The 41,261-nt window shown below is 67.6% G+C and carries 32 protein-coding genes and 4 pseudogenes; 17 read left to right on the top strand and 19 right to left on the bottom strand.

The features are described from left to right. Window positions 1–159 precede the first annotated feature (159 nt). Window positions 160–580, top strand: a pseudogene (locus ACWD35_RS38410) (transposase); the annotation flags it as partial. A gap of 1,182 nt (window positions 581–1,762) precedes the next feature. On the opposite strand, the gene ACWD35_RS38415 reads toward ACWD35_RS38410, so the two are convergent. The 3 genes and pseudogenes from ACWD35_RS38415 to ACWD35_RS38425 all read right to left on the bottom strand — a co-directional run. Then, entirely contained in the window at window positions 1,763–2,557 is a 795-nt protein-coding gene (locus ACWD35_RS38415) for a hypothetical protein (protein WP_451356004.1), read from the bottom strand. A 225-nt stretch (window positions 2,558–2,782) separates the two neighbouring features. Then, entirely contained in the window at window positions 2,783–3,106 is a 324-nt protein-coding gene (locus tag ACWD35_RS38420) for a hypothetical protein (protein WP_451356035.1), read from the bottom strand. A gap of 162 nt (window positions 3,107–3,268) precedes the next feature. After that, a pseudogene (locus tag ACWD35_RS38425) lies at window positions 3,269–3,559 on the bottom strand (transposase); the annotation flags it as partial. 128 nt (window positions 3,560–3,687) lie between these two features. On the opposite strand from ACWD35_RS38425, the pseudogene ACWD35_RS38430 reads away from it, so the two are divergent. Beyond that, a pseudogene (locus tag ACWD35_RS38430) lies at window positions 3,688–3,900 on the top strand (hypothetical protein); the annotation flags it as partial. Between the two features lie 168 nt (window positions 3,901–4,068). Then, on the top strand, window positions 4,069–4,968 hold the full coding sequence (locus ACWD35_RS38435; RefSeq protein WP_451356032.1) for a hypothetical protein: 900 nt from the start codon (window positions 4,069–4,071) through the stop codon (window positions 4,966–4,968). A gap of 283 nt (window positions 4,969–5,251) precedes the next feature. Here the strand turns inward: ACWD35_RS38435 and ACWD35_RS38440 are convergent, their stop codons facing one another. Continuing rightward, window positions 5,252–5,500 (bottom strand): hypothetical protein, encoded by a 249-nt coding sequence (locus ACWD35_RS38440; protein ID WP_451356005.1) that lies wholly within the window; start codon window positions 5,498–5,500, stop codon window positions 5,252–5,254. On the opposite strand from ACWD35_RS38440, the gene ACWD35_RS38445 reads away from it, so the two are divergent. Further along, window positions 5,499–7,151: a trypsin-like serine peptidase gene (locus tag ACWD35_RS38445; protein WP_451356006.1), complete on the top strand. Its 1,653-nt coding sequence runs from the start codon at window positions 5,499–5,501 to the stop codon at window positions 7,149–7,151. The two genes, ACWD35_RS38440 and ACWD35_RS38445, sit on opposite strands and share 2 nt — an antisense overlap. A gap of 105 nt (window positions 7,152–7,256) precedes the next feature. On the opposite strand, the gene ACWD35_RS38450 is transcribed toward ACWD35_RS38445, so the two are convergent. Together ACWD35_RS38450 and ACWD35_RS38455 are read right to left on the bottom strand one after the other, a co-directional pair. Continuing rightward, entirely contained in the window at window positions 7,257–7,598 is a 342-nt protein-coding gene (locus tag ACWD35_RS38450; protein WP_451356007.1) for a helicase associated domain-containing protein, read from the bottom strand. Window positions 7,599–7,656: 58 nt separating this feature from the next. Next, complete coding sequence (locus ACWD35_RS38455; protein ID WP_451356008.1) at window positions 7,657–7,884, bottom strand: hypothetical protein; 228 nt, start codon at window positions 7,882–7,884, stop codon at window positions 7,657–7,659. 612 nt (window positions 7,885–8,496) lie between these two features. Between ACWD35_RS38455 and ACWD35_RS38460 the strand changes: the two genes are divergently transcribed. The 3 genes from ACWD35_RS38460 to gltX all read left to right on the top strand — a co-directional run bounded on the left by ACWD35_RS38460 (window position 8,497) and on the right by gltX (window position 11,503). Further along, window positions 8,497–9,057 carry an ATP-binding protein gene (locus tag ACWD35_RS38460; RefSeq protein WP_451356009.1) on the top strand — a complete coding sequence of 187 codons (561 nt, stop codon included), beginning with the start codon at window positions 8,497–8,499 and terminating at the stop codon, window positions 9,055–9,057. Between the two features lie 158 nt (window positions 9,058–9,215). Next, a complete protein-coding gene (locus ACWD35_RS38465) occupies window positions 9,216–9,995 on the top strand; it encodes a hypothetical protein (RefSeq protein ID WP_451356010.1) in 780 nt (259 codons plus the stop codon). Between the two features lie 140 nt (window positions 9,996–10,135). After that, window positions 10,136–11,503 (top strand): glutamate--tRNA ligase, encoded by a 1,368-nt coding sequence (gltX, locus tag ACWD35_RS38470; RefSeq protein WP_451356033.1) that lies wholly within the window; start codon window positions 10,136–10,138, stop codon window positions 11,501–11,503. 11 nt (window positions 11,504–11,514) lie between these two features. Here the strand turns inward: gltX and ACWD35_RS38475 are convergent, their stop codons facing one another. The 9 genes from ACWD35_RS38475 to ACWD35_RS38515 all read right to left on the bottom strand — a co-directional run bounded on the left by ACWD35_RS38475 (window position 11,515) and on the right by ACWD35_RS38515 (window position 21,471). Then, window positions 11,515–12,507: a glycosyltransferase gene (locus ACWD35_RS38475; protein ID WP_451356011.1), complete on the bottom strand. Its 993-nt coding sequence runs from the start codon at window positions 12,505–12,507 to the stop codon at window positions 11,515–11,517. Then, entirely contained in the window at window positions 12,504–13,109 is a 606-nt protein-coding gene (locus ACWD35_RS38480) for an HD domain-containing protein (RefSeq protein ID WP_451356012.1), read from the bottom strand. Before ACWD35_RS38480 ends, ACWD35_RS38475 begins: the two co-directional genes overlap by 4 nt. Further along, window positions 13,106–14,833: a carbamoyltransferase C-terminal domain-containing protein gene (locus tag ACWD35_RS38485; RefSeq protein WP_451356013.1), complete on the bottom strand. Its 1,728-nt coding sequence runs from the start codon at window positions 14,831–14,833 to the stop codon at window positions 13,106–13,108. Before ACWD35_RS38485 ends, ACWD35_RS38480 begins: the two co-directional genes overlap by 4 nt. 23 nt (window positions 14,834–14,856) lie before the next feature. Further along, window positions 14,857–15,672, bottom strand: a complete 816-nt coding sequence (locus ACWD35_RS38490; protein ID WP_451356014.1) for a radical SAM protein — start codon at window positions 15,670–15,672, stop codon at window positions 14,857–14,859. A gap of 16 nt (window positions 15,673–15,688) precedes the next feature. Beyond that, a complete protein-coding gene (locus tag ACWD35_RS38495) occupies window positions 15,689–16,783 on the bottom strand; it encodes a hypothetical protein (protein WP_451356015.1) in 1,095 nt (364 codons plus the stop codon). Beyond that, on the bottom strand, window positions 16,780–17,901 hold the full coding sequence (locus tag ACWD35_RS38500) for a radical SAM protein (protein ID WP_451356016.1): 1,122 nt from the start codon (window positions 17,899–17,901) through the stop codon (window positions 16,780–16,782). The genes ACWD35_RS38495 and ACWD35_RS38500 overlap by 4 nt, the downstream gene beginning before the upstream one ends. Further along, window positions 17,888–18,880 (bottom strand): D-2-hydroxyacid dehydrogenase, encoded by a 993-nt coding sequence (locus ACWD35_RS38505; RefSeq protein ID WP_451356017.1) that lies wholly within the window; start codon window positions 18,878–18,880, stop codon window positions 17,888–17,890. Before ACWD35_RS38505 ends, ACWD35_RS38500 begins: the two co-directional genes overlap by 14 nt. 2 nt (window positions 18,881–18,882) lie before the next feature. Next, on the bottom strand, window positions 18,883–19,596 hold the full coding sequence (locus tag ACWD35_RS38510; protein ID WP_451356018.1) for a glycosyltransferase family 4 protein: 714 nt from the start codon (window positions 19,594–19,596) through the stop codon (window positions 18,883–18,885). A gap of 1,152 nt (window positions 19,597–20,748) precedes the next feature. After that, a complete protein-coding gene (locus tag ACWD35_RS38515; RefSeq protein WP_451356019.1) occupies window positions 20,749–21,471 on the bottom strand; it encodes an HAD family hydrolase in 723 nt (240 codons plus the stop codon). Between the two features lie 425 nt (window positions 21,472–21,896). Between ACWD35_RS38515 and ACWD35_RS38520 the strand changes: the two genes are divergently transcribed. From ACWD35_RS38520 to ACWD35_RS38560, 9 genes are all read left to right on the top strand, one after another. After that, the gene (locus tag ACWD35_RS38520) at window positions 21,897–23,135 is read left to right on the top strand and encodes a helix-turn-helix domain-containing protein (RefSeq protein WP_451356020.1); all 1,239 of its coding nucleotides are present in this window, start codon (window positions 21,897–21,899) and stop codon (window positions 23,133–23,135) included. Window positions 23,136–23,244: 109 nt separating this feature from the next. Continuing rightward, window positions 23,245–23,685: a hypothetical protein gene (locus ACWD35_RS38525; protein ID WP_451356021.1), complete on the top strand. Its 441-nt coding sequence runs from the start codon at window positions 23,245–23,247 to the stop codon at window positions 23,683–23,685. After that, window positions 23,685–23,879: a hypothetical protein gene (locus tag ACWD35_RS38530; protein ID WP_451356022.1), complete on the top strand. Its 195-nt coding sequence runs from the start codon at window positions 23,685–23,687 to the stop codon at window positions 23,877–23,879. The genes ACWD35_RS38525 and ACWD35_RS38530 overlap by 1 nt, the downstream gene beginning before the upstream one ends. A gap of 213 nt (window positions 23,880–24,092) precedes the next feature. Beyond that, window positions 24,093–25,094 carry a hypothetical protein gene (locus ACWD35_RS38535; protein ID WP_451356023.1) on the top strand — a complete coding sequence of 334 codons (1,002 nt, stop codon included), beginning with the start codon at window positions 24,093–24,095 and terminating at the stop codon, window positions 25,092–25,094. Between the two features lie 176 nt (window positions 25,095–25,270). Continuing rightward, window positions 25,271–26,710: an amino acid permease gene (locus ACWD35_RS38540; protein ID WP_451356034.1), complete on the top strand. Its 1,440-nt coding sequence runs from the start codon at window positions 25,271–25,273 to the stop codon at window positions 26,708–26,710. A gap of 92 nt (window positions 26,711–26,802) precedes the next feature. Next, window positions 26,803–28,137, top strand: coding sequence for a glutamine synthetase family protein (locus tag ACWD35_RS38545; protein WP_451356024.1), 1,335 nt, complete (start codon window positions 26,803–26,805; stop codon window positions 28,135–28,137). Between the two features lie 612 nt (window positions 28,138–28,749). Then, complete coding sequence (locus ACWD35_RS38550; protein ID WP_451356025.1) at window positions 28,750–29,514, top strand: ATP-binding cassette domain-containing protein; 765 nt, start codon at window positions 28,750–28,752, stop codon at window positions 29,512–29,514. A gap of 556 nt (window positions 29,515–30,070) precedes the next feature. Beyond that, complete coding sequence (ltrA, locus tag ACWD35_RS38555) at window positions 30,071–31,321, top strand: group II intron reverse transcriptase/maturase (protein WP_451356026.1); 1,251 nt, start codon at window positions 30,071–30,073, stop codon at window positions 31,319–31,321. Window positions 31,322–31,714: 393 nt separating this feature from the next. Next, complete coding sequence (locus ACWD35_RS38560) at window positions 31,715–35,293, top strand: hypothetical protein (RefSeq protein ID WP_451356027.1); 3,579 nt, start codon at window positions 31,715–31,717, stop codon at window positions 35,291–35,293. Between the two features lie 878 nt (window positions 35,294–36,171). Here the strand turns inward: ACWD35_RS38560 and ACWD35_RS38565 are convergent. Both ACWD35_RS38565 and ACWD35_RS38570 read right to left on the bottom strand, forming a co-directional pair. Beyond that, window positions 36,172–36,822, bottom strand: a complete 651-nt coding sequence (locus tag ACWD35_RS38565) for a hypothetical protein (protein ID WP_451356028.1) — start codon at window positions 36,820–36,822, stop codon at window positions 36,172–36,174. 104 nt (window positions 36,823–36,926) lie between these two features. Further along, the gene (locus ACWD35_RS38570; RefSeq protein WP_451356029.1) at window positions 36,927–38,441 is read right to left on the bottom strand and encodes an Hsp70 family protein; all 1,515 of its coding nucleotides are present in this window, start codon (window positions 38,439–38,441) and stop codon (window positions 36,927–36,929) included. Between the two features lie 544 nt (window positions 38,442–38,985). On the opposite strand from ACWD35_RS38570, the gene ACWD35_RS38575 reads away from it, so the two are divergent. Further along, complete coding sequence (locus ACWD35_RS38575) at window positions 38,986–39,249, top strand: hypothetical protein (protein ID WP_451356030.1); 264 nt, start codon at window positions 38,986–38,988, stop codon at window positions 39,247–39,249. 271 nt (window positions 39,250–39,520) lie between these two features. On the opposite strand, the pseudogene ACWD35_RS38580 reads toward ACWD35_RS38575, so the two are convergent. Beyond that, window positions 39,521–40,315, bottom strand: a pseudogene (locus tag ACWD35_RS38580) (IS3 family transposase); the annotation flags it as partial. A gap of 113 nt (window positions 40,316–40,428) precedes the next feature. Next, window positions 40,429–41,169 (bottom strand): group II intron maturase-specific domain-containing protein, encoded by a 741-nt coding sequence (locus ACWD35_RS38585; protein WP_451356031.1) that lies wholly within the window; start codon window positions 41,167–41,169, stop codon window positions 40,429–40,431. Window positions 41,170–41,261 lie beyond the last annotated feature (92 nt).

The following is a 41,261-nucleotide window of genomic DNA, read 5'->3' on the forward strand; positions in this document are numbered from 1 at the left end:
ATGGCCAGCCTGCGAAACCTCGCGATCAGCGTGTTCCGCCAGGACGACCACACCAACATCGCCGCCGCCTGCCGCTACACCGCCCGCGACCCACAGCGACCCCTGACAGCCTTCGGAATCAGGTGATCAACCGGACAGAATGACTACACGCAAAGACCCTGCTACTCGCGCCGCCTGGTGGGCTGGTCGATCGCCGACCACATGCGCACCTCACTGGTCGCCGACGCCCTCAGGGCAGCCGATGCCACTCGCGGCAGCCTGGCCGGAGCCGTATTCCACAGCGATCACGGAGCAGTACACCTCCCGCCAATTCGCCAGGATTTGTGCCGAGTTGGGGGTTCGGCAGTCCATGGGCGCGGTCGGCACGAGCGCGGACAACGCGCTCGCCGAGAGCTTCAACGCGGCCCTCAAACGCGAGACGCTCCGCGGCGTCCGCTGCTTCGACGGGGCCCGCGCCTGCCGCCTGTCCGTCTTCCGCTGGACCACCCGCTACAACACCCGCCGACGACACTCGGCGAACGGACACCAGGCACCGATCGCCTACGAGCAACAGTCAGCTACCCTGACACTCGCCGCATAACGACACGAACAGGTGTCCACCCCTCGGGGGCGAGGCCCGGGGTTCCTTCGGGTCCGACTGCCCGCCACCGATGTGGCAGGACGTGTATCCGCCACCACCGACGATGACGGCGACAACGGCTGAGACAACGCGCTTGAGACGGCGGGGGTTGCCCCGAGGGGCGGAAGAGCTGGACACGGTGGGCCTCCTCGTCGTTGAGGTGAGGTCCGTCGGCCGGCGGATGCCGGACTGCGGGAGTCCGGGGCGGCTCCCGGGCACGTCCGTTCGTGCTGCTCCTGGATGCTGATCATCAGTCCACTGGGACGGAAGACATGCTCTCCGAGTTTGGGTTCTGGTACCCAACCTGGTGAGACGGCTGCTGGAAGGGGCTGGCCGGCTCCAATGCGAGGCGCACGGGCTGCACGGCATGATGGGGCTGTCGGAACGCGAGATCGAGGTACTGCGACTGGTGGCCGACGGGCACGACACCGGCGAGATCGCCGTAAGTTTCCTTCTCCGAGCGCACCATCAAAAACATCCTGCACGCCGTCATGTCCCTGCTCGGTCTGCGCAACCGCTCGCACGCGGTGGCGTACGCGATTCGGGAGGACTGATCTGACACCCCCGTGCCAAAGCGCGCCCTCCTGAGTGGATTGTCAGCGGTCACCCGTACGGTGCAGCTATGCCCACCCCTCCCGGCCTCACGGCCAGGTGACGCCTGCCCTCGACGACGTCAACGACCGTATCCGATACCTCATGGGGCAACCCGACAGCCCCAGCCGCGCCGAGGAGTACCGCCGGCTGCTAGACCGCTGGGCCGAGTTCACGCGAGACGACGTCGAGCCTGTCGCCTGACGCGGAACGCCCCCACTCGGATTCACCGAGCGGGGGCGCAGCAACTTACCGAACCGACGCAGCGAGCGACCATCACCGCGATCGCCCTTCAACGCGCGCCCGGATCGCTTCGGACGCGGGGGCGCTGCGAGCACAGGATCAGGGAGCCCCACTCTGGATGACAGGGGTATCTGAGTCGTCACGACTGCCACTGGTCGCAGGGTAGGCGACGGTGAGGAACAGGGCCAGCGTGCCCAGCGCTGCGCCAGCCGTGACCCACTTGCGGCCCTTGGAGAGTCTCCAAACGATGAAGGCCACGAGAGCAGTGACCGACAAGGCGATCATGACGTCCCTCTTTCCGTTGCTGGTTTACGAGATGCCGGCGGTGTTCGCGTTGGTTCCGTCCGCGTGTCCGCTGAGGTGTACCCAGGGGTAGCGGTTCATGGCACCGATCGGGATTTTGTACGGGGAGTACTTGAAACCCCCCTTACGCCACGCCGTCAGTCCGCCGCGGCTGTCGCCCTGCCAAGTGTAGTAGGACGGTCCCTTCGTCCCACTGAGGTCCGCCCCGGTCCACTCCCATCCGAGAGCCTCCGCCCAGGCGTACACCTTGTGGTTGATGGTCGGCTCCTTGTCATAGCTGGTGATTGTGCCGCCCTCGTAGCAGTAGTGCTCTTTGACCTGGTAGTACCACAGCGTCTTGTGGAAGGCGTTCTGCATGTAGACCGTGCGGCCCAGATTCGAGCAGAAGGTGGGCGGCGTCCAGTTGGAAACACCAGGGGTGACATCACCAGTGGTGTCTCCACCGGTGGTGACGGTCGACACATCAGTGGCGATAGCGGCGTCGGTGAGGTCAGTCGGCTTTTCGACTGTCTCACTGACCGGGTAACCGACCCAGGTGCCGGAGGTCAGCAAGGCGTCGATGTCCTTGTCGGACTCGTTGTTGCGATGGGCAGCGGCAAGGAAAGTCTTCGTTTCGCTGTAGGTGAGCGCCTCCTCGGGCGTTACCGGAGCGGCCTCGCCGGCAGCGAGGTGGCTCTCGTACGCCTCCATGCTCAGCTGCTGCGAGGTGGGTGCATCGGTCGCGTTGGCGTTGCCGGACAGGGCGGCCACTGCGGCTGTGGCCAGCGTTGCCCCCACGAGTATGCGGACGCGTGCATGCATGCTGAAGGTCCCCCCAAGATCATGTCTGTAACGAACGGCGTGGTCTGGTCCGTTCGTGGTCGATGTGACCCTAGGAGCGTCGACGTGCACATGACCAGCGAGTTGAGCAAGATCAGAGATTGGTGCAGAGCTGCTCGAAGGACAGCCCCGCTCTCCAGGGCCTAAACATGGCAGGGCCCCGGACCCCTTGGAGCGGAGAGGGGCGGGGGGCAGTCTTAGGGGCCGTCAGCGAGCGTGAAGCGCGGCAACGCCGGTCACTACGCGAGCGACACCGGTGAGCGCGCCGATGTCGGGCAGCGGCCACCGTCCAGACTCCAGCGAGGCAAGCCGGGCTGCGTCCCGCTGCTGCCGCGGCGTCTCGCCGACTTTCAGCGCACGGATCCGCCCCTCGTGGTCGGACACATCGCCCTTGATCTCCCGGTTGTCAGTGAGGATGCCGTCGAGCTTGCCGTCCATGCGGGAGACCAGCCGACTCACATGCTGGACTTCCTGGTACATCTGCGCGGGCGAGACGTTGACGCCGGGCTCGGGCGGTGGCTGCGTGGTCATGACCGGCTCTGGCGAAGCAGCTCGGCGACGTCGTCCGCGGGTATCAGATCGCGGGCGCCAACGCCCGGTTGAGGCTGTTCGCGCTCCTGGCCGCCCAGGGCGTGCCCGCGGCTGAGGCTGACGATCTGGTCGCGGCGCTGGAGGCCGGAGCGGTCGCCGGGGCTTGAAATCGATGCGGCAGCGAACCGTCTCGGCCGCCTGCCGGTCCGACAGACCGAGCAGGAACTGCAGCACACACACGGTGGCCAGCTGGGCGGGCGAGAGGCCTGGGCGGCCGTCGCGCGGGTACCAGTCGGCGAAGTCCTCGTCCCGCCACAGCCCGCCCAGCTGGTCTCTCACCCACATCGCCGTCGTACCACCCGGGTTGCTCGCCCGCGCCATCTGCACGGTCAGAGAAGGGACTTGCTCACCAGAACGGGCGTGGAGCGACAACGGGCACCTCGACAACTGCATCGGTCCTTGAACAGAGCCGAGCATGCCCGTTGATCATGCTGCCCCGCCGGGGATCCCCAAGATCCCCGACAGAGTCAAGCTGAGACAGACAGGCCCGCGCTGTCAGTGGTGGCTGCAAGGCTGAACGGATGGACCGTGATGACGAGCAGCTGCTGCGCCGCCGGGTCTACGGCGCCGACCACGATCACCCGGGCCCGCGGCCAGACCGGCACTACGCCGAGCTGGTCGGCGGGCCACTGGACGGCCTGCTGCTCGACATTACCGGCTGGACGCAGACGGAAGTCGACACCGGCGTCTCCCTCCAGACCGAGCTGGGACAGTTCGGCCCCGACGGGCGGGCGTACCTGCCGGACTGTGTGCGGCGCATAGGGGGCTGTTCGTCCTCGGTGGGGGCCGTGCATCGTGAACGGGGTCTTTCGCAACCTGATGCGCGTCTTTGCCCTCTTCCTGGAGGGCGGATCGATGCGGCCTTCCCGGCTCAACCGTCCTGTATCGAAGGGGAATCATTGTTGCGCAACGCAGTTCGGGCCGTGGGCGTCGCCGGTCTTGCCGTGATGCCCTTGCTGGGAGGGGCGGCGGGGGCGTCGGCCGCCGAGGGCGCGAGCCCGGCTCCGGGCGGCAGCCCGTCTCCGGCGGTCCGCCTGGAGTACCACGTGGCTCAGAATCTCGCTCTGGAGGCGGGTGACGACATCTCGTTCAGCCTCGACGGAATGCCACCGGGATGGGACAAGGTCGAGGTCACCTCCCCGGCCCTGCAGGAGCCGATCACCCTGACTCCTCTGAAGAAGGGGTCGACGCAGTCGGTCCAGGTGGACGCGCCAGGAACAGACCACCGCGTCCGCTCGGGCCTGCGCGCGGGCACCTATCCGGTCACCGCGACCAGCCACGGCCGTACCGTCGCCACCGCACAACTCAAGGTCCTAGCCGAGAACACTGCGCAGATCTACCGGTTCGTCATCGGTCCCAGGAACGCGTCCCCCGGCAGCGACACACCCGCCTCCCTCCGCCCAGGCAGTGACGTCCGGGTGGTCCTCACCGACCTGCGGGCCGCACCAGGGGAGGACTCCCTCACCGTCACGTCGCCCATCTTCAAGGGCCCGTTGACCATCAAGACGGACAGCCCGGACAACCCCGGCTGCAAATGCGACGACCCCGGCACGGTCTACGCGGGCCACGGAGAATTGCGAGGCGACGTACCCAACGGCCGCTACACCGTGACGGTGGTCAGCCACCACGGGCAGCAGACCACGAAGCAGCACGTCACAATCGCCGGCCAGCCCGCCGCGGACGGAGGCGACCCGTCCTGGGCGGTCACCGGTGGCGTCGCGGCCACGGGGCTGGCCCTCGCCTCCGGCGGCGCGTTCGCGGTGCGGCGCCGCCGCTCACGGAAGGCTGCGCCCTCCGCGTAGCGGCGGACCCGGCGGCCGCGGACCGTCCCCCGGGCGGGTCGAGCGGGCACCGGTGGGCGCGCGCCGAACTGTGCTCCTCCGCCTTCCCTGCCTTCCTCGGTTCTTCCTTCATCTTTCCATCGCTCCCTCCGGCCGCTTTCGGTCCGGAGGGAGTTCGTCCATGACTCAGAAAGCATTCCTTGCATACCTCACACAGACGAATATCGCGCCTCGTGGTCCTCGCGGCCGGAACTGCCCTGCTTCTGACCGGAGGGGGAAGCCTCGCCCAGGCGCAGGCCAAGGTTCAGGACGCCACACCGGCGCCCCACCTGTCCCCGGCGACGGTGCCGTCCGCCGGACCGTCCGCTGGAACCTCAGCCGCACCGTCCGGTGAACCCGCGCCCTCGCCCTCTGCCAGCCCCTCGACCGGGACCGGCGCCGGGGAGCCCTCGGCCTCCCCCTCGGCGAGCGCGAGCGGGTCTGCCGCGACCGAGACCGGCGACGACGACTTTTCGGACGAGGACGCCATCCGCTTCTGGACGCCTGAACGCATGGCCTCGGCCACCGACCCGGCGTGGCCCGCGCAGCAGGCGGACCCGAGCGCCAAGGCCCGGTTGCGGCGGGCGGCTCCGGCCGATCCCGGCGTGGCGGCCGACATGCCGACCGCGGAGCACATCCTCGGCCTGAAGTCCGTCGGGACGATCTTCACCTACGACACGGACCCGACCACCCAGCGGATGCACGCGCACCATTGCACCGCCAGTGTGGTGGAGAGCCCCGGGCACAATCTGATCCTGACCGCGGGGCACTGCGACGGGGGCAAGGCCGTCTTCGTCCCCATGTACGCCGCCGAACAGACGCTGGACAAGCAGACGTCCGGGTTCTACCGGGTCGCCAAGTTCTTCACCGACAACCGGTACGTGCACAACACTAAGAAGCCCATCTCCGACCTGGACTTCTCCTTCGGCCGGCTCGAGCCTTCGAAGAGCGGCAAGCAGGCGCAGGACGTGGTGGGCGCGAACACGCTGGTGCGGACCCCCGGTTACCTGAACAAGGTCACGATGATCGGCTACCCCTCCAGCCACGACCCCGAGGACCATCCGGTGCGGTGCCCCACGCAGACGGAGGCGCTGCCGGGCTTCTACCAGATTCAGGCCAAGTGCCGTGGCATGTGGGGCGGTGTCTCCGGCGGTCCCTGGTTCTCCCAGGTGGACTGGGCGAAGGGCACGGGGGAGATCATCGGCAACGTCGGCGGGTACAACGGCGGCGGCGACGACGCCGACGACGACTGGCTTACCTACAGCCCCATGCACGGCGACTGGTTCTTCCGCCTGTACGACGAGGCGAAGAACAACCAGGTCCCCGCGCACGGCAGCACCTACGACCAGCCGCCGCTGCCGTACTTCATGGGTGGCGGTGCTACCTGGTCCCATGCCAAGCTGCTGGCCTCGGGCAAGTACACCGGCGACGGCAAGGGCGACCTGATCGTGGTCTGGACCGACGGCGAGGTCACCCTGTACACCGGCGACGGCAACGGCGGCTTCACCGGCGAGCGCCAGCTCGCCGCACCCCACGGCATCTTCCAGAATGCCAAGTCCATCACCGGTGGCGACTTCTCCGGCGGCAACGGCTCGGACCTGCTGGTGGTGTTCGACTCCGGCGAGGTCAGGCTCCTCCCCGACGTCGGCACCAAGGGCGTGGACGGCGGGATCAAACTGGCCGACGCCGGTTCCATCTGGAGCCACGCCGACCAGATCATCGGCGGTAGCTTCGGAACCGCGAAGTACGTCAGCGACTTGCTGGTGCGCTGGAGCGACGGCGAGGTCACCGACTACACCGCTGTCGGCGACAAGGGTTTCGGCACCGAACACCAGTTGGAGAAGCCGAAGAGCGCCTGGATGGACGCCACTCTGGTGACCGCAGGCGACTTCACCGGCGGCAACAACTGGGACACTCTGGTGCGCTGGTCCGACGGACACGTCTCCCAGTTCCAGGAGACCGGCCCCGGCGGCGTCGGCAAGGAGATCCAGATGGCTCCGGCCGGCAGCATCTGGTCGCACGACTCGGTGATGACAGCGGGCAGCTACGACTCCAACGGCTGGCCGGACGACCTCGTCGTCCGCTGGTCCGACGGCGAGACGACCATGTACACGCACACCGGTGCCACCTTCGGCACCGAACACATGCTCGTCGCCCCGAAGTAACCACCCCACAACCTGCCCCACAGCCCAGGCGGATCCGGGTGACCGAACCCACCGCGCCACCCGGATCCCCCTGCAGGGCTATCCTCGCGGCTCGTTCGTACGGGCCTACGACCAGCGCATCCCGATGGCGGACAGCTGCTCGATCCGCTCAGGGGATAGCATTGCGGCCCTGCTCCGCTGGTTCCCGATCCATGCACCAAGCCGGAGCTGCCGCTCCTCCTGGTCCTGGCCGACGATCCGTTCGACGTGCTTCCTCGGCACTCGCAGGTGCCCCTCGCGCTCGTAGAACTGCCGGGCGGCCTCGTAGTTCATCGCCCACTTGTCGGCCTGTGTACGGCGTGGGGGCGGCTTCTCGTCCTCGGCCGCGGGCTCGATTCCGAGGACCTGCTCACACATCCACTGCTGGACGGTGGTGACGTTGTCCCAGCCGAGCCGGACCGAGCGCACCCACCGTGTGAATGGGTGGGTGGGTGGCGGTGGTTGGGGGTCAGCTGGTGTGGGGTGGTTATCGCTGGTGGCGTGGTCTTTCGGAGTTGATCTTGGCTGTCATGAGATGACCAGGTTGCTGCCATGGGCTGCACCAGTCCGGGTGGACGGTGCACAGCTGCCCGTTGCCGGCCCCTTGGCCGGCGTAGTTCGAGGGCATCGAGGAGGCGCCGGCCAGTTGGGAGGCCGGGACGGTGAAGTCCCTGGTGCTGCCGCTGTCCGTGGTCGTCGATACGGCGATGCTCACGTTCTGGCTCCTTGTCGCGGGAAGGTTGGGTTCGGATGCCTTGGCCAGGAGTGCGGGCGTGACCGCCAGCTCCACGCCCTCTGTTGCTCGGCTCCTCGTGGTTGCTCAGCCTCGCGCAGTCCGGGCACTCGTTCTCCGTTCGCGCAGCACTTGTCCCTGTGGTGGCTGTTCGGCGGTACACTCCGGACCTTCTACGGCCCGCTGGGACAACGCTCTCGTCTCGCGAAGTCAGGTTGATCACCGGAGCGAGACACAGCCCGCCCAACATCTGTGTCCGCACACGAGTCGCCAGGGACGAGGCACCGCCGACGAGCCCGTAGACACGTCGGTTTCGTCGCCTGGACGGCTGCCCGCCTCGTAGTAGCTGGACGCTGGCGTTCTGACCCGCGCGAGCGGTCCCCGGAACAGCAACAACCTTGATCGGAACGGTCTGTTGGTCTCCGACTGGTCCGCGAGCAGACGGAGACGGTTGGCCGCTCTTCAGGTACCACGACTCGCCGCGAGGTCAAGGCGTCTTGCGTGGACTGCCCAGGGACAGACTGTCCTCACACGGCTCTTGTCGGATGGAAGGCTTCCGTTCACTGAGGCCGCTACCGAGGTGAGGTTTTCGTCATGGCACGCTGCAATCCCGAACGTCCGACGAACGGATTCACGGTTGCGGCTGCTGTCGACGATGTCCCGTCAGCACGCCGCAAAGTCGTTGCGTTGGCCCGGAATTCGGGTTCCCCCTTGCAGGACGAAACGTTGGAGGTCGTTGAGCTGCTGGCGAGCGAGGTCATAACCAACGCCGTCCTGCACTCAGCCGGTCCGTGCGACGTCGTTGTGACTCGCACGGCCGAACAGCTTCGTGTCGAAGTCACGGACGCCGACCCAACGTTGCCGAGCGCCGTTGCGGCCGGCACGAACGACGAGAACGGCAGAGGGCTCCTTCTCGTCGACGCCTTGGCAGACGCCTGGGGCATGCAGCCGGAATCCGAGGGCAAGACGACGTGGTTCGAGATCAGGCTGGAGCCCCCGCAGGAGGGCCTGGGCGACAACTCGGTGGAGGGTCCGTCCTCCCGTCATGCCGTCGCCGTGCGACGAGCTGAACAGCAGGACTGCCTGGCGCGGCCGGTAAAGTCGCGGACACCGTCGTTCCCGGCAACTGCTGGGGAGCGGCATCAAGCTGCCTGACCAGAACGAGGGGGCGTCCGGCCGTGGCGCGACACGGGTACGGTCATTGGACGCCTGTGGACGGGTGGTCCTTGGATGTGGCTTGCGGCATGGCCGGCCACCCTGAGGGGCGAGTTTGTTCCGCATGGCTTCGAGCATTGTGAGTGGGGAGTGTTCGCGTGTCGTCACATGCCTCCGAAGGGAGTCCCGAAGACCCGGAACGGGGACACCTCGGCGGCCGGATGGTGCTCACCGCCGAGCTGGTGCGGGACGCGCGGCGGCAGGTCCAGAACGGGGCTTCGGTAGATCATCTCGCGCGTGCGTTCGGCGTGACCAGTAGGGCGCTCTCCAAGGCGGTCTACGGCGCCACCTGGCGCCGGGTGGACGACCCTCCGCCGCTCAGCCGGCCCGGGCCCGCTGATCCTGACCAGCCGAGCCCCACCGTTCTGGACGAAGAACATGTGCGCAGGCTGAGGCGCGAACACGCTGGTGGTGCGACGGTGCGCTACCTCGCGACGAGGTGTGGTCTTCCTTACAACACTGTCCATGACGCCATCCGCGGGGTCACCTGGGCGGACGTCGATGAAAAGGCGCCCGAGGATGCCTCTGGAGAACCGCGTCGCCCAGGCGTCCTGCTGACCGCGGCGACTGTGGGGGAGATGCGGCGCGCGCATGCCGACGGTGCTTCCCTGCGATCGCTTGCTGACAGGTTTGGTCTGGAGTACGCGACGGTGCGGGCGGCCGTGCGGGGGGCGACCTGGCGCCACCTCACTGATCCGCCTCCTGTGGCGACCTCCGGGCGAGGCGGACGGTATGCGCTCACCAGCGAGCAGGAGACCGCCCTCGTGAGGATGCGTGACCAGAGCGGTGTCACGTACGCCCAGCTCGGCGTCGCGTTCGGCATCAGCGAGGCGACGGCTTGGCATGTCTGCCAACGTCGATGCTCAGCGCCGGACTGAACACGCGTGTGCTCGCCAGGTACGACGAGGAGGGTGACGTCCGCTCCTGTGGCGCGGGCGAGCACCGGCTGGGAATCGGTAGGCTTGCGTGCATGTCTACAGCCTCCACGCGCGTGCGTTTCGCCCCGTCTCCGACTGGAATGTTCCATGTTGGCGGGGCTCGGTCGGCTCTCTACAACTGGGCCGTCGCACGACAGTCCGGGGGCAAGTTCGTCCTGCGTATCGAGGACACCGACGCGGCCCGCAACAAGCCCGAGTGGATCGACGGCATCATCAGCGCGCTCGCGTCCATCGGGATCTCCAAGGACGATCCCGCCTTCGAGGGTCCGTACTTTCAGTCGCAGAACGCCGACCGTCACAGCGAGGCCGCCCAGCAGCTCTATAAGCAGGGCCGCGCGTACTACTGCGACTGCACGCGAGAGCAGCTGCAGGAACGGACCGGTTCGCAGCACCTCGGCTACGACGGTTTCTGCCGGGACCGGGGCCTGGAGTACGTGGAGGGCCGGGCACTGCGGTTCCGTACGCCCACCGAGGGCGAGACGGTGGTCGTGGACCTGATCCGAGGCGAGCCGTCCTTCCCGAACTCGGCGATTGAGGACTTCGTCATCGCCCGCGGCGACGGCTCCCCCGTCTTCCTGATCGCCAACGTGGTCGACGACCTCGACGAAGGCATCACCCTGGTCATCCGCGGCGACGAACACCTGTCGAACACGCCCAAGCAGCAGCTGCTGTGGGAGGCGCTCGACGCGAAGCCCCCGGTGTGGGCGCACCTGCCGGTGATCGTGAACGAGAAGCGGCAGAAGCTGTCCAAGCGCCGCGACAAGGTCGCCCTTGAGGACTACCTTGCCGAGGGCTACCTGCCCGAGGCGATGACCAACTACCTGATGCTGCTCGGCTGGGGCCCCGACGACGACGTCGAGCTCCGCCCGTACGAGGAGCTGGAGCAGAAGTTCCGCGTCGAGGACGTGAACACCTCCCCGGCCTTCTTCGACATCAAGAAGCTCTCCGCGTTCAACGGCGACTACATCCGCGCCCTGCCGCTGGAGAAGTTCATCAAGGCCTGCGAGCCGTGGCTGCGCGAGCCGTACGCCACCTGGGCGCCCGAGGACTTCGACCAGACCGCCTGGGAGGCGATGGCCCCGCATGCCCAGACCCGTGTGGCCGTCCTGTCGGACATCACGGCCAACGTCGACTTCCTGTTCCTGAAGGAGCCGGTGGAGGACGAGGCGTCCTGGGCCAAGGCGATGAAGGGCGACCCGTCGGCCCTCCTGACCACGGCCCGCGCCAAGCTGGAGACGGCTGACTGGACCAGCCCCGAGTCCCTCAAGGAGGCGGTCCTGGCCGCCGGCGAGGAGCACGGCCTGAAGCTGGGCAAGGCCCAGGCCCCGGTGCGCGTCGCCATCACGGGCCGCACGGTCGGTCTGCCCCTCTTCGAGTCGTTGGAGGTCCTCGGCAAGGACCGCACGCTGGCCCGGATCGACGCGGCTCTGGCGAAGCTCGCCGGCTGACCACTACGTGATCAAGGTCCCGCCGCCTGAGCGAGGAGGCGGGACCATGCGTCGCGGAAGTACGTCGTGTCGAAGCGGGCCAGTGTCTCGTACACGGCCTTGGCCTCGTCGAGCACCGTGTCTGCCCGCTCCCGTATCTGTTGGGCCAGCCGGTGAGGATCCGGAGGCGGTTGCCCGGTGAGGTGCGCGAGGTCACCGAGCCCTGCGACCGGCTTGATGAGGCAGGGCACACCAAGGAGCAGCGCCTCTGCGGCGCAACGGCTCCACCCTTCCTTCATGCGTGGTGTGAAGACTCCGACGTCGCAGGCTCGCAGCAGCTGGAGGTACTGAGGGCGGGGCAGGTCGAAGTGGCGTCCCGGGGAGCCGATGGTGTTGCTGCCGGTGGTCACGAGATGGAGCCCTGGTACGTCCCGGATGGCGGCGGCAACCGTGTCGATACCTTTCCAGTGCACGGCTTTGCCCGCGTACACGGAGATCTCGTCCAGCGGAAGGCCGAGCCGGGCCTTGCAGTCGGCCCGGTCCATGGCGCGTACCTTGTCGATCTCGGCGAGGTCGAAGGCGTTGTAGATGACCTGGACGTTGTCCACCCCGCGGTCGCGGAGGAAGGCCGCCCAGGACGGGGCGACGCACACGACCGCGCGGCATTGGGCGAGGACCGTGAAGAGTCTGCGCCACAGGAGCGGTTCGAGGGGCCAGGAGTCGTACTGCAGCGGTTCGTAGTGGTGGAAGACGAAGACGGTCCGGGCCCGCATTTCCGGGGTGAACAGCAGGATGCTGAGGTCGTCCCACAGGAACGTGCCCGGCTGAGCCTTGAGGTCGCGGATGTGAGGTGCGAGGCGGGCGAGGTGACGCAGCTTCCGTCCCCGGCGGACGGCGTAGGTGCGTTTGTAGTCCGGCACCGTACGCCAGTCGATCCGGTCGGTGGTGACCTCGTGGATCATGCGCAGATAGACGCGGCCTCCGGTGCGGCCCTGTGGCGACATGGAGTGGACGACCGGCTTCACGTGGCCGCCTCCGCCTGCTGCTGGTACTCGGCAGAGAGCAGCTTCCACGCCGCCCTCAACGGTGCACCGATGTCGCGGGACTCCTCGGCGAGCGGCAGGTAGGTACGGGTCAGGCTGCTGAGGAAGCGGGCCCGGCGGTCTGGGTCCGGCGAGTGCCGCAGGTCGCGCAGGTTGTCTATGCGGTCGGCGAGACGGACCAGCAGCTCGTCCGGACCGAGGGCCTGGATCTTGTCGTGCCAGGCGTCGGCGTCCCATGGCTGCTTGGGGCGCCGCTCCAGACGGTGGTCGGGCGTTATGGAGCGCAGCCGCTGCGCGAAGGCCCTGCCCAGGCCGGATGCGATGAGGGGCCCGGCCGAAGGGCAGACCTCCAGCGCGTCGTGCAGCAGGCCGAGGATGAGCAGGTCGGGTTCGGTTACGCCGAGTTCGTTCTTCAGGACGGTCACGACGCGCACCGGGTGGCTGATGTAGGGCGTGCCCTGGTCTCGGACATGACCGGCGTAGATCGCTGTGGCGAGGGCTGCGGCTCGCTGGCCTCGCTCGCGTTCGGGCTGCGGCCAGCCGCTGAGGCCGAGTTCGTCCGTCATGGCGGGGGTGTTGGTCATGCGCGGTCCGTTCCGGAGGCGGCCGACAGGACTGTGTCGACCTGCACGTGCGGGGCGAGGACCAGCGTGTCCTCGATGGCGAGGGCGTCGAGACCGAGCTCGATGGCGGCGTCAACGGCCTGTTCGGCGGTACGGAGGATGGGAGTTCCCTTGAAGTTCAGGGACGTGTTGAGGAGCACGGGCACGCCGGTGAGCCGGTGGAACTCCTCCAGGAGCAGGCGGACTCCCGAGTGGCCGCGGTTCACTGTCTGCAGGCGGGCGGTTCCGTCGTGGTGGACCACTGCGGGCATACGGCCCGCCTTGCAGTGGCGGGCGCGTACGACGCGGTTCATGAACGGGTCACCGCTTCCCAGGAACCACGCGTCGGCTTCCTCGGCGAGCGCCAAGGGCGCCAGTGGGCGGAAGTCGGCTCGCTGCTTGAGGGTGTTCAGGCGGGTCTTGGTGGCTTCCCTGCCGGGGTGGGCGAGGATCGAGCGGTGGCCGAGTGCCCTTGGCCCGAACTCCATGCCGCCCTGCACCCAGCCGATGACGTGGTGGTCCGCGAGGAGCACGGCCACCGTGGGGATCAGTCGGTCACCGAGGCCGTAGACACTGCGGTAACCGCCCGCGAGGGAACCACCAGGCAGGGCGCCGGGGAGTGGGCCCCAGCCGGCGTCTTCAGGCGTTGGCAGAAGCGGCTGCCCGAGGACGTAGTTCCAGGCGTAGAGGGCCGCGCCGACCGCGGTGCCGGCGTCGTGCGGCGCTGGGGCGACGAACAGGTTCTCGAAGCCGGACTCCTCGGCGAGAGTCCCGTTGAGGTGGGAGTTCAGGGCGCAGCCGCCAGAGAAGACCAGGGTGCGGGCGGCCGTGAGATGGCGCAGGTGGCGGGCGACGTGGATGACCGCTTCGGCGAAGACCCGCTGTGCTGCTGCGGCCAGGTCGGCGCGCGCGTCCAGCGGCTTCGAGTTCGCGGACCGTGCGGTCCATACGACACCTTCGACCCGGAGCGGAGTGTCGGGGGCGTACGAACCCCACGGTGCCGCGATGTGTACGTGCCCGTCGTCGCCCAGACGGACGAGGTCGCGGAGTTCTTTGTAGTAGCGGTCCGGGTCGCCGAACGCGGCCAGAGCCATCATGCTGCCCTCGGCTTCGTTGCCCGGCGGGATCACCCGCAGTGCGAGGTTGCGGTAGAAGTGGCCGAGCGAGGGGTGGGCGCGCGTGGGTCCGGACGGGCCGGGGGTGATGGCTGGCGTTACCTGGTGGATGCGGTCGATGCAGTTCGGGCTCAGGTCGTAGCCGGTGATCCGTTCGCGGCCGGTGGCGATGTCCGCGCCAAGGGTGGAGCCGCCGGCGTCGATGACGAGTCCGGCCGCATGCTCCTCACCGGAGAGCAGATAGCCAGCGAGGACGTGCGCTGTGTGGTGGGAGATGAGCTGCAGCCGCTTCCCGAGTACTCCGGGAAGCATGGCGGCGAGTTCTGCCTGTTCTGTGGACGCCCACGATCCGTGTCGGGGGGCGGGCCGCATGGACGGGGTCCACACGTGGTCGATGTCGTCGACGGTGATGCCGGCGGACTGCAGGCACCAGTCGAGGGCATGGGTGGGAGTGGTGAGGACGCCCTTGCGTGTGGTGCGGTTGTGCTTGATACCGCTCCATCGCTCCTCCTCGGCGGCGTGGATACGTCCGTCGACGATGAGGCAGGCGGAGGTGTCGTGGTGGAAGTTCAGGCCGAGCACTGCGGGCATGGGGACCTCCGGGCAGAGGGTGGTCAGACAGAAGCCGTGCGGCGGATGAGGGCGGGGACGACTTGGAGACCCGAGTCCTTGTACTCGTGGCACTTCAGGCAGAAGTCGTAGTGCCTGCGGCGCGGTGCGAATACCTTGGTGGCGAAGTCGTCGTCCCAGACCGTGAACTCGCTGTCGTTCTTGGCCATGGCGTTGAAGCACCGGTAGCAGTCGCCGTCGACCTCGATCATGAGGTGCTGGTCGACGTTGCGGTCGCAGAGCCCGCCGAGGTCGTTGGCCGGCTGGCCGACGTCGATGTGGTGGACGTGGTTGGTGACGTGGATGGCTCCGTGCTCGTCGCACAGAGCGGCCAGTTGCCTGAGGCGGTCCGGAGCGATGGCCTCCAGCACGCTGTTGATGACGACGGTCCTTCCGGCCTCCCGGAGTACAGGGATGACAGCGCGGACCTCGTCGTAGTTGTCGTGTTCTTCGTCGCAGCCGATGAGGACCTGGTCGTAGTGCGCGAGGGTCGCCTTGAGGAGGCGTTCATTGCGGGCCAGGGTGATCGCGTTGGAGCCGAGCACCATGACCTGGTCCGGGAAACGGTCACGAGCAAGGCCGCTGAGCTTGCTGAAGTCGCGGTGGACGGTGGGCTCTCCGCCGTTGATGTGCAGCTGCCGGAACGGGATCTGTCCAAGGCGGTCGAGGACCTGCTTGAACGTGTCCAGCGGCATGTTCTCGCCCTGGCCGCCTTCGGCGAAGATGCAGAAGTCGCAGTGGCGGTTGCACTTGGTCGTGATCTTGATCTTCGCGGTCTTGAGGGTCCTTTGTGCACCGGACAGCACGGAGGACGACGTCATGGAATGCCCCCTTTGGTCACACGGAGTGGGCGGAGAGGAAGTCTTCGACGACGGAACGGTGACGGCCCCACCGGGCGAGGAGGTCGCGAAGGGTGCTTGACGTGGTCGGTCCAAGCGGCAGAAGCGCCGTCATGGCCTTCACGAGCAGCGCGTCATCACCGGAGGTTCGGTCGGCGAGGCGGGTCAGGGTGTTCCGGGCGGACCGGAGTTCCTTCTCCTCGCGAGCGATCAGGTAGCCGGTCACGGTCCCCGGCGGGGGGTTCAGGTAGTAGATCCAGCGTGCGACGCGTACGCGGAGCATGCCAGCGGCCGTGATCCAGGCCGCCGTCTCCGTCTCCTCTGGCAGTCGCCTGGGGGGCGGTGTGCGGCGCAGCACGGCGTCCACGGTGATGTGGGCCGTACGCAGTACCTGCGTTGGGGAAGGGGCCGGATCCGAGGTGGTAGCGGACAGGCGGAGGAACTCTTCGGCACGGGATTCGAGTTCGCCGGGGTGCCACTGGTTGAGGGCCGCGGTCTTCCCGGGGCAGCGGGTGCGCGTAGCGAGGGCCGCCGACGCGAACCAGCACGGCGCCACGTAGTGCCAGGCGATGCAGTGCCTTCGGTAGCTGTCGAGGTCGTGGTGGACGTTGTCGGTGCTGTCCTGGTCGAGGCGGTAGCGGCCTCCGATCCGTGCGTCGAGGATGCCGCGGTAGAACCTCTCGTCCGCGCGGCTCCACGGCATCATCTGCGCATGGGACTTCCACCGCCGGAGAGTGGCCGCGTTGCCCGTGGCCAGGCTCCAGGTGGAGATTTCGGCTGGTGACACCAGGTTCCGGTCGAGCTCGCCGGCGGTGAACGCGAACCCAGGCGGATGTTCGAGTACTCGGCTGTGGGCCGGGTCCAGGAGTACCGCCCGGTGGTGGGCGGCGGCCAGCCGCTCGTTCCACTCCCACCACGAGGCGGGGGCCTTGTCGAGGATGACGCGGATGTCGACGTCCGAGTGCGGCGCGATGAGGTCGCCGGCCTGCCACTTGTGCGTGAGCATGCCTGCTGCGACACCCTGGGCGGCCAGCTGCTCGGCGTAGACGACGCCGAGCTGTGCGTACGACGAGGTGGGGCGGGCCGTGGTCACTCGACCTCCCCTTCGGGTCGGCGAAGCGAGCAGCCCCCGCCCGTACCGCTGGCCACGGGCAGCAGGGGAAGCACGGGTACGCCCTGTGGCCGCTCCAGGCGGTCCCAGCGCAGGTCGTAGTCGACGTAGTGGAAGCCCTGCCAGGCTTCGTTGCGGTCGCGTTCGAGCATCGCGCGGAAGAGGTGGGCGTAGGCGTCGGCCATGGTGCCGTCCGCGAGGTGCGGCTTCAGGGGGATGTCGCGGTTGTGCAGGATGCAGGGCCGGGCGATACCGGTGGGTGTGATCTTGATCCGGTTGGCGTCGGAGCAGGTGGCGCAGGAGGAGTTGGAGATGAACCCGATGGAGCCCGCCCAGCCGGGCGGCTGCAGGTACCGTCCCGGGCTTCGCACGCCCAGCTCGGTACGGGAGATCTCGCCAGCCTTCTCGAACCAGGTGTGGAGGCGCTCGCGGACCTCCGCCTCGGGCACGAACTCGGTGGGGAACAGAGCCTCCGCCGGCCCGATGCGCTGCAGCTCGATCAGCCGTACGGCGATGGGAAGTCGCTTGGCGAGTTCGGCGACACCGAGGGCGTCGTCCAGGTAGGACCGCTGAAGCACGCAGTTGATCTTGACCTTGAGGCCGAGTTCGAGCGCACCGTCGATCGTGGCACGGGAGACACGCGGATCACCGCCGCCCATGATCTCGGAGGACCGCGAGGGATCGAGGCTGTGCAGGCTGATGTTCAGGTACGTGAGTCCGGCATCGTGCAGCGCGTCCACGGTCAGGCCGCGGCGCAGGTTGCCATGGCTGGTCATGCCGACGGCCGCGTTGTCGCCGAGTCCGGTGGAGAGCGCCCCGACGATGTCGAGGATGTCGGCACGCAGCGTCGGCTCCCCGCCCGAGCAGTGCGCCTTGCGGATGCCCCAGAGCCCTGCCTCGTTCGCGATGCCCCCGTAGTCGGAGACCGTGAGCGTCTTGTCCTTGTGTCCGTAGTCGGGCATGCATCGCGGCTTGCAGAAGACGCAGTCGAGGTTGCAGATCGAGTTCAGCGTGAACGCCAGGTAGGGATGGTTCCGGCCTGTCTCGGCGAACTGCCGTAACAGGTCGGTCCTGGACAACTGCTGTTCAGTGGGAGTCATGCGGCCCTCCGGGGGTCGGGCTGACAGCACCGTTGAGGGGCTGGCCGGCTAGGAAAAGGCGAAGGTTGTCGCGGAAGAAGGCGACGGCTTGGTCCATGTAGGCGTGGCTGAAGACCGCGCTCTTCGGCGTGAGCACGATCCGCGGATGGTGGCGGAGTGGATCGTCGAGCGCAGGCGGCTTGTGCGGCTGGACGTCGAGGGCGACGCCGGCCAGCGGGCCGTGGTCCAGGGCCTCGAGAAGCGCATCGTGGTCGACGGTGCTGGCCCGCCCCAGGTTGATGAACACCGCCCCGGGACTGCACGCCTCGAAGGCGGTCTTGTCGAAGAAGCCACGCGTCTCGTCGGTCGCGGGCAGCAGGTTGACGACAGCGCGCGAGCGCGCGAGAGCCTCGTGGACACGATGCGCCGGCACCCATTCGATCCAGCCAGGCTCGGAGGGAGAGGGTTCGCGCCGTACGCCGATGACGTGCATGCCGAAGGCCTGTACGACCTCGGCGAGGCGGATGCCGACGGAGCCGCAGCCGACGATCGTGAGGGTCTGTCCGTACAGGTCGAAGAAGCCGCTGGCGAGGTCGTCCTTCCACCAGACGGACCGTGTCTGAAGTCTGTTGCTCTTGAACAGGCCACGTGAGAAGCCGAGGAGTAGGCCGATCGCGTGCTCTGTCATCGGCTGGCCGTGGTATCCGTACCCGCGCGTGAGCGTGACGCCTGCAGCGCCGAGCGCGGCGACCGGCCAGTGATCGACGCCTGCGGACGGGGTGGCCGTCCAGCGCAGCCGCGTCGGGGCTTTCAGCCATTCCGTGGCGAAGGACCAGCCGAAATAGACGTCAGCGGCACGGATCTCCACAGGGACGTCGTGCTCTTCGGCGATGCGGAAGCGGATGCCGGGGAACGCGGACCGCAGTTGTTCCTCATGCTCGTCGGAGAACTGCCAGAAAGAATAAGGTGAGTTGAGGCAGATCAACGCGGAGGTTGTCACGCTCAACTCCTCTCGGCGGCGCTGAGCGCCATCGCCCAAGGGGTGTACTGGCGCAGGTAGGAGCGGATCGTGGCCTCGTAGTCGTGGCGCGCCATGAGCAGGGCCCGGCTGCGAGCACGCATCTGCTCACGCTCTCGGTCGCTGATGTGAAGCGCCCGCCTGATCGCCCGGGCGAGGGCCATGGGGTCACGGGCCTCTGCCGTGAATCCGGTCACCCCGTCGACGACCGTCTCCGTGAGTCCGCCCGCCCGCGTCGCGACCACCGGTGCGGCCCCTGCGGCGAACGCTTCGAGAGGGATCCTCCCGAACGGCTCGGCACGGGAGGGCACCACCACGCCACGGAGCGCTGGGCTGCGCAGCCACGAGCGGTGCCGGGGTGAGAACCGCGACAGAAACGTCGCGTCGATCGCGTAGTCACGGACCATCGCCTGTAGCCGCCGCTGGTAGTCGGTGAGACCTTCCGTGTGAGTTGTGGGCGCGAGCACAAGGTGCGGCACGCGTGTCCCCAGCACATTGAGGAGGCGGAGGGCTTCCAGCAGGTCTTCGAAGCCCTTGCTCTCCACTCCCCGGCCCATGGCCAGGAGGAAGCCCGCTCCAGCTCGTGGCGGCAGCGGAGCAGAGGGGAGGTCCTCGTGGTCACTCAGGAGCAGGCCGTTGGGGAGGTCGACGACCGCGTGCCGTGGGATGCCGTAGACCTGCTCAAGATGGCCGCGCATGTGGTGCGATATGGCAGCGACGCGTGCACCACCACTCACGGCGGCTGCCAGCCCCCTGTGCTCCCAGCGGATACGCCGCCGGTCCTCGGGCGAAGCGAGTTCGCTCGTTGACCGGGGCACGAGTAAGAGGCTGAACGGGTCATCGGTGTCTCGATGCAGACCGAGACCGAGGAAGGGAACGTCCAAGCCGATCAGGTGAGCCATCGGTGCACGGGCGAGGTGCTCTCGGGTGACTTCCATTACCCGCTCGCACAGGGCTTCGCAGCCCGTGAGGCCAGCGGTAGCAGCGCGACCACCCGGAACCGTGACGACCTCGGCCCCGGCTCGCCCCATGATCCTCTCCGTCTCCGCCACCCAGGCCGGGTCGTAGCTGGGGTCGGAGCATGGGATGTGAACGGGCATGACCAGGAGGCGTCCCGGGGGCAGGGTCCGCGCGAGCACCTCAAGGAACGCTCGGTTGCTGAAGCCCGTGCCCGATGTGCACCCGTAGTAGCCGTCATGCAGCGCTACCGCGATCTTCGGCTGAGTCGTGCCGGAACTCGGCCCGACGACTCCCCCTCCACCCTTTTGCCGCTGCGGGGGGATCGCGTCACTGGTCGGAACGTGAACAATACCCTGTGAACTGGGCTTACGGGCTGCCATGGACAGACGCCTCCAGTGCGGGATCGGCGGGAGGGAGTGTTGGCTGGGGCAGGGAGTCGCCTGGGTCGCGCGTAGGTGCTGCGATCCATAGGAGACTCTGTGCGACGGAGCGTGAAGAGACGATTCCACCACGCGAGCGCGGCGAGCGGACAAAGTGTCCGCAGGTATTCGACGACAATCCCTTGACAACAACTACCCTTGCTTGCTGGGGAGTTGTTGGTTGCGGCGATCTGGGCGGCCGAGCACGCGGTACTCGGCCTCGCCTGCGCCTCTGTTCCTGGGCCTGAGCCTTCACGGCACGCTTCTTCAGTCCAGGGCCCCGAACGTCGACCTGCCCGACTTCCAGAACGCCGGAGGCACTGGTGACCGGCCGCGGGGCGAGGTGTGAGTCGATGCGGACAGCCGCAGTGACGGAGTCCCGATGCTCCACAACTACGGCCACGGCGGTTCCGGCGTCAGGCTGTCGTGGGGCCGCACTCAGGAGAGCGTCCGGCTGGTGACCGCCACCTGTTAGGAAAGGAGCTCCGCGATCGCGCTCTCCAGTCCTCCCACGTTTTCCAGAGTCCGGAGAACGACGTCCGCGCCGGCTCGTTCGAGTTCCGCTGCCGATGTCGTACCGGATGCGATACCGATGACTGGGACGCCGCCCCCGTCCTTGCCGGTACGAACGTCCTCCAACGAGTCCCCGATGATCACTGAGTTGGAGTGGTCGAAGACGACGCCGTACTTGGCCTGTGCCCGCTTCTGTGCGATGGCGACGAGTGCGGGGCGGTGGTGGTCATCGGACGCGTACCCGCCGATCTCGGTGTCCAGGAACGATTCGAGACCGAAGGCCCCGAGCTTCGAGATGGCGTTCGCTTTGAGGATGCCGGTCACGACGGTCGGTATGAGATCCGCACGGCCTCGTACCGCTCTCACAGCGGCGACAGCTCCTGGCATGAGCCTTCCCTGCCGCCGGAGGTCCGCCGTGTGCGCGGCAAGTCGCTTCGGTAGAAGCTCGATCATGGCTGGCATCAGTTCCGGCACCCGGTCTTCGGGAACACCGTTGTCCATGAGCATCGCGCGGGTGGCCACGGGCATCGTGATGCCCGTGTCTCGGGCCGGCAGCCGTTCGACCGGGTACCCGACGACCTCCTCGAAGGTCTCGCGATAGACCCGCCGATCGACCTCACCGACGTACAGCAGGGTGCGGTCGATGTCCCACAACACCAGGGACCGTTCGGCTTCAGCCACTCCCGACTCCCTGTTTTCGACCAGGACGGGACCGCCCTGTGGATGCGAGCGTACGCGGGTCCACGCCCGGCCATCATGTCGACGTGAGCGCTTGGCTACTGTCTGCGGCCGGATGGCGAAGGCGGGTTTCCGGCACGTGCAGGATTCGCGCGGACAATCTGTCCGTAGGTACTTCGACGGGTACCTCTTGACTGGAGGACGACAGCCCTACTCACCCAGCGCCCACTTCGTCACGACATGCCCTGCTTCGACCATGCGGTCGGAGGCTTAGGAGGGAACAGCAAGTTGTGTCGGGCTCGGCCCGCAGATCCACGTCGTGGGCGCGAGGCCATCGACTCTGTTAACAGTTGGCGACCAAGGGCGCAGGCTTGGACATTATCCGTACTCTGATGAAAGTGCTTCATCGCGAAGGGACAGGTCCACCGATGAGTGAAAACCTGACGCTGGGAGACCGTCTCCGTATCGCTCGTAGGACACGGAAACTGTCTGCCGCCCAACTGGCACAGAAGGTCGCCGTCTCTCCGAGCTACGTGCAGAAGTTGGAGTCGGGCGCGCGCAAGGCTTCACCCTCTTTGGTGCTGGCGCTCGCCAAGGCGCTGCGCTTCGGTCCCGAGGTCCTGACCGGCCAGCCGTACTACGGTGAGCCCGAGGCCGAGGACGGCGTCCACGCTGTCATCCCCGAGCTGCGTCGCCTCCTGCTCTGCTACGACAGCCCTGACGACCTGGAGATCGCGCCGCGGGCCCTTCCCGTGCTCGCCTCCGAAGTCGACCAGGTGGCTGCCCTGCGCCGCGACGCCCGGTACGCCCCCATGGGCCCGCTGCTACCGCCGATCATCACCGAGCTGACGCATGTGGCCCTCGGCGGCGACAACGGCGACCGGGGAAAGGCGTTCTGGCACCTGGCGCGCGCCTACCGCGCCGTGAACTCCCTGGCCCACAAGATGGGCCACCACGACCTGTCGAACACGGCCCTGGAGCGCGTCCGTTGGGCGGCCGACCGCTCCGGCGACCCGCTCATGCAGTTCACGGCCGGCTATCTCGTCGCAGGAGCGATGTTGCGGCAGGGCGCGTACTCGCCGGCGCGCCGCAAGCTCCTCGGGTTGCGGACCGAGCTGGAGCGGTTCCAGCCGGAACGCTCCTTCACGGAGGACGCGCTCGCCGTCGACGGCGCGCTGCTGCTGAAGCTGGCCGTTCTCGAAGCCCGCGAGAACAACTCCGATCGTGCTGATGCGTACCTGCGGGAGGCGGAGCAGGTCGCGGGCATGGCAGGCAACCGTGACTCCCTGGCGTACGAGATGTCGTTCGGGCCGACGAACATCCGCATCCATGAGGTGCACGCGATGATCGACATGGGCGACACCGAGCAGGCTCTCGCCCGCCTTGGCGAATGGTCTCCGGTCTCCGGCGGCGAGTGGGCGCCGCCCAGTACGACCGTCGGCGAGCGGTCGAGCCACCACTTCATCGACGTGGCCTCTGCGAAGCTCGCCAGGGGTGACCGGGACGGTTCCTTCGCGGATCTCAAGCGCGCACGGAAGGTCGCGCCCAACCACACGCGGTTCCACCCGTCCGTTCGCGAGACAACCGCGGCGCTGCTCAGGATGGACGCGCACCCTTCCAACGAGCTGTCAGCGTTTGGCAGTTGGTCGGGCATTAGCACAACCTGACCCTGCGTCAAGGGCTTTGGCGAACGGAGCCCACGGACAGACTGTCCGCGCAGGGCAGCTTGCTGAATGGAATGGTCTCCTCACACGCAGTGGTGAGGAGGCCTTTTTCATGTCCGACGACAATCCCGCAGCTCGCGCGATCCCGCCGCGCTGGATGCCCATCGGCGAGGAGCCCGAACTGTGCTCGGCGGGGGAGTGGTGGGATGCCGTACGTGCCGTGGAGACCGTGGGCCGACGCGCGATCGAGATCCTCGACAAGGGAGACGAACCGGTCGGTCCGGTGATCCTGGACCACGGGGGTCCGGAGCCCCGGCTGTACTTCCTGGTTCCCGTGGGTAGCGCAGCCCGCTGGGAGGAGCCGGGGACTGTTGCACTGGGGCAGAAGTGCCACGTCGTCGTGCCGCCCGCGGAGAGCACGACGCCCCCGGGGATGCACTGGCACGTCTTTCCCCGGGGCCCGCGATCGCTGACGCGGCCCGATGCTCTGCGCCGTGCGCTGAGCCAGGCTCGCCGCGAGCGGCGAGGGCCTGCAGAGGAAGCGGTCTCCTGATGGCTCTGAGCGTCTCCTTCGTGTTGGTGCTCGGCGTCGTCGTGGTCCTTCTGATCCGGAGTAAAACCGTGAAACCCGGTCCCGCGATCGTCTGCGTGCTCTTCGGGTTCTTCCTGGCGAGCACTTCCGTCGCCCCGAGCATCAACCGGTTCATGACCGGTGTCGCCGACATGATCGGACAGATTCGCTTCTAGGTAGCCCGACGCGGCTTCCGAGTCCGTTTTCCCTGCAAGGCCGGCGGTCCGCCCCGACCACTTCGCGGCCCCTTCCCCCCCAACATGCCTGAGGCCCCCGATGACATTCCCGTCCATCTCGGAGAGCACGTCCCCCGGCACAGTCGGCGCGCATTGGACGAACGCCCCCGATTCCGATCGCCGACTGCTTCCTGTGCGCGCCGAGGGACTCTGATGCGTCTCGTCTACCATCCGGCTGGCCATGACGACGACTTACGCGTCGCCTTGGTCGATCTGCAGGCGGGGCGCTGGAAGCGGGCGCGGGAGCTGCTGTGGAAGACGGGCACGCACTGGGCATTGCGAACGTCACGCACTCAGTTGCTGGCCGTGGCAGCCGCCCGGTCGGACGTGGTCGACGTCTGGCTCTCCGAGGAGCCCGACAGTTACGACGCGCAGCTGATGGCTGTTCGTGTCGCAGTCGAGAGGGCGCTGCGCGCTCACCGTCAACAGCACCCGCGGACCCTGGAGTTCGAGGCGCGGGCGCGGCATGCGGCACTGCTGGCTGCTCGTCGTGCGCCGCGCGATCCCGTGCCGTGGGTGTGCCTGGTGGCCCTCGCCCAGGTCGACACACGGCAGCTGCGGCAGGAGCACCGGATGAGGTCCGCCGAGCCGATGCTGCCGAGCGGTCCCTGGGGGCTCCTCTACGAGGTCAACCAGTGTGATCCGTACAACCGTGAGGCCTACCATCGCGTACTGCAGTTCCTGCTTTCCCTCGACGGTCCGCGGGGTTCCTCCCTGGCGGCGGTCGTCGACTTCGGCTGGTCGGTGGCGGGGCAGAGGCCTGTCGGCTCGCCACTGCTGCTTCTGCCGGCGTACGCGCAGGTCGAGCAGCGCCGGGCCCGGGTGGATCCGCTGTGGCGGCGGCAGTGGGCGGAGGAGCCCGCGCTCGGCTACACACTGAACGCCTTCCACGACTGGTTTCGGAAGGCGCCTCCTGAACTGTGCTCGGTGGCCGATCTGAACCATCTCGTCTACGCGTTGTGGGCGGGTCATCAATACCTTGAAGCGGCCGAGGTCTTCGAGGCGATGGGCCCGTACGCGGCACGTGAGCCCTGGGCCTCGGTGCACGACGGCGCGGCAGCGGCAGACCCCGGTGAGGCACTGCTGCTTCGTGCGCGCGCCGAGTCCCTCTCCTTCGCCCGGAAACACAGGCCTCGCGCCGGGCCGCACCCGTGATCACCCGTCGGTGCTCACCCATGCCGGTTGGCATGCACCTGCGTATCCGCTCGCCTTTCGATGCCTTTGGAGGTTTTCCAGTGTCCCGATCAGCTCCGAACCGCCGTGCCCAGCGGCAGAAGTCCGATGACGCGTACCTGAGAGAACTCGGTTACGAGCCCGTGCTGACCCGACGCATGGGGCCCTTCGGGAACTTCGCGCTCAGCTTCTCCATCATCAGCGTCCTGTCCGGGTGCATGACCCTCTTCGGCTTCGGGCTCGTCACGGGTGGTCCGGCCGTCATGCTGTGGGGCTGGGCCCTGGTGGGTCTGATGGTGCTGGTCGTCGGTGCCGCGCTCGCCGAGGTCACCTCCGCCTACCCGGTCTCCGGCGCCCTGTACTTCATGGCCAGCAAGCTCGGCGGTCCCCGCTGGGGCTACGGCACCGGCTGGCTCAACCTTCTCGGTCTGATGGGAGGGATGGCCGGCGGCTGCTACGGGACCGCCCTGTTCACCGGCGCCTGGCTCAACCTCCAATGGGGCTTTATCCCCACCCCGGAACGGACCCTGGTGATCTTCGCGGTCATCCTGCTGCTGCTTGCCACGCTCAACCTGTTCGGTGTACGCCTGGTCAGCATCCTGAACTCGATCAGCGTGTGGTGGCACCTCGGCGGTGTTGCGGTCATCGTCGGAGCGCTCACGTTCGTACCCTCCCGTCACCAGTCGGCGAGCTTCGTGTTCGGCGAGTTCACCAACCACACGGGCTGGAGTAACCCCCTCTACGTGGGGCTGTTGGGGCTCCTGCTGGCCCAGTACACTTTCAGCGGCTACGACGCCTCCGCCCACCTCTCCGAGGAGACCGAGCACGCGCAGGTCAGTGCCGCCCGGGGCATCGTCCGCTCGATCTTCTGGTCGTGGGTCGTCGGCTTCGTGCTGCTCGCCGGGTTGTTGTTCGCGATCCAGGACTACGCCGGGACCATGGGCAGCGCGACCGGGGTTCCGCCTGCCCAGATCTTCCTCGACGCGCTCGGGACGACGGCCGCCAAGGCCCTGCTGCTGGTGATCATCGTGGCGCAGTTGTTCTGCGCGAACGCTGGCCTGGCCTCCGCCAGCCGTATGGTGTTCGCGTTCTCCCGGGACGGCGCGCTGCCCTTCTCCAACACATGGCGTCGCCTGAGCCGCCGTACTCAGACTCCCGTCCCCGCTGTGTGGCTCGCGGTCGCCGTGCCCTTCGTGCTGGCTCTCCCGAGCCTGTACAGCGCGACCGCGTACACGGCGATCACGAGCATCAACGTCATCGGCATCACGCCGGCCTACGCGATACCGATCTACCTCCGAATCAAGAACCGGCACCTGTTCCGGCCCGGCCCGTGGAATCTCGGCCGGTGGGGTGTGACGGTCGGCACGGCCGCTGTCGTCTGGGTGGGGTTCGTGACCGTACTCTTTTGTTTGCCGCAGACCCGCCCCGAGGGCGACGCCTTGGTGAGCGTCGACTCCTTCAACTACGCGCCGATCGCGCTGGTGTCCGTTCTGGCCCTGGCCTGGATCTCGTGGCGGTTCAAGGGGAAGCGGTCGTACGAGGTGCCTGCCCAGAGCTTCGACCGGTCGGCGAGCGCGTACGAGGACGAGGTCGTCTGATGACCGAGCCCTCCTCCGACAACGGGTCCGTCGCCCGCCTCGCCACCAGGCGCGCCTCCTCGCCGCACGGCCGTTCGGAAGGTCAGCTCTCTATGACTGATCTGCGGAACCTGGTCAAGGCAAGCCGGATACGGACGGTGCTGCTGACTCTCCCCGACCTGCAGGGGAGGCTGAAGGGGAAGTGGTACGACGCTCGGCACTTCATCAGGAACGTCGCCCATGACGAAGCCGAGTTCTGCGCGTACTTGCTTGCCACGGACGTCGACATGAACCCGGTGCCCGGCTTTGCGCTGGCCTCGTGGGAGACCGGCCACCAGGACCTGGTCGTCAGCCCGGCGCTGTCGACGCTGCGGACGTTGCCCTGGATGGAGGGCACCGCCATCGTGCTGGGCGACGCGGTGCACCACGACGGCACACCGATCGCGGTCGCACCCCGGCAGATCCTCCGGGGACAGCTGACACGGCTGGCCAGGCACGGCCTGCACGTCAAGGCGGGGCTGGAGACCGAGTTCGTGCTCTACCAGGGCACGTACGCGGAGGTTGCCGGGTCCGGGTACCAGGGGCTGACTCCACTGACGACGGAGAACCTGGACTACGCGCTTGATCACCCGCCGGCGGCCCACCGGTTCTTCCGCCGCCTACAGCGTGCGCTCGCCGGGGCAGGCCTTCCCATGGAGGCGATCAAGACCGAGGGTGCCCCGGGGCAGGTGGAGGTCACCTTCCCGTACGGCGGGGCGCTTGCCGCCTGCGACGGGCATCTGCTCTTTAAGCATGCGGTCCGAGCCCTGGGCGCACGGGCGGGGCTGGCACCCACGTTCATGGCGGCTCCGGAGACCGGCGTACAGAGCGGCCTCCACCTGCACGTGTCGCTGTGGCGGGGCGGCATCAGCCAGCTCAAAGAGCCTGGTGACGGCTGGCTGTCGTCCATCGCGCGCCAGGCCATCGCCGGACTCGTCGACGCCCTGCCGGAGTTGGCCCCGTTGTACGCGCCGAACGTCAACTCCTACAAGCGGTTCCTGCCCGGCTCGTGCGCGCCCACCACCATGACGTGGGGCTACGACAACCGCACCTGCGCGGTCCGTGTCGTCGGACACGGCGACAGCCTGCACCTGGAGATCCGTGTCCCGGGGGCGGACGCCAACCCGTACCTGGCCCTGTCGGCGGTCCTGGCGGCCATCGACCACGGCATCGAGCAGCAACTCGCCCTCGGCGCGGCCGAAACCGGCAACGCCCACGACGCGGATGGCACAGCGGTGCCGCCCACCCTTCAACAGGCGCTCCACGCATTCCAGAACAGCGCCCTCGCGGAGGACGCCTTCGGCGCCGACGTGGTGGCCCACTACGTCCACCTCGCCCAGTTGGAGATCGACCATCACCATTGCCTGGTCACTGATGCCGAGCGGCAGCGGTGGCTGGCGCGCGCGTGACCTACTCCTTGCGAAAGGATCTCTGGTTCCCGTGAGTGCCCGCCCGACCCGCCCACCCGCGACGCTTCCGCTGAAGCCTGGACTGATTCGGATCGCCCAGAAGGTCGTGGACGGCGAGAGCACCGACACGATCGCCTCCAAGCCGACCGTCACCCTCGGCACGATCAACATGCGGCCGAGGTGCGGACAGACGCTCGGCGTGAGCGGCCGAGCAGGGGCCGGCGCGCGGATCGACAGGACCACCGACCAGGCCACCTGGCGCTCCGCCAGGATCTCCCTGGTCGGCGGGGCCGCGGGAGGTCTCGCCCACGCGGTGGTGTGGGTGGCCCTGGCGCTGCTGGTGTCCGTCGAGCAGATCTCGGTGGCCGCCCTCGGTACCGCGTTCCTCGCACTGGGCCGCGTCAGCGCGGGACTGGACGGGATCGTCGGCTACGGGGCCCAACTCTTCCGCACGGGAATGTACTTGGACGACTGGGCGGACTTCATGACGAAGCCGGCGGACATCGGATCGATCGAGGCTCCCAGGCGCCGGCCGCCCCCACCGTCGTACGCGCTGAGAACATCACCTTCCGGTACCCGAGCGCCGACCGCCCCGCCCTCGACGACGTCTCCTTGGAGGTCCGGCGCGACGAAGTCGTCGCGCTGGTGGGTGAGAACGGTTCCGGCAAGACCACCCTCAGCAAGATCCTCTCGGCCCTGTACCTACCTGACCAAGGAGCCGTCTCCTGGGCCGGCACCGACACCAGGCACCTGGACGCGCACGCCACGTGGGCGCGTGTCGCCGTCGTGCCGCAGTCCTACGCGAACTGGCCTCTGTCGGCGCGGGAGAAAATCACCCTCGGCCAGGCCACCGAGGAGGGAGACGCTGCCGTGCTCGCCGCGGCGCAGGCCGCGCGCGCCGACGAGGTCATCGACGGGTTGCGCAGTGGACTGAACACCCTGCTGGCCAAGGAGCGGTTGGGCGGGCAGGAACTGTCCGGCGGACAGTGGCAGAGGATCGCGCTCGCCCGAGTCTTCGACCGGCCGGCCGGACTGCTCGTCCTGGACGAACCGACCGCCGCTCTCGACCCGAGGGCCGAGCACCGCATCTTCACCGGACTGTGCAGCCTTGCCGCCGACCGCGCCGTCGTTCTGGTCACCCACAGGCTCACCAACGTGACCATCGCCGACCGCATCGTCGTTTTGGCCAAGGGGCGGGTCATCCAGCACGGCACCCCGGAGGAACGGCTGACCCAGCGGGACGGCTTGTTCCGCGAACTCTGGGATCTGCAGAACGAGCGCACCGGCCGCGTTCCCGCTCAGTGTAGGGTCCGCGACTCGATGCGCGTCGACGACCGATGCGCAGTGAATGCGCAAATCGTGTGCCACGAACGCTGAAGGAGGCGTTGATGTAACTGCTTCTGGAAGCGGTGCTGTGCAGGAGATGGAGGTAGGTCCTCCGGAGTCGCCCTGCAGGGGGAGGCTCCAAACCACCGCAGGCTGCGTCGGTTAAGTGCCGGTCGTGGTGAGCGCTGCGGCAAAAGGCGTGGCAGTGATCGCGTCAGGTGTGGGTCAGGAAGGCGAGCGCGAGCGAACCGCTGATGACGTGTCGTAACTTTCTTCAATGGCGTCGAAACCGGGGCATGATTTGGGCTCCGGGACAAGTCCGGGGGGAGCCTGCCGACTGCCCGGACGGCGTCCGGCATGGAGGCGGCGCGAGCCTGGTCCGGGCTCCTGCATGGAACGTGGGAACCTGTCGCCCCGATACTGCCGCCGCCCGGTTGGGGTGGTGGCGAGAGGGAGTGTCCCAAGCGGACAAGACCGCGAGGGGCCGAGTACCGATGCGGGGCACGGGGGCGGACCGTCTCGTAGTAGTGGTGAAGCTCGGTAATGCGGGTGGAGCGAAGGGGACGGGTCGTCCGGGTCTGTTTGGCGGTCAACCGGAGTGCCCGGGATGAGCCGGACGAGTGGACCAAAGTCGTTCGAGATCTCGAAACACTTGGTGTTCGAGGCGTACTTGAGGGTCAAGGCCAACAAGGGTGCGGCGGGCGTCGACGGCGAGTCGATCGAGCAGTTCGAGGCTGACCTGCGGGGCAACCTCTACAAGCTGTGGAATCGCATGTCGTCGGGCTGCTACTTCCCGCCGCCAGTGCGGATGGTGGAGATCGACAAGCCGGGAGGACGCGGGGTCAGGATCCTTGGCGTGCCCACGGTCGCGGACAGAATCGCGCAGACGGTGGTGGCCATGGTGCTGGAGCCGCTGGTGGAGCCTGTGTTCCACCCGGACTCCTACGGCTACCGGCCCCGCCGTAGTGCACTGGATGCGGTCGCGGCGTGCCGGGAGAGGTGCTGGAAGACGGACTGGGTGATCGATCTGGACATCCGGGGCTTCTTCGACAACCTCGATCATGATCTCGTCCTCAAGGCGGTCGCGCACCACACCGACCAGCGGTGGGTCCTGCTGTATGTGGAGCGGTGGCTCAAGGCCCCGCTCCAGCGGCCGGATGGCAGCCTGCAGGCCCGGCACCGCGGCAGCCCCCAGGGCTCGGCGGTCTCACCCGTGTTGTCCAACCTCTTCATGCACTACGCGTTCGATGCCTGGATGGCCCGGGACCACCCCGGCGTCCAGTTCGAGCGCTACTGCGATGACGTGGTGGTCCACTGCCGCAACGAGGCCCAGGCGCATCAGATGCGTGAGGCCATCGCCGGGCGGCTGGCCGACTGCGGGGGGCTGCAACTGCATCCCCAGAAGACCCGCATCGTGTACTGCCGGGACAGGAACAGGCGTGGCTCGGCCGAGCACACCTCGTTCACGTTCCTGGGGTACGGGTTTCGCGTGCGGAAACTCCGGACGAAGCGCGGAGACTTCTTCTTCGGCTTCAACCCGGCCGTCAGCGACGAGGCCGCCAAGCAGATCCGGGCGCAGATCCGCCGCTGGCGGCTGCACTTGCGCAGTGAGACGACCCTGGAGCAGCTCGCCCGGGAGATCAACCCGGTCGTGCGGGGCTGGATCAACTACTTCGGACGGTTCCATCCGTCCGCGTTGTACCCCAGCCTCAACCGCATCAACGACTATCTGGTGCGGTGGCTCGTGCGCAAGTACAAGCGGTTTAAGCGGAAACGAGCAAGGGCGCGGGAGGCTCTGGGCCGGCACGCCAGGCGGTTCCCCGGACTCTTCGCCCACTGGAAGTTCGTCACGCCGTGACCGTGAATGACTGGACGATGGGAGCCGTGTAAGCCGAGAGGTTTACGCACGGTTCTGAGAGCGGCGGCGGGTGAAACTCCCGCCGCCGACTCACCCGGGCTTCAGTGCGCAACGACTCCGGACCATAACTGTTTGGGGCCAGGTAGGGGGCAAGACGCGCAGGGGTTCGTCTCCCAGTAACCTGCCCCGTTGCGGTGTGGCAAGGGCTGCCAGTAGTCGAACCTGCGGCGCGTGGCTGCTTGGGCCGGGCCTGAGATGCGTCCGTCATGGACGAGGGCGAGACTTGGTGGAGAGGGGCGTTGATGGTGCCGGACCGTCGGCGGGGAGCCGCAGTCTGTTGGGATGCTCGCGAGGAGGGCTCCGACCGCTCGTTTCCTCGCGACGGATCGTGAGATGGAACTGGCTATGGCCATGCGTTCGATTCAACGACTGTTCGTGGTCTTCCGGCAATCGCGCTTCGGAAGGCCTTTCCGCAGACAGCGTCCGGGTGTCGGTGCGCGCCGGAAGTGGAAGGGTAATCCGCGCTCACGTCGCCTGATAACGCTCGTCTGGACCGGCTCGATCGTCTACGTGATTATATTCGCGCTTTCGATCGTCGGCTACTTCAGTCCCACGGTGCGACGCTGGTTCGACGCCGGCGGTGGGGCTGGTGCGACGTTCCGGAGCATCGTCATGTGGCCCGCATCGCTCGCCTTCGCCGCAGGCGTCTTCCTCCTGTGGCGCTACTACTGGAGCATCTGCAGACCCTACCGAAAGGAGGCTGAGGACCGGCCCCGCAGGCTCGTGGTGTCCGCCGGCAGCATCAGTGACGACGTGGTCGGCCGGGACGAACTGTGCGATGCCCTGATCGAGGGTCTGGACGCGGACGGTAGTTCTCGTACGCACGTCATCGTCGGACGGATGGGTGCCGGGAAGACGGCGATGTTGGTCCTGCTGACGCGGCGTCTGGCGGAGATGAAGGTCATCCCCGTACCCGTCCATCTCAGGGAGGCCACCGACAAGCTGGACTTCTGCGGGCTGGCTTTCGACCGGTTCGTCGCCGAGGTCAGCAAGCGCATGACGTCCAAGGCCGAAGCCGAGAGGGTCTGGCGGTGGCTGCTCCGGCAGCGCAGGGTGGTCGTCCTCGCAGACGGCCTGGAGGAGGCCCTGCTGAACGAGGAGCGAGCGGCCGAGCGCGACAACACGATCCGGCGGGCCATCCGGGATGCCAACGACCAGGATCTGCCGCTGGTCATCGCCTCACGCCCGCACGACCCGCTGCGCAGCATGGAGGCAACCGTCAGCGAGCTGGAACCGTTGAGCGAGGAGGCATCACTCCTGTATGTGTCCAGCGGAGGAGGGTGGAGCGCGAATCGGCGCACGGTCGACTGGATCGTGCAGACGGCCGACTTCTCCGAAGCGCCGCTGTACCTCCAGATAGCGCGTCAACTCCACGGCGCCGAACTGCTGGAGCACCCGACGGGTCAGGAGGCAGAGGAATTCTTCGAGGACATCAGGCTCGACCGCGCAGGCCTGCGCCTCCACTTGTTCGACACCTGGGCCGAATACCTGATCAAGGGCAACCTGTACTCCGAGGTCGCGCTCGGCCCAGAGGAGCGGCGAGCGGCGCTCGACTACCTGTCGGCCCTGGCGCTCGTCGGGCTGAGGAACGATTCGGCGGAGGTCGCCTTCTCCGACCTGCTCGGCCGCCCCGGAGACGGCAGCGAGACGGACGAGGAGTTCGAATGGGCGGTGCGCCAGCTGATCGTCCAGGAGCGGACCGGACAACAAGCCGAGCCTCCCCCCGAGCGGCAGACCGCGGACGACACCGGTTCGTCGCCGTATCCGAGGATCGTCCGCGAGTTGAAGAAGCGTATCGAAAAGGTCCCGAACCATACCTATTGCGATGCCTACATCGCGGCCACCTGGGGCAAGAAGCTGGGCATCGTCGAGGCGTACGGAGACCGGGTACGTTTCCAGCACAGTCTGATGCAGGCGTACCTCGGCGCCCGGTTCATGCACACCATCCTGTACCCCGGAGTGATGCCGCAGCCCTCGGCACAGGCTCCGCACCCCCAGCTCGCCATCGCGGCAATGAAGAGGATCAGCCGGGACTCAGCGGCCTTCTTCGGGGTGGAACACCTGGCGGGGCAGGACAGCAGGGCCCGCACGGCTGGGGACACGAGCTACTTCCCGGCTGCGCTGGAGGCGCCCGGACGGGAGTTGCTCTCCGCATTGGTGCTGTACTCCCGTGCCCCGGCGGGACGGTGCGTTCACACCGCCGCCCCCCGCACGGCCTGGTGCCCGGCCGAGGCGTCCCGAACGCTGCTCCGCGAAGCCGCCGACCGGGCGATGAATCCGCCGTCGTCCACCAGCGAGGGCAGCCTGAGCTTCAAGGACGCGGAGGCCCGGATTCTCAGGGTCCCGCAGGGCCAGGCCCGGGCTCTCGAGCTCTACACGGCGGCGATCGAGGTGGACGCCGCCGAGGAGAAGTCCGTGTTGGACGATATCGCGGCGAATCTTAGTGAGCGATGGGGGACGCTGCGCGACCGTGATCCGGAGTCGCTCAAGGAAGCCAAGATGGCGCTGGTGAAGACGCTGGGCGCGGCGGTCCGTGACCGGGTCAGGAAGGAGGATCAGCGCAATCGCGGCAGCGGCGACGGGGCCAGAGTAGACAGCAGGGCCGCCGCAGGCCAGGCAGGGCGCGTCTACCAGTGCCTGTTCGCCATCGCCGTCGCAGAGTCCTCGTACCGGATCAGGCTCGCCGTCGCCCTGGAGATCGGCGCCGGCGGTGACGCCGCGTTCAACGCGCTGAGGGCGGACCTTGCGGAGCCGCAGCCGCTGCCGCGGGCCTGGGCACGCCGGACGGGCGGCGATGTGCGTCAGCCCGCCGACGCGGAGAAGGCGTGGCGTCGCAAGACCCTCTGCGCCTTGCTGCTGCCGCTTCTCGCCGGCTCCGCGACCAGCGGCCAGGGCAACGACACCCCCATGGGCTGTTTGAAGCGGTGGCTGGCCGGGATCGGCGAGGATCGCCCGAACGGCATCGCCCGGCTGGCCCTGTCCACCGAGGTCGCCCTCGCCCAGGGGTTCAAGTTCGCTGCGAATCGGAGGCATCAGCACCCGTGCGCCCGGGGATCGCAGACGGATCTCGCGGAAGACGCCCTGGAGATGTTGCGCAGGAGCCGGTTCTGGTACACCCGTCTCACGCTGCTGCAGGCCCGGACCCTATGGGCGCTGCCCGACGACATCACCCAGCGGCTCCCATCCGGAGGTCCCGACGCGGATCCAAGAACTGAGATCAGGGAATGGCTTCTCCTGCCGGACGGGAGCCAGGAGAAGCATCCCTTCCTGCTCGCGGCTGCCGACCTCGCAGCCAAAGCTCTGCGCGAGCGCAAGCCCGAGCAATACCTCTGGACAGACGAGAGCATCGTGGTCGGCCAGATCGGGTCCCAGAAGGCCACCCAGGACGAGCCACGCAAGCACAACCTGTGGATCCCCTACTCGATCGGCTGGAGCGCCCTGGTGCCGCAGGCCCAGCGGCTCGTCGCCGACGTCCTCCTGCTGCTCAACCTTGCGGAGCAGGGCGGCAGTCCGGACGACCGCCTGCACCACCTCCACCGCATCGACCGGACCCAGGAGCCGTACCTGCCGCCGTGCCTCACCCACGACCGCACTCCGCTGAACCCCAGCCAGACGGGCGCCGGGGAGACCGGCACGTCCAAGACCAACTGCGGCTGCAACTTCGACCTCTGCCCGTACCCGCCGAGGAGTCAGCAGGGCACCCGGATGGAGTTCAGCGAGGTGTTCTGCCGCAGCCAGATGCGTCTCATCGGCGCGCGCCTGGTCAGACACGACGGCCTGGCACCATGGCGGCACGACGTCGACCGGGAAGCTCTGCGGAGCTTCTGGGAGGAGATGAGCGAACGCGCGCACGACAAGGGCGCCGACAGCCGTCCCGCGGCGCCACACCTCGCCCCGGGCAAGAACCGCTGACCCTGCGGCCGTCCACTGAACAGCATTCAGCGCGCCGATCACCGCCCCGGACCGGGCAGAGGGCGATCAGTTCCCCGGCGCCCAAGCGGCGTTCCCGTCGAATCGGTCTCCAGCCAGTAGTCGATCGCCCTGCAGACCATCGTGCCGCACGCACGTTGCGCCCAACACAAGGACAGCGGGACGAAGCCCAGTGGCTGTCCAAGCAACGGTGTGGACTACCCACTCCTTCGCCTGCCTCCTGTCGTTGCATAAGACAGACGGGGGTGTCCGACCCTCATGTTCAGGCCGGTGGAAGCTGCCCGGGCGGCAGCTGTGGTCGTTCACTTGCCAGTGCACCGCGGCCTGCCGGTGGAGCGGTGTCCGGCACGCGGGCAGCCCGGTCTGCGTGTACGGGACCCCGCCTCGACGGCCTTCGCAGCCGATGACTCTCACCGAAGTCGGGCGGGGAAGTACTCGCCGAAGCCGAACACTTCCCCGCCCTCCTCGGCGACAACACTCCGTGAGCGCAGCACAGGCCTCTTGGAGAAGAGTGCGCACATGCAACTCACGCGAACAGTGCGCATCAAGCCCGGATTCCGGCGTTTCCGCAGGAACCAGTGCTCACGAAGTCGCGGATCCTACACTCAGGTTGGCTCTGACGAGGACACGTCGCCGAACCAGCCCACCTTGTTCTGATGCGCACCTCGGCGTAGGACGATAGCCAAGCACCCCCGGTGATCACGCAGCGGGAGCCGACAGCCGGCGCCTGCACGGCCTCCTTGATCAGCGCCCCCTGTCGGGTAGTGCACTCGTCCAAGTCTGATCCAGCCAGTGCTGGAGCTTCTGCCGCCCTCGCTGTGCTGACGAACACAGCGAGGGAGTGTCGTCGAAGCGGCCGTCTACCGCGTGGTGAAGACGAGTTGCGGACAGTACATGCGGCCGTTGACGAGGTAGGCGGGGGACATGACGAAGCTGATGGGGGCGCGGGCGTCGCAGGTGGCCCAGACGTCTTGGCGTGTGGGGTCGGCAGGGGTGCCGCTGGAGGCGGTGAAGTCCCAGGCATGGTCCAGGCCGGCGTGGCGGATGCGGGTGACGAGATCGGCGCAGTGTCCGCGCAGAGCGGTGATGGCGGCCTCGATGTGCCCGTCGTGTTCCGACAGACGCAGAAAGCGGATGGTGTCCCGGCTCGTGGGGAGGGCCTGGGCCTCGGTGAAGAGTTGTCGGCTGAGCAGGCTGATCAGCCGGGCGGTCTGTTCTGTGGCGGGCCGGTCTAGGACGCGGTCGCACCGGCTGGCGTAGCGGCGGGCGAAGGTGAGGAAGTTCTGTTCGATTAGGGTGCGGAAGCGGCGGGCGAGGATCTGGTGGTCGCCGTGAGGGGCGGCGGCCATGTCGTCTCGTCCTTCCAGCCGGGCGGCGAGGAGGACTCCCACCTGGCGTTCCAAGCGCTCGATGGACCGACGCATCTGGGTGTGCTGCTGTTCTCCTGCTTTGACGGTCTGCTCCAGCTGGCCGATCCGCCTGAGGGCCTGCTCCAGCGGGTCCTCAGGCAAGGCGTCGTCGTAGGCGGCAGATCGGGCGGAGGGGGGCACGGGGCGGCTTCGCGCCTGTGTGTCGTGGCTGAAGATGCCAACGATGTCCATGGATCCTCTGCTGGTCAGTAGTTGGAGTGGAAGCGGACCTCGGTGGCCACGCTCTGCCCGCCGTGGACGAGTTCGGCCCGGACCTTGATCTCGGTCTCGCCGAACTTCATGAAGACCCGTACCGACCGTTCCCGGCGCGGGAACCGCATGACGGAAGTGAGATCCACCCGTACCGTGCCGATGAGGTCGCAGCCCGGGTCGGTGACGTAGCGAGGGTCGGCGTCGTTGGTGGCGAAGATGTCGAGCTCCATGGCGTCGACGTCGTCCTCCAGGGGGATGTAGCCGTGCATCACCTCGGCATCGGTGGGGATGGATTCCCCGGCACGGGCGAACACGGAGAACCGCTCACGGCAGGTGACCAAGCCGTAGGAGGTCACGTACCGCTTGTCCTCGGGGTCGATGCCCTCCTCGAACGGCTTGTTTACCTCGGTGCCGTAGGTGAACCGGCTGCGGCGGGCGCGGGTCTGGGGGTCGTAGCAGAAGTGCGTGGCGCCGAACAGCACGGCGATATCGGGGTTGGGGGGAACCATCACCAGGGCCCGGTCGCCGAAGCGTTCCTTGACGGCCTGCTGAAGGTAGGGGGAACCGCTGAAGCCGCCGACGAGGAGGATGACGTCGGGTCTGGTGTTCTCGCCGCGCGTGGCGGCCATCTGCTGCAGCTGGGTTTCGATCAGGTCCAGGGTGCCGGGGACGACGGTGTCGAACAGGGCGTGGATGTGTGCTGGGGTCAGCACGATGGCGTCGTTGACCCTGTTCTGGCGCCGGGCCAGGCGCTTGCGTACGGCCGCGCCGATGCGGCGGTCGATGGCGGAGGGGATCAGCAGGTTGATGCTGTCCTCCTGGTCGAGGGTGACGTGCAGCTTGGCGCGTTCCCACTGGTCGATGAGATTGAGCAGTGCCTCGGGGCAGCTGTCCCTGATCTCGTCCAGGATGTCCGTGTCGCCGAGGCACTCGGCCAAGTGGCTATTCTCGAAGGCCCGGTTGAGGAAGTCGGAGCCGAACCGGTCTCCGATCGAGCGGCCGATCTCGACCATCTTCCCGTCCGCGTCGTTCTCGTAGGCGGTGATGTCGACGGTGCCGCCGCCGCAGTCCACCACCATGAAGCGGGCCCCGGGCGCCATCAGGTCCTCGGCCGTCTCGTCGTCCTCGCCGATGACGCGCACGCCGCTGACGCGGGCATAGTGCGCCGCCGATTCCGGCTCCAGGGACAGCAGCACTCGGCCGTCCTCGCCGGGAAGGCCGGCGTTCTTGGCGACGTCCCGCATCACCGCCTTCTGGTAGTCGCTCCAGCAGGCAGGGACGGTCAGGCACCAGCGCAGATCGTCCTCGTCGTAGCCGCTGGCGGTGATCTGCCTGAGTGTGGTTGTCACCACCTGGCGCAGCAACGTCGACAGCAGGTCCGGCGTCACCTCGTCGACGCCCAGGGCAGTGGTACGCGCCGCTGTCTGTGCGCTCTCCCCCTCGGCCGGGCTGCTCTCGGCCAGGGCCGCTTCCTCCCGGCCCGGCACCGGATGCGTGCCGAGATCCATTTTGAACCCTTGGTGGTAGCGAGCGCCCTTCTTGCGGAGTTCGGCTCCACGGGTCAGCCATAGGCGACGGGCTTCGTACCCCCAGGCGATCAGATTTCCATCGGTGTCCAGCAGGAGAGCGGACAGATTCTTCGCGGTCGGTGCCGGTTGGGACTCCCACTGATTACAGAAATGGATTTTCCTGCTGGCCGGGTCGGCGTTGGAGTCGGAAATGACACACCAGGATGAGCCGATGGCGTGCGTGCCGACATCAATGGCCACGACAAGGCGAGGTGAGAACACGGGACTCATTTCGATGAGAGATGGGACGGGCGGACCTCCGCTGACGGCCGGACAACCCCGGGAGTGCTTTGCAGAACTGCACAGGAAGCCGGGCTGAGAGCGCAGCGGCAGTCTCAGATCTGGCAGAAACACTCGCCTCGCTCAAGCGCCTGAGCCCACTGTGGGCCGACGGCCACTCGAACGGAGTAATGACCGTGTGCAAGCCTGAACACGGGTGCGCAGAACTGCACATTCGCAGCCCGGTGCGGGTTAGCGTGCCCGCATGCACACCGACAGCATGAGACGCTCGCACCTCATCGGCATCTACGAAACTGGTGGCCTCGGTACGCACCGGCCGCAGGACCAGGGCCCCTCAGAAGATGAATTGCGTGAGCGGCTCGCTGAATACGGGCGTATGCGCGCCTCACGGGATCCCCTAGTAACCGGAGCGAAGAAAGCAGGGTTGAGCGAAGCGGAAATTGCGCAGCTCACCGGGCACTCGCGGAATACCGTTCGTAGCATCCTCAAGCGAAACGGAGCGGACTGAACATATGTGACCGCCGGGGGCTGGCGGAGGAGCGAGCGTCGGAGGCTCGGACGTCAGAGCTCGCCGGGTCGTGATGCACAAGCAATCGGCATGTATCCAGTCGTATGTGGCTGGACGTCGCGATCGGTCGGTACGCGGAAGGTGCCGCCATTGAACCCTTCTCGGTAACGTCTCGTGAGGGTTTGTGATCTTCGTTCAGGCAGTGCGGCCGTGTTCGAGCTGGAGGAGGACGAGGGCGGTGAGGTTGATCCCGGGGAGTGGACACCGGGTTTCATGCGACGAGTGACAGCGTACGTGTCGTGGTCAGTTGCTGTTCGTACTCGGCTGGTGTGAGGTAGCCGAGCGCGGAGTGGCGACGGCGGCGGTTGTAGTAGGAAAGCCAGCGGAACAGCTCGAGCCGGGTCTGTGCTTTCGAGGTCCAGCGGCGTCCGTGGAGCAACTCGCGCTTGAGGCCCTGGGCGCCCCTGTCGGTGTGGAAGACGACGCCGTGAACCCGGCCGCCGCGGGCGGCCACGGCCATCTCGATCGCGTCGGTGACCAGCGAGGTGCGCATGTGGTCGGCGATCGACCAGCCCACCACCTTCCTGGAGCAGATGTCGATCACCGTGGCGAGATAGAGCCACGTCGAGCCGACGGCTATGTAAGTGATGTCGCCGCACCACCTGGTATTCAGGGCGTCCGCGGTGAAGTCGCGCATCACCAGGTCCGGCGCGGGCGGCGCGGTCCTGTCCGCGATCGTCGTCCGTTTCTTCTTCCGCAGGTGCCGGCCGACGATGTGGTTGATCCGCATCAGCCGGGTCACGCGCTTGCGGTTGATCCTGTGCCCTCTCGCCCGCAGCTCAGCATGGACCCGCGGGGCGCCGTACGCGCCATGGTGCTCGGTGTGGATGGCGCGGATCTCGCTCACGGTCCGCTTCTCCTTGGCCCGGCGCTCGGCGCGGGCCTGCTCCGTGGCCAGGTGCCGGTAGAAGCCGGCGCGGGACGCCCCGAGCACCCGGCAGATCCGCTTGACGCCGAAGTCGGCGCGGTTGTCGGAGATGAAGGCCCAGCGGCGGGTCTTCACTTCGTTGAGTCGGCACGGGGCGCGGTGCCGGTGTTGCCACCGGTCCGTTTCCCCGTGCCGCTCGCCGAACCCGGCGTACCCGTCTCCGAGTACCGGGCTCTCCACGGATACTGCCGTCAACAGGGCTCTGTAACCCAGGGGTTGGGAATCTTGTTGCCGCGGTAGAGGTACCGGGTCACCGGGATGCTCTCGATGTTCCGCAGCTCGACTCCGTTTGCCGAGAACGGCAGCCACCGCCCGTTGGGGGTGGTGTGCCGTCGGCGGAGTTCCTTCCAGCTCCAGCGATGCCGTTCGCGCAGCAGTCTGGCCACCCTCCACCAAGTGAAGGTGTCCAGTTTACTGAACACGCGTTTCGCGATGGCATGTTGGAAGTAGAAGGCCCATCCACCTCTGGCCATGTTCAGCTGGGCCAGCAGGGCGTCCAGGTCCAGAGGGGACGTCTTGCGGGTCAGGGCGCTGATCTTCGCCTTCACTTGCCGGATTGCCCGGTCAGAGATGAAGGTGTAGACGTGCCATGTGCTCGTGCCTCGCTTGCGGCGCCACTGGATGCGGAACCCCAGGAAGTCGAATCCCTCGCTCATGTGGACGACCCAGGTCTTGGCTTCGGAGAGCCGAAGTCCCATAGGACGCAGCACCTGAGCGATCTCTTCGCGTACTTGGTGGACGTGTTCCTCGGTGCCATGGACCAAGACGACGAAGTCGTCCGCGTAGCGGACGATGCGCCAGGTCGGCAGCCCCTTGCGGCGCAATGTGCTGCGCCGCCGAGGCGAGGAGAACGCACCTCCTGGCTCCCATGGCCCATACAGGTGCTCGTCGAGCGCGGACAGGGCGATGTTCGCCAGCAGCGGGGAGCTCACGCCTCCAACGCAATGGATAACCGGGCTGTGTGTCGCCCTCGGCGTCGGAGTCCGGTGACTGACCGTGTTCGGCTGGGGTGTGCTCGCGGATC

It is taken from the genome of Streptomyces sp. NPDC002671 (assembly GCF_053592475.1).

What these genes read in the sequence shown, in the direction of transcription:
- ACWD35_RS38525 (WP_451356021.1), top strand. Translation starts at nt 23,245, where the DNA reads ATGTCCGACGACAATCCCGCAGCTCGCGCGATCCCGCCGCGCTGGATG.
- ACWD35_RS38440 (WP_451356005.1), bottom strand. Translation starts at nt 5,500, where the DNA reads ATGCGTTCAGGCGTCCAGAAGCGGATGGCGTCCTCGTCCGAAAAGTCG.
- ACWD35_RS38575 (WP_451356030.1), top strand. Translation starts at nt 38,986, where the DNA reads ATGCACACCGACAGCATGAGACGCTCGCACCTCATCGGCATCTACGAA.
- ACWD35_RS38500 (WP_451356016.1), bottom strand. Translation starts at nt 17,901, where the DNA reads ATGACTCCCACTGAACAGCAGTTGTCCAGGACCGACCTGTTACGGCAG.
- ltrA (WP_451356026.1), top strand. Translation starts at nt 30,071, where the DNA reads ATGAGCCGGACGAGTGGACCAAAGTCGTTCGAGATCTCGAAACACTTG.
- gltX (WP_451356033.1), top strand. Translation starts at nt 10,136, where the DNA reads ATGTTCCATGTTGGCGGGGCTCGGTCGGCTCTCTACAACTGGGCCGTC.
- ACWD35_RS38545 (WP_451356024.1), top strand. Translation starts at nt 26,803, where the DNA reads ATGACTGATCTGCGGAACCTGGTCAAGGCAAGCCGGATACGGACGGTG.
- ACWD35_RS38520 (WP_451356020.1), top strand. Translation starts at nt 21,897, where the DNA reads ATGAGTGAAAACCTGACGCTGGGAGACCGTCTCCGTATCGCTCGTAGG.
- ACWD35_RS38445 (WP_451356006.1), top strand. Translation starts at nt 5,499, where the DNA reads ATGGCCTCGGCCACCGACCCGGCGTGGCCCGCGCAGCAGGCGGACCCG.
- ACWD35_RS38480 (WP_451356012.1), bottom strand. Translation starts at nt 13,109, where the DNA reads ATGACCAACACCCCCGCCATGACGGACGAACTCGGCCTCAGCGGCTGG.
- ACWD35_RS38535 (WP_451356023.1), top strand. Translation starts at nt 24,093, where the DNA reads ATGCGTCTCGTCTACCATCCGGCTGGCCATGACGACGACTTACGCGTC.
- ACWD35_RS38570 (WP_451356029.1), bottom strand. Translation starts at nt 38,441, where the DNA reads ATGGATCTCGGCACGCATCCGGTGCCGGGCCGGGAGGAAGCGGCCCTG.
- ACWD35_RS38490 (WP_451356014.1), bottom strand. Translation starts at nt 15,672, where the DNA reads ATGACGTCGTCCTCCGTGCTGTCCGGTGCACAAAGGACCCTCAAGACC.
- ACWD35_RS38485 (WP_451356013.1), bottom strand. Translation starts at nt 14,833, where the DNA reads ATGCCCGCAGTGCTCGGCCTGAACTTCCACCACGACACCTCCGCCTGC.
- ACWD35_RS38415 (WP_451356004.1), bottom strand. Translation starts at nt 2,557, where the DNA reads ATGCATGCACGCGTCCGCATACTCGTGGGGGCAACGCTGGCCACAGCC.
- ACWD35_RS38540 (WP_451356034.1), top strand. Translation starts at nt 25,271, where the DNA reads ATGGGGCCCTTCGGGAACTTCGCGCTCAGCTTCTCCATCATCAGCGTC.
- ACWD35_RS38510 (WP_451356018.1), bottom strand. Translation starts at nt 19,596, where the DNA reads ATGCGCGGCCATCTTGAGCAGGTCTACGGCATCCCACGGCACGCGGTC.
- ACWD35_RS38460 (WP_451356009.1), top strand. Translation starts at nt 8,497, where the DNA reads ATGGCACGCTGCAATCCCGAACGTCCGACGAACGGATTCACGGTTGCG.
- ACWD35_RS38420 (WP_451356035.1), bottom strand. Translation starts at nt 3,106, where the DNA reads ATGACCACGCAGCCACCGCCCGAGCCCGGCGTCAACGTCTCGCCCGCG.
- ACWD35_RS38530 (WP_451356022.1), top strand. Translation starts at nt 23,685, where the DNA reads ATGGCTCTGAGCGTCTCCTTCGTGTTGGTGCTCGGCGTCGTCGTGGTC.
- ACWD35_RS38560 (WP_451356027.1), top strand. Translation starts at nt 31,715, where the DNA reads ATGGAACTGGCTATGGCCATGCGTTCGATTCAACGACTGTTCGTGGTC.